Origin of the sequence: Parafrankia soli (genome assembly GCF_001854695.1) — a bacterium.
In the GTDB taxonomy this organism is placed as follows: Bacteria; Actinomycetota; Actinomycetes; order Frankiales; family Frankiaceae; genus Parafrankia; species Parafrankia soli.
In genome coordinates this window covers 1-57,671 of the sequence record NZ_MAXA01000234.1, presented here as the reverse complement: position 1 = coordinate 57,671, position 57,671 = coordinate 1, and the positions used below count along the sequence as shown (strand labels likewise).

The window sequence follows — 57,671 nt, the reverse complement described above, 5'->3', positions numbered from 1 at the left end:
GAACTCACCCTGCTCGTAGGCGCGCGCGGGCGAGGGCAGCGTGTAGGCGGCCGACCGCTGGAACACGTACAGGTGGGCGGCCTGCTCGGCGACCACCGGGATGGCCTGCACACCGGTCGAGCCGGTGCCGACGACGGCCACCCGCTTCCCGGTGAAGTCGAAACCCTCCCGCGGGTACCGGTTGCTGAACAGCACGGTGCCGCCGAAGGTGTCGAGCCCCGGGATACCGGGGTCGAGCGGCGCCGAGAGGATGCCGGTGGCGGCGACGACGAAGGGGGCGACGAACAGCTCGCCGTCCGCCGTCTCCACCAGCCACGACGCGTCGTCCTCGTCGAACGTCATCGCGGCGACCCTGGTGTCGAACTGGATGTCGCGGCGCAGGTCGAGCCGGTCGGCGACGAAGTTCAGGTAGGCCTCGATCTCCGCCTGCCCGGGTAGGAGCTCGGTCCAGTTCCACTCCTGCTGGAGCTGGGCGGAGAAGCTGTAGGAGTACTCGACGCTCTCGATGTCGCAACGGGCGCCCGGGTAGCGGTTGAACAGCCAGGTTCCGCCGACCTTGTCAGCCGCCTCGAGGACCAGCACCCGAAGCCTCTGCTCGCGGAGCCGGTGGAACGAGTACAACCCGGAGAACCCCGCGCCCACCACGACGGCGTCGTACCGCCGGGCCTCGGCACTCCCCTGCCGGGGAGCCCGTGCCTCCGCTGTCTTCCCGTCACTCACAGCCACGCCCCCACCTCGATACTCATCAGCCGGCCTCATTCCGCGATGTCGCGAGAATGCGCAATTCGTTCAGGAAATGTTCCAGGACCGCGGACGATGATCGACTACTTGCCGATCCGGGCCTTCATACCGTCCAGGAGCAGGAGAAACGGCAGCCCGGACTCGCTGAGCGCATGGCCGTGACCGGTCTGGTGGATGTCGAACACGGACTGGACGGCCGCGTAGAAGCCCTGCACGTCGAGGGTCTGGTTGACCGCCCGCTTCGCCTGTCGCAGCGCGAACGGGTGCATCTGGGCGATCTGCTCGGCCAGCTCCCGGGTTGCCGGGCGCAGCTCGTCGAGCGGCACCACCCGGTTGACCATCCCGACCCGCTCGACCTCGTAGGCGTCCATCTTCCGGCCGGTGAACAGCAGTTCCTTGGCCTTGCGGGCGCCCAACTCCCAGGTGTGGCCGTGGTACTCCACCCCGCCGATACCCATGTTGACCACCGGGTCCGAGAAGGTCGCGTTGTCCGCCGCGAGGATCAGATCGCACGGCCAGCACAGCAGCAGGCCACCCGAGATGCACACGCCCTGCACCGCGGCGATCGACGGCTTCGGCACGTTGCGCCAGCGCAGTGAGTACTCGAGGAACCGTTTCGCCTCGATCTCGTAGATCCCGGCAAGTGTCCAGCTCGGCTGCTGGCCGTTCTCATTCCCGTCCCCGGTCCCGCCGACGTCGCCGCTGGCACCGACGCCCTTGATGTCGTGCCCGGCGGAGAAGTGCCTGCCGTTGGCCTGCAAGATGATCACTCGGACGTCCGGGTCCGCGGCCGCCCGCCGCCAGGCCTCGTCGAGTTCGTCGAGCAGCTCGAGCGTCTGCGCGTTCGCCGCCTGCGGCCGGTTGAGCGTGATCGTCGCGATCCGCTCGGCCGCCTCGTACTCGATGAAGCTCTCGCTCACGATCGCTCTCCTCGCACAGTTCCGGGCCGGACCGGTGGCCCTGGCCGTCCCAGGTCCGCACCCACCCGGATCCAAGATATATAGATGTTAAGCGAGCAATCGCGACGAAACCAGCAGCGCCACCACTCCGCGCGGAGCCGCCAGACGACCGGCGAAGTTCCCTGGCGCAAGGCGTCCGGGGTTGCGTCGCCCGACTACCCACCCTTACTTTCAACATCTATATATTTTACCCAGAACATGCTGCCGTCGGCCCCCACAGAGAGTGACAGGCTGAGATCATGGCCACGCCCCTCGACTTCCCGGTGTTCGAGCTTGCCGCCCGCCCCGGCGCCCACATGGCCTTCTATTCAGGCGACAACCCGGAGGGGAAGTCGCTGCGGGAGCTCACCGGGACGCCGATGCGCAGCATCCCCGCCTTCCGGGAACCGAAGGCCCGTCTCTTCAACGACTGGCTCCACGACCTTCCGCGACCGGCCCCCACTGGCGACCCGCTGTAGTACCAGGATGTCTTTCAAGCGACTGACGGTAGGTGATGACGTCCCATGCAGTTCCGCCTCGACGAGGACCAGCTGGCGATGCGCGATGTCGTCCGGGCGTTCTGCGCGGACCGCTTCGGTCTCGCCGACATCACGGCCCGCGACGGCAAGCCCACCGACCCTGGACTGTGGGCGGCTCTCGCCGAGCTCGGTGTGCTGGGCGTCCTCGTCGACGAGGCCGGTTCCGGGATCGGCATCATCGAGGCCGCCATCGCGTTCGAGCAGTTCGGCGAGCATCTCGCCGGCGGGCCGGTGCTGTGGTCGACCCTCGCCGCGCCGTTCGTCCCCGGCGCCGCCGACGGAAGGGTCCGGGTCGCCGGCGTCGAGCTGACCGGCACCGGCCTGGCGAACGCCGGGCCGGCGAACGCCGAGCCGGCCGACGGGACGAACGGCTCGCTGGTCGTCGAGCACGCCGACGAGTGCGACGTGCTCCTGCTGCTGCGCGACGACCGGGTGGAGGTGTGCCCGCGCGCCGGCCTGCCACCGCCCGTGGGCGGCACGCCCCTCGACCCGCTGACGCCCGTCGCCGTGTTCCCCCACATCCCCGCGGGCCAGGTGGCTGGGACATGCTCCCGCACTACTTCCTGAAGCGGGCCTGGGTCCTCGAGAACGGATTCGGCACCGCGTCCTGGCACGCCGCCCGGCTCGGTGCCGCGGTCGGGGACGAAGTCACCGCCCCGTGACCGGGGCGCAGACACCGACCCGGTCCGCCCGCCGGTAGAGCGAAAGGCTGTTCGCATGGGATTCGACACGATCCAGTACCAGGTCGAGGAACGGGTGGCCACGATCATCTTCGACCGGCCCGAGGCGCTCAACGCGCTGAGCCCGGCGATGGTCAAGGAGCTGCGGCAGGCGTACGCCGACGCCGAGGCCGACGACGAGGTCTGGATCCTGCTCGTCACCGGGAACGGCCGGGCGTTCTGCGCCGGCGCCGACGTCACCGAGATCCCCGACGACGGGCGGGTCGTCTACGACGAGCCCTACCTGTCGACGTTCCCACAGTGGGAGGCACCCCAGGAGGGCACGCCGCCGTTCCGGACGATGACCAAGCCGATCCTCACCGCCGTGAACGGCCTGTGCTGCGGCGCCGGGCTCGACCTCGTCACCACCGGCGACATCGTCATCGCCTCCGACCGGGCCGAGTTCTTCGACCCCCATGTCAGCATCGGCCTGGTCTCCGGCCGGGAGGTGGTACGGCTGGCCCGCGCCCTGCCGACCAACATCGCCATGCGGATGGCGCTGATGGGCCGGCACGAGCGGATGAGCGCGCAGCGCGCCTACGACCTGGGGCTGGTCTCCGAGGTCGTCGAGCACGACCGGCTGCTCGAGCGGGCCCGGGAGATCGCGCGCACCGTCAACCGCAACGCCCCGCTGGCCGTGCGCGGCACCCGGCTCGCCATCCGCCGGGGCCGCGACCTCCCCCTGTACGAGGCCGAGGTCATGGCCGAGACGTTCCGGGAGCGGGTGGTCCGCGAGCGTATCGGGAGGGTGCTCGCTCTCGACCCGTCGGCGCCCGCCGTCGAGTTCGAGCGCCACTGGCACACCTGGGGCGAGCTGGCCGCGTCGGCCGACGCGGTCGCGCCGCTGGTACGGCCGGGCGAGCGCGTCGCCCTGCTGCTGCGCAACCGGCCACCGCAGCTCGGCCTGCTCCTCGGTCTGCTCCGGGCCGGCGCCTGCGTGGTCGCTGTCAACCCCGGACGAGGAGTAGAGCGGGTCCGGGCCGACCTCGGCTCTCTCACCGTCACGACCGTCGCCGGCGGCCAGGCCGACCTGGCCGCCTTCGCGCCACGGGTGCGCTGGTTCGGCAGCGACGCGCTCGGCTCCGTGGAGGTCACCGGCGACAGGCCGGCGCCGGACGACGGCGAGCTGCGTCCCGAGGTGGCGGTCGAGATGCTGACCAGCGGGACGACCGGCCCGCCCAAGCGGGTTCCGCTGACCTACGAGACCTTCCGGCGGGTGCTCGCCGGGGCCAAGCACTACGAACGCAGTCCCGACGCCGGCCTTCGGCTGCGCCGTGGCGTGGTCGTCGTGAACGCGCCGCTGGTGCACCTGGGCGGGCTGTTCCGGATCCTGCAGTGCGTCAACGACGGCCGCTCGTTCTGCCTGCTCGAACGCTTCCGCGTCGAGGAGTGGGCGGACGCCGTGCGCCGGCATCGACCCTCCACCGTCAGCCTGGTCCCGGCCGCGTTGCGGATGGTCCTCGACGCCGACCTCGATCCCACCGACCTGTCCGGCGTGCGGTCGGTGATCTCGGGTACCGCGCCGCTGTCGCCCGAGGACGCCGACGCCTTCCAGGCGAGGTTCGGGGTGCCGGTGCTGACCTCGTACGCGGCGACCGAGTTCGGCGGCGGCGTCGCCGGCTGGAACCTCGCCGACCACGAGCGGTACTGGGCGGCGAAGCGCGGCAGTGTCGGGCGCGCCCACGCCGGCTGCGCGCTGCGCGTGGTCGACCCGGACACCGGCGCACCCCGCGGACCGGACGAACCGGGGCTGCTGGAGGTCCGGGCGGCGCAGCTCGGTGCCGACAGCGGCTGGACCCGGACCACCGACCTCGCCCGGATCGACGCCGACGGCTTCCTGTGGATCCTCGGCCGCGCCGACCAGGCGATCATCCGCGGGGGGTTCAAGATCCTGCCCGACGAGGTGCGCGTCGCCCTGGAACGCGACCCGCGGGTGCGCGGCGCCGCCGTCGTCGGCCGTCCCGATGCCCGGCTGGGTGCCGTTCCGGTGGCGGCCGTCGAGCCGCGCCCCGGGGTCACGGTGACCGCCGAGGCCCTCCTGGCGGCGGCGGCAGGCGTCCTGGCCCGCTACGAGCTGCCGGTTCAGCTGCGAGTCGTCGAGGCTCTTCCCCGGACGCCCTCGGGCAAGGTCGACCTGGCCGCCGTGCGCGAGCTGTTCACCCAGCAGCCCTGAGCACCCCGCAGCCCTCGGCCGGAGGTACACCGTATGGACCTGACCTACAGCGAGCAGGACGAGGCGTTCCGCGCCGAGCTCCGCGCCTGGCTCCAGGCGGAGGTGCCCGCGCACGGCCCGCCCCCACCCCCCGGTGACTGGCCGGCGCGACGCGCCTACGACACCGCCTGGCAGCGCAGGCTGTACGACGCGGGATACGCCGGCCTGCACTGGCCCAGCCAGTTCGGCGGCCGCGGCCTGCCCGTCACCCAGCAGCTCGTCTACCTGGAGGAACACGCCCGCGCAGGCGCCCCCTACATCAGCGTCAACTTCGTCGGGATGATGCACGCCGGCCCCACGCTGATCGCCGAGGGCACCGACGAGCAGCGGGCCTACCACCTGCCGCGCATCCTGCGCGGCGAACACGTCTGGTGCCAGGGCTTCTCCGAGCCGCAGGCCGGCTCCGACCTCGCCTCCCTGCGCACCAGCGCGGTGCGCGAGGGCGACGAGTACATCGTCAACGGCCAGAAGATCTGGAGTACCCGGGCGCACGTGGCCGACTACGGCGGGCTGCTGGTCCGCACCGACCCCGACGCCCGCAAACACCGCGGCATCAGCTGGCTCATCCTCGACATGCACTCCCCCGGCGTCGAGGTCCGCCCGATGCGCACCATCGACGGCGAGAGCCACTTCTGCGAGGTCTTCCTCACCGACGTCCGGGTCCCCGTGGCCAATCTCGTCGGCGCGGAGAACGACGGCTGGCGGGTCACGAACGTGACCCTGCGCTTCGAGCGTGGCACCGCCTTCGCCCAGCACATCATCACCCTGCGCTCCCAGCTGCGGGACCTGGTCAGGGCGGCCCGGCTGGTGCCCGCGCCGGGCGGCGGCACCGCCTGGGACGACCCGGCGCTGCGCGGGCACGTCGGCCGCCTGGAGGCACACGTCGACGGGCTGTGGCGGATGACCCAGCGGGGCATCACCGAGGCCGAGGCCACCGGACTGCCCGCACCCACCGGCTCCGCCGTCAAGCTGCGGTTCAGCGAGCTCAGCCAGGAGCTGAGCGAGCTCGCGGTGCGCGTTCTCGGCCGCGCGGCGACGGGCGGCGTGCGGGGCCACGGCCTCGACGGCGCCGAGATCGCCCGGGCCTACCTCTGGTCGTTGCAGTACACGATCGCGGCCGGCACCTCGCAGATCCAGCGCAACCTCATCGCCGAACGCGTCCTCGGGATGCCCCGCGTGGCCTGACGCCGGGTCCGGGCGCAGAACGGGAAAGCGACCAGTCGTTCCTCCACCGGCGGCGGCCTCGGCCCCCGCCCGCAACGGAGAGGGTTGAGATGGACCTCGGTATACGTGATCGTGGTTTCCTCGTCGTCGGCGGGACGGCGGGCATGGGTCTCGCCGCCGCGCAGGTGCTGGTCGCCGACGGCGCGCGCGTGGCACTCGTGGGGCGGGACCCCGACCGGGCGCGGGCGGCCGTGGGGCGGCTGGGCCGGCGGAACGCGACGGCGGTCTTCGGCGACGTCAACCGCCCCGGCGAGGCGGAACGGATCGTGAGCGAGGCGGTCGGGACGCTCGGCGAGCTGGCCGGTGTCGCGGTGACCACCGGCACGTCGACCGCCGCGCACGCCAGCCTCGACGCTGCCTCGGACGCGGTGTGGGCGGACGCCGTCGACGACGTGCTGATGGGGACGGTCCGCACCGTCAGGGCGGCCGTTCCGCACCTGGTCGCCGGCGGCGGGGGCACGGTGGTCACCACGGCGGCGTACGGAATGCGCGCCTATCATCCCGACCGGCTGCCGTACGTCACGCTGAAGAGCGGGGTGGCCGCGTTCGCCAAGACCGTCGCCAGGGCGTACGGCGGCTCGGGGGTGCGGGCGAACTGCGTCTGCCCCGGTGCCATCGAGACCGGGTCGCTCGCGGCCCTGCGCGGGGCGCTCGCCCGGGAGCGCGGCGTCCCGCCGGCCGGGCACCCCGGGTGAGGTCGGCGACCTGTTCGCCTTCCTCCTGTCGCCCCGCGCGGGGTACCTGACCGGCGCGGTCATCAACATCGACGGCGGCACCCAGTTCTGACCCGGCCAGTTCTGATCCGGACCGGTTCCGAACAGGGCGGGAGACGAAACGCCCGGTCAGTCGCGGGTCACCCGCCAGCTGTCCCCGCCCACCCGGTTACCGGGATTCCACCTGAAGATATAGCCGCGGTCGCCGTCGTGGTTGTAGGCGGCCGCGTAGAGCCAGCCGTCCTTCTGCCTGTTCTGCAGGCCGATGTGGTCCCCGTCGCGCAGGACCGTGCTGCCGGCGATGGTGAACCCGCACTGTTCCAGCACCCGGACGGTGCTGTTGATGGTCAGATCCTCGCCGTAGGGCCCCCGCAGCTCACGGATACGCACGATTTTTCCGCTCCCGACGAATTCGGCGCCGCCATCGACCGAAAGGTCGTGCAGCACCTTCAGTCCGTTGTGACCATAGGTGCTGATCTTGTCGCCGACGTCGATGTCCTCCCCGAACCGTGCGCCGTTGATGCCCTGCGTGCTCAGCTTGCTCCCGACCGTCAGATCGTCGTTGGCGCTCAGCAGCCCGTTCACGTCGARCCGGGACCGGGCGGTGAGATTGCCCGAGACCGTCAGCTCCTCCTGGACCGTCGCGTCGTTGTGGGCGGACAGCGACCGGTACACGTCGAGCGTGGACTCGGCGGTGACCGAGCCGGAGACGGTCAGGGTGGACGTGGCGGTGACCGGGCCGGAGACGGTCAGTCCGGTCAGGGTGGGGTTGTTGACGGCGATGGTGAGGTTGGCGTACTGCTCGACCGATTCGAAGCCTTCCGCGGCCTGCTGTCCGCCGCCGACGGCGGACGCCTTCACGATGAAGGTGGTGTCGCGCAGGATCGTGCCCGACGGGGCGGACCACGAGGTGCCGGTTCCCTCGAACACGGGGGCCGCGTTGCTGCCGTCGTACAGCCAGAAGTAGGAGCCGTTGCTCTCCCAGGAGAGCTGGAGGGACTCGCCGGCGTCGATCCTCGTCCTGGGGACGGTCGGCCTGTCCGTGCTGCGGGCCAGAAAGTTGCGCAGGTAGAAGACGGGCTGGATGACGGGCAGGGTCAGGGTCCGCGGATTCTTGCGGGTGAATTTCTGCGGTTGCGTGTTGGAGGATTCGACGATCTGCACGAGGAGCGGGTCACCGGTGGCGGTGGCGATCAGGCCGCTGATACTGAAGGCCAGGGGGTAGGTGACCGGATCGTTGGGGTTGGCGTTGTGGAAGGTGAGCTKATGATGCTCGGTGAGCTCCTGCTCGGTGTTCGCCGCCAGCGACACCGGCTTCCATCTGTCGTCGTTCACCGCGATGTGCGGATTCTCGGTGAAGTACGCGGTGCCGCTCTGAGTGTTGACCGGCACCGAGATCGCGATCTTGTCGGCGTAGATGTTCTGGTCGCCGTGGACAACGGAGATGTTGATGCAGGCCTTGGTGCCCTTCTCCGGGTCACCGCCCGCCTCGAGCGGTGACGGGCTGGTGGCGGGTAGGTAGTCGAACAGAGGGTTTGCGGCCATTGCGAATCCTCCTGGCGTGCGGGTCCTTACTGCGGTGCCCTGACGTGCGTCGGGGAGGGAACGTGGTTACTGCTCCGGGTCGGCGAGGAAGCGGAGCAGGCCGTCCTCGAGAAGAACGGGGCTGTCCGGGAACCGCGCCTCCAGCRGTGCCGGGATCAGCGCGTACGGCGCCCAGGGAGCCTCGCCGGGCGCCGGGCGCAGCCAGGACCACGAGCCGTTCTTCTCGGCCGGCCGGGGGAAGGCGAGCGTCCCGGCCTCGGAGTCGTGGTCGGAGCCGTGGTCGTGGTCGCGGTCGGGGTCGGGCTGGCTGGTCGGAGCGTGTTCGGTGGTGAGGACGGGGCCGAAACGGAAGAGCGCCTGCAGGTGACGCAGCGCGTCGTCGGTGTGCCGGGGCGGGACGGTGACAGTGGCGGTGGGGGTGATGCCGCTGGTGGCGTGCACGGGGGCCCGCGGATCGAGGAGCAGGAGCAGCCGGGTGGGCGCCGGGTCACCGAACGTCAGCGGGACGTAGTTTCCAGCAGGCACGGTTCCGGCAGGCACGGTGCCCGCGGCGCCGGGCGGCCCGATCTGGGTGGCGTAGTCCTGCTCGTCGTCGGGAGCGGTGACGCTGTGGAAACAGTCGTAGTTGTAGGCCCCGTGCGGGTCGGTGGCGTAGTAGCCGATGAGGCCGTCGTCGCGGGCGGCCACGTCGCCGAGGCGGATCTCGAACTGGTCGCCGGTGAAGGCCGGCGGCGGCGGGTCGAGCGTGGCGGCCCAGCCGGTGTCGCGGATGGGGGGTCCCTCGAGGGTCAGCCGGAGCTGCGCGGGGACGAGGGCCAGCGGGCGCCCGAGGAGGAGGGACAGGTTCTGGTCGGCGCGCCGGCCGAGCGGGTCGGTGGTCCACAGGGTGGAGTCGATGACGTCGAGGAAGGCCGTGAGGTTCGCCTCCGCGGCGAGCTTCGGGGAACCGATGAGGGCCGCGATCTCGGGGGCGTGGGCGGCGAGCTGGTCCGGGGTGGTGATGGCGCTGCCGGGCGGGGGCTCCCACTGGCCGGTGCGCCGGCCGTCGGCTCCGGTGAGCAGCCGGTAGGTGCCGAGCAGGAGCCCCGCCGGGTCGTAGAGCAGCAGGCTGTGGTCGAGGTGGTTGGGGAGGATCCAGCCGCTGATGGGGCTGGGGTCGGCCGCGGTGCCGACGACGCGCGTACCGGTCCGGGCATCCAGGAGGTCGAAGTCGAGCCGGGCGGGTTGCAGAGGGCGCGGGGGTAGCTGGGCGACGGAGGCGATCGCGGGCGTCAGAGAGGTCCCGACCGCGAGGGCGGTGTCGACGGTGAGCGGGAAGTTGCGGTAGTCGTGCAGGCCACTGCTCTGGGTGTCGCCGCTGACGACGTCCAGGACTCGGCCGAACTTGTCGTAGAGGAAGAGCTCCTCGACGCAGATCTGCCCCTGCCGGGTCTCGTGGAAGGGGGCGCTGGCGCTGCCGGGCAGGTACGGGAAGCTGCTGACCCGGCCGCGGTAACGCGCGGGCAGGCCGTCCTCGGTGGCGGCGTCCGGGTAGCCGACGAGGTCGGCGACGGCGGGAAAGTCGGTGTCGTCGGTCGTGGGGCGGCGGAAGGCGCGCAGGTCGCGGGCGGCCAGGCGATCGTTGAAGCCGGTGAGTTCCTGGGCGAGCAGCCCCCAGTCGCCGATCGCGGTGAGCCAGGCGTCGAGCTGGTCACGCTGGTCGTCGGTGCCGTGCTGGGCGACGTACTCCTTCATCCTGGCGGCGAACAGGGACCGGGGGTGCGGGCCGAGCGCGGAGACACCCGTGACGGTGACCCGGTCCAGGGGGATGTCGACGCCCTCCGGGGTGAAGCGGTAGTCGGTGCCGTCGAAGGTCCAGCAGCGCCGCGCGCCCACGGTGTGGGGAATGTGCCGGTAGGAGATCTTCCACTCCATGAACAGCGGCTCCCAGGGCTGGGTCCAGGGTTCCAGACCCAGCTCCGGGAGGGTGCCGGTGTAGGCGGCGGGTGGGTGGGCGCTCAGGACGGCCCTGACCTGCTCCGCCGGCAGGCCGCCGGCGGCGGCCAGCGCGGCGGCGTTGCCGGGATCGAGCAGGAAGTACTCCGCGAGCAGCCCGGGCACCTCGGGCGGGAAGGCGTCGAGACCCGCGACGGCGGGCACCGGGCCGCGGCCGGGTACCGCGGTGATCGTCGTGCCCGCGACCGTGACGGCGCTGATCAGCGCGGCGCCGTCGTCGGTGAGTGGCCGTACGGGTACGGGCTGGTCGGGGACGGTCGCGTCGGCCGGGGGCAGTATCCCCGACAGGCTCACCACGGGGTTGTTGCTCTGCGCGTACGGGGGGCGCGGGACGGCCTTGAGCTCGGCTCCCCCGCCCAGCCCCTTCGCCGCGGCGAAGGCGCCGACCCCGGCGAGGAACGCGTCATGGGCGCTGGCGTGGGGCCGGGTGTGGTCGGGCTGGGGGACCTTCGCGGCCAGTTCTCCCACCTGGGCGGTTCGGACGCCCACGGTGTGGGCGAGGGATCCCTCCCGCTCGGCGTCGAGCTCCTGCATCATCAGGTCCTGGTCGGGGACGTCGTCGGGCGGGAACATCGACGCCCCCGCGATCCCGTTCTTCAGCCACAGGGCGTTGAGCCGCCACTGGAGGTCCCGCAGCTCGCCGAGCCGCTCGTCGAGCTGACGCTGATCGTCGTTGAGCGTGGCCAGCCAGGCCGGCGGGACGAAGGGGCGCGGCGCCGCGGCCTCGGCGGACGGGCTGCCGGTGGACGGGCCGCCATCGGACGGGGTGTCAGCGGGGGGCGGTGTGACCGTCCAACGATGGCCGCCGGTCGACGCGGCGAACGAGGCGTTGTGGACCTGCCGGCGTACCCGCTCGTCGCCGCCCTTCTCCTCGGCGACGGCGAGCAGGTCGTGCAGGAACGCACGCAGCAGCGCCACGTCGGCGGCGGCGGGCGCGGCGCCGGTCGCGTGCAGCGCCTGGCCGGCGAGGGCGGTGAAGGCGTCCTCGGTGGTGTTGCCCAGGGCGACGCTCAGCGCGCCGTTGTCCTGGATCGTGTCCAGCGGGTCCGGGACGGGCGCCGCCCTCGCGGCGGGATCCCAGCCGACGGTCAGGGCCGTACCGGCGTACAGGCTGCGGGTGATCGGGCTGACCGCGGCGTCGTGACCGGCCTCGCCGGTCAGGCGGGGATCCTGCCAGCCGAGGTGCGCGAGCTGGTCGGCGTAGGAGGTGCCGGGCGGGCGGGACGCGAGGACGTCGGCGTCCGGATCGGAGTACCAGCCGATGACCCGGTAGCCCAGGGCGGTGGCCGACGTGATGTCGGAGAGGTCGTCGAGGAAGGARAAGACGTTGGTGTTGTGCGGGGTGTAGGTGGTGAAGTACGGGTCCCCGGTGGCCATGGCGGTGACGAAAAGGGGGTCCCGGCCGGCGCGTTCCGTCCACGGAGTGTCGGTGTGCCCGAAGGCGAGCCCGATCTGGACCTGCCCGACGTCGGGGTCCATGGTGTTGCGGTAGGGGTCCGGGCTGGCCTGCCAGGCGCGCAGGGTGGTGGCGTCGACCAGGTAGGGGCTGGAGCGCACGAGGTCGTGTCCGTCGTCCTGCGCCCGCGGGCTGTACGGGCAGTCGCTTTCGATCACCCATGCCCTGACGAGGCGGGTGCCGGTGCCGCTGAAGCGGATCACCAGCCAGCGGTTGGGCACCAGCGGGTAGCCGATCTCACCGGTCGCCGGGTCCTGCACGCCGTGGCGCAGCCCCCTGGGCAGGGTCCAGTGCAGGTGGACGCCGGTGTGGCTGTGCACCGGGTCGTTGCTCTGGCGGTCTCCCCCGTCCGGCTCCGGGCTCAGGTAGTCGTCCAGCGCCAGGTAGGTGTGCTGCCAGCTGCGGAACGCGTCGCGGCCCTGGAGAGCCCGGTTGACCACGAGGACGTCGAGGTCGACGGGGACGACGAGCGCGGGGCGGGCGGTCAACCTCGGTCTCCGTTCGGGCCGGTGAAGCGGATGGCCTCGGGGACCTTGACCATCTGCAGGGCCAGGTCGGCGGGGCCGATGGGGCCGACGGCGGTGCCGTGCGCGGCGTCCAGAGCCGCCGTCAGCGCGGGGATGAGCGAACCGAGGTCCAGGATCGGGCCGCCGGCACCGGCCCTGACATGGTCCAGGACGGGGAAGGTGACGTCGGGGCCGATCTGCTCGCCGAGCGGGCGGCCCCCGGACGCGGGGGGCGGGGCCAGCAGGTTCCGCAGCGGGATCAGGCCGTGGTCCTCGACGCCGAACCGGAAGCCCTCCTGGGGCTCCCTGAGCTCGACGGCCGCGGGCAGACCCTCGAACAGGCACAGCAGCACGGTGGGCKAGAGGTGGTCCATCCGCAGGACGGGCAGGAGCTCACCGGCCTCGTCCAGGGCGCGCACGGCCAGGTTCGGCCAGCCGGAGACGAGCGCCGAGCGCAGCAGCAGACCGGAGACCGGCCCGAGAACGGCGTCGCCGCCGGACGCGGCGGCACCAGGTGCGGTGCCCTCCGGCGTGGGGTCCTCTGGCGAGGAGTCCGTCGCGGTGCCGCGCTGCGTCGCGCGGTACCCGGCCGCCTTCTCCGCCGCCGCGGCCCGGATGGTCGCGGCGACGATCTGGTCCTGGAGGGTGTCCCGACTGGACTGCGCGCCGATGCTGAGGGCACCGGAGAGCAGGGCGTCCAGCCAGCTGGGGTCGAGGTGGAAGAAACGCAGCGACTCCCGCGGCAGCATCCGTTCGTCGGGCACCAGGTGGGTGAACGGCACGGGGTGGAGCAGCAGGAGCCGCCCGAGCCAGTCCGCGACCCGGGTGAGGTGTTCCCCGAGGCCGTCGTCGGCGTCCATCGCCGTGGCGAGGGCGGCCCGGGTGGCGTCGGATCGCAGCACGGCCTCGAGCCCGCCGGCCGGGTCGGCGGACGGCGCGGCGGGTGTCGGCGGGGACCACGCGGCGCGGGGCCGGCCCGGTGGCGTGCCGAGGGCGGTGAGCAGGTGGCCGTCGAGCAGCGCGCCGAACGCCGCGCGCGCCGTCCCCGGCCGCGTGCGCCCGCTGCCGTCCCGCTGCAGGTGGACGCTGGTGGCCTGGTGGTGCAGGGTGTCCACCAGGTGCCGGGTGGCCTGTTTGAACGCGAGCAGGTGCTGGGCGAAGGGGGCGTCGGCGAGGGCGAGGGCCCGGCCGGTCTCGAACGCGGCGGCCAGCGACAGGTCGAAGCTGCCCCAGGCCGGGTCGTAGGCGATGAGAGCGTCGGCGGTGGTGGCCTGCGCCGCCCGGTCGGTGGCCGCGGGCAGCACGGGGGTGAGCGGCCCTCGGTACCAGCCGTAGGTGGCCTCGCCCGAGCGGGTCAGGTAGGGCAACGGCAGGTACCCGTCGTCGATCCGCCGGGCCACGTGTCGCCGCGCGGCGGTGTCGGTCTGCCCGGGCGGGCCGGGCAGGCGCAGCCACATGTCGTCGCGCCCGGCCCGGGTGCCGGAGGGGGTCCGGGTGAGTCCTTCGGCGAGGTCGGCGAAGTCCGCCTCGCGGTCGGGCTGCGCCTGGAACGACCAGCTGCACAGGGACAGCAGCGCCACCGAGGAGCGGCCCTGGAAGTCAGGGGTGTCCGCGAGGATCCGCTCGTGGCCCTCCAGGGAGACGAGATGCACGATGTTCTTCGTGCCGGTCGCGGGGTCCTTCGTACCTGTCCCGGGATCGGAGCCGGGCGGGGCGGCGGTCGGGAAGCGGTTGGCGACGATGACGGAGAACAGCCCGTCCTCCTGGAGGCCCAGGATGGGCCGGTCCCCGGTGTTGGCACCGCGGYAGTGGGCGAGGAAGCGCAGCTCCCCCAGCCGGGGCGCCACCGCGTGGAACTCGGCCACCGCGACCTGGATGTACACGCACGGGTCGCCGGGCCCGATGTCGGACTCCACGGTCAGCGCGGGCTTGAGCACGGCGGCGTCGTGGGCCAGGAACTCCGCCACGGTGGCGGAGATGGTGCGGGTCGGGGTGGTGATGCCGCCGACGAGCTGATCGTCGGTGAGCACCAGCAGTGCCAGCCACGGGGTGTCGCGCGAGGCCCCGCCCAGCGGACGTTCCCACGGCAGCATGGGATCGCCGAGCACCACGTGCGGCAGGACCTCGGCGAACCTGCCGCTGGCGGCGTCGGGAGGCTGCCTGGCGACCACCGCGTCGGCGTCGATCCGCACCTGCGGGCCGCGGACGGTGAACCTCTGCACGGCTGTGAACGGCCCGCCGACGACCTGTGCGCCGTCGTGCGGCCCGGCGCGCAGGGTGTGGGTGGCCTCGATCCGGTAGTCGCCGGCGGGCAGTGCGGGCAGGTAGTGGTCGTGCAGCTCGAGGTCCCCCGGGGGGATCGTGTCGCGGGCGGGGTGCGGCGGGCTCGGGCTCATCCGCGGCTCCCCGCTTCCTGCGCGCTCTGGATCATCGGCGCCTCGCTGTAGAAGTGGGCCGCGCCCGCCGCCAGGCCCGCCAGGGCGCTGTCGCCGAGGTCGGTGAGCAGTTTGGCGTCGGCCAGGGCGGCGTACATCTGGTCGCGCCCGCTCCTCGCGTCGCCACGGTCGAGGCGCCCGAGCAGATCCACGCAGGACGGGTCGGGTGCGCCGACGAAGTCGCGGTTGGCGGCCGGCTCCCGGGGCAGCGGCGACAGACCGGGCGGCAGCTCGTCCTCGCTGTACTCGCTGAGCGGGAAGACCCCGCGCGAGGCGGCCAGCTCGGGCCGGGGCGCCTGGACGTCGAAGCCGACCGGCCGGTCCGGCAGCACCTCGGCGCTGGGTCGCGACGGCGTGTGACTGAACGGGGTCGGCGGGGCACCCCACAGCGACGCGGGCACGCCCCGGGTGCGGGCGGTGAGCGTCCAGCCGTCCGTCGACGCGGGCCTGTCCTCGTAGAAGAGTCTCAGCCGGTGCTCACCGACCAGGCCGACGCGGGCCATGGGACGCACGTCGACCAGGGGGCCGTCCCCGGGTTCGGACGAGGCCAGGGGCGCGTCGCCCGTCCGCAGGTGGCTGGCCGGCACCGCGGACTGGGTGAACAGGCGCAGGTCCCGGGCCCGCGCCTGCCACACCTTGCCGCTGCCACCGGGGTTGGGTGCGGTGTCCGCCACGGCGCTGTCAACGCCGGAGACCGGCGCGACAGTGACGACGTCCGCCGGCTTCGGGAGCATGCTGGCGAACACGTCCCACCCCAGCGCTCCGGTCTCGGCTCCCCCGCGGGAGCCGCCGAAGCTGACGGTCACGTCGATGAGGGGGAAGTGCGCGGTGACCGAACCGCCGGTCGGCGGCCCCCACAGGTGCAGGGTCGCGCCGATCGAACCGCTGATCGTGACGTGCAGGATCCCCAGGTTGACGCTGCCGGACGCGCCGATGCTCACCGAGATGCGCGCGTCGAAGAAGAACGGCCGCCAGGACAGCAGCACGTCGGCCTGCGCCGTGAACCAGGCCCGGATGGGGCCCTCGTGGAAGAGGACCTCCAGCCGCGCGCCCGCCATCGCGCATGACGGCGTGACGGCCAGATACGCCTGGGCCTTGATCGACACGCTGCCGCTGACCGCCCAGTCGATCCCCAGCCGCGGCGCGTCGGGATAGTAGGAGGGCCGGCGGAACGCGGGGTGGTAGCCGCCGAGGGTGACGACGAACTGCCCGGCGTGCGGGTTGTTCCCGAACCAGGTCGCCGCCGCGAACCCGCCGGTGAGGTGGCAGGCGGGCGTCAGCACGTATGAGGCCGGGGAGAGCTGCGCGGCGATCTCGGCGCTGCCCTGGGTGGGCCGGATGACGGCCTCCACGCCCAGCTCCGCGTAGACGTAGGTGGTGGTGGCGGACTCGGTGGGCAGCGGCAGCTGGATCGTCGCGAGGCCCAGCACGGCCAGCGCCAGCTCCGCGCCGATCTCCGCGGCCAGCAGCACCTTGGCGTTCACCACCTCGGCCACGGTGAACTCCACCCCGAGGGCCAGCCAGTACGAGCCTTCGCGGGGGGCGATCCACCGCCGCGGCTGGCTGCCGGCCACGGCTGGCTCACGCCCTTCCAGGACGTCGAGGACGTGGGAGGGCTTGTGCCCGGAGTTCGGCCCCTGCTTGTGCAGGCTCAGCAGCGGGAAACCGGAGACCTCCCTGGGGGTCGGCAGCGTCAGCTCCCGGTTGAAGCCGAACCCGGCCATCAGTCCGGTGACGATGACCGGCGGTGGCCCGCCCAGCGGCGCCTCCAGCTGGGCGAAGACGAACAGCGAGGGCGCGCCGTCCTTCAGCTGCGCGTACGAACCGAGACCCGCCAGCGAGAAGCTCTGCAGGCCGACCGTGGCCGTGCCGTCGTACTGGAACGCCACCGTGTCGGGAAGCTGGTCGTCGGGCAGGTGCAGCAGCGCGCCGGAGATCTCCACCGGAGCGGCGCTGTAGCCGATCCCGAGGCCGTCGAGGCGGAACGTCGGCGCGAACCTGTCCAGCCGGGAGCCGACCGCCAGGCCGTCGAGCGAGAGGGCCAGCGGGCCGAGGGCGACCGACGCGTCCAGCGCGAACAGCAGCACGTTGTGCTGGTACATCACCCCGACCCGGTCGACGTGGACGATGCCGAGCTGCTTCTGCACCGACACCCAGTGGACGCTGGAGGCACCCGTCCCGGAGGTGTCGGGCGTACTGGACGGATCGGGGGCGCTGGACGTGCTCGGGGTGCCGGACGTGCTCGGGGTGCTGGACGTGCTCGGGGTGCTGGAGGTTTCGGGTTTGCTGGGGAGCTCGCCGCCGCCGGCGTTCGAGGGTGGCACGCCGAGAGCGACCGACGTGGACTCCTTCCCGATCCGCAGTTCGGCCAGCGCGGCGACGCCCGCCGCCAACCCGGCCTGCGGGAGGGCCACCACCTTGGCCGGCCCGAGCAGCCGGTTGACCGAGGCGACAGTCTGGGCGTCGAAGGCTCCGGAGCTGTAGAGGACCTGCAGGTTCTCCACACTCACCGTCCCGAACGTCGACAGGAACCCGCCGACGAGCGGAAGCTGGGAAAGGTCGAAACCCGCCGAGAGGTCCACACCGACACAGAACCGGGCCGGGCCGCCCGCGGGTTTCACCCGCACGAACTTGGCGTCCTTCAGCCCGATCCGCAGGCTGTCGGGAACGTCGGCCGCCAGGTCGGCGGAGAAATGCGCGACCCAGTCCCGCAGAACGATCTCGGTGCCCTCCGCGGCACCGCGATACGTGGCGACAAGGATGTCCGCGCCGGATTTCTCCTCGTCGAAGTCGACCTCGAAGGCGAAGCCGTCGACGTCGAGCATTCCGCCGTAGCGCGTATCCGAGCCGTCGCGGGTGACCGTCACGCGGAGCGTGGCCGTGACCCCGTCCGCGATGGTCATGTCGCCTTCGCAGACGAAGTCGAGGGCGGTCGAACCGGTGGTGTACGAGAGCGTCAGGGTGGTGAGTTCGAGGGACCTGACCGGTCCTGGCACATCGGTCAGCCCGAGTGCGTCGATCACCTCCGCCATGCCGAGGGTCGTGCCCGCCGTGAGGCCGCCGCTGAAAGCCCAGCCGCCCTGCGCGCCGCCGGCCTTCCCGGCCGAGATGTCGATACTCAGCGCGGAGCCGATCGACACCGTGCCCCCGACCCGGGCCGCGAATCCCGCACCGATCCCGTAGTAGACGTAAAGAGACAGGGATCGGATCACGAGGGAGCCGACGATCGGCCAGTCACCCGTGGCCGTCATCCGAAGGAGATACTCCTCCCCGAGGCCGGCGGCGAACGACAGCTCACTGACAGCGCAGGCCTCGGGCACCTCACCGCCGGGTATGCCGAACGACTCCAGCAGGGACCGGACAGAGATCGGTCGCGCCTCCGTCAGCGTGCCGGTGAGGGCCAGATGGGGAAACCACACGGCGACATCAAGGGGCAGCGCCCTGATGGTGAGCGAGGCCACGATCGCCATGACGTCCACCTCGTAGGCGACCGGTTCGGCAGCCGCCTCCTCGACGAGGCGATAGTCAAAGCCGGCGATATCCGCGGGGTTGAAGTCGAACGCGCGCAGCCCGTCCGCCGCCTCCTGCCAGGCGGTGTCACCGCCGAGGCGCCTGCCGAGCTTCTCCAGCTCAGCGGCGAAGGCGCCGGGAAGCACCGGCCGCACGGCGGCGGTCAGCCGCCCGAGGTCGTCCGCGGTGACCGTCGACACGACCTCCACCGTGTCGAACGTGCCGCCGAGCGTGAGGGTGACCAGGTCCTGGCTCGTCACGGTCACCAACACGCCCGTCACCGCCATGGCCACGGCGGCGCCGACGGGCCAGGCCGGCGACGCCCAGGTGAGCGAGAGCGAGAGCGTCGTCCGCCCGGCGTCCACCTCCGGTCGCCCGGTGCCCGCGCCACCCTGGCAGACACCGTCCGGGAAGGTGGCCAGCATGGCGCGCAGCTGCGCGGGGAGCGCGGTGTCCGCGGCCCGCAGTGTCGGTGGATCACCCAGGCTCAGGAGATGCGTTTTCAGGGCATCGAGATCCACTGAACCCCTCCCTCGGATCACGGCCATTCACTTCCGGGCACGTTCGACAACCACGGCGGGACGCTTCCCGGCCGGCACGGGGCGCGTCCATCACCGCACCGGGACCAGCGGACGGCGTCACACCCGCCCACTCACCCCTACCCCTTGACCTGCGGCCCTTTCTCACCGTCGATCCAGGTCCAGTCCCTGAGGTCGAAATCTTGGAGCTTCGGGTATCTGACCACCTTGTACAGCGCCTCCGAAGCGAATTTCGACTTTCGGGCTGTCGTGCCTTTCAGGTAGGCCAGAATCTCTTCGTAGGATTCGGAAAGAATTCTGCGGCGCACCTGCCTGGCGCCCTTTGTTCGGAAAGCTGCGTCGTCAATTTTGTCCTTGGGGTCGTCGCATCGGTCCGTGGGGCCCACGAAGAGGTTTCCAGGAAGCCAGGCGTAGATGCCCACGAGATTGTCCCATCCTTCGGGACGCAACCTGCTCGAACCATGGGAAACCTTACCCATGTATATATTCGAGACCAGCTCCTTGACTGCCTGCATCTCGGCGTCGCTGCGCCTCCCGTCGGGGCGCAGGATGTTGACATAGGTTTTTTCGCCGATCATGTCCCGGAGGGGAGGGAGAAACTTACACTGCTTGATGTCACCGTTCTCGACGAGCTTGTTCCAGAAGTCCCTGAGCTTGCTGTACGGCACTATATGGTGGTACGTGAGACCGCTCGGCCTACCGGAGATCGTGACAGGTTCGAGACCGCGGAACGGATGGCTCGGCCTGTCATCCAGCTTCAGGTTGTATTCCTCCGCCACCACGACGTCCCCCCCGTACAGCCACGATCCGCCAGGATGAAACGCGGGACACGCCCTCGGCGCCGGTATCTGCTTTCAGGCAACCGGCGGGACGGCGACAGTTCCCGTTACGCACAGAGGGGTTCRCCACGGGTGCGCACACAACACCCAGGAGGATCAACGGAAACCCTCTGGACAACAGATTAAGGAACCCTCACCCCGAAGGGGAGCCATTTGCGGAAAGTCACGCAAAGTTATCCCCGGGCCTCCCGGGCCGGCCGTGCCGGTCTTCGGCGGCCGCGCCGCGAAAGCTCGGGCGCGGGCATTCCCCGCCGAGCCTGTGAGCTGCGAAAGTGGCGAACTCCGACCCCGGCCGGACGGGCCGCGTCGGCCAGGATCGGTGTCAGGGGCCGGGTGCTTCGACGGGCCGCGGGTGGAACGCTGCGTAGAGGGGTGGGCGGGCCGATGGGTAGCAGGGTCGCTGGGCGGGATCAGGTGCCGGTCTTCCCGCCGTCCTTCCGGTGGATCACGACGGTCGCCGGGCGGGGCCGGCCGGGTCGAAGCCGGGCCGGTTGCCGACGGCGCGCGGGTTCTCCGGCGCCGGCTCGATGAACAGCCGGCCGCCGGGGTCGCCCCACGGGCCGTCAGGGGAACCGAACGGTGGTCGCGGGGCCGGAACGTGCTCACCTTCGGGCCGGCAGGACGGGCCCGCCGGCGAAGAAGGCGCGCGGGCCCGACCGGACCGGCAACGCGAACGGTCCCTCCGACCAGCGGCGGCGGATGAGCCGGCCCGATTTCCCCAATCCTGACCAACGAACTTCTGTTCATCGCCATCGACAACGATTACCTCGCCGTAACGAAGAGCTACAAAGGGAATGTGGTTGTCGATTGCGGCTGCATGATGCCCACGCCGGCACCGTAACCACCGCAGACAAGCGCGTCAACCACCGTAGACAACCGCGTCACCGTTGACCAGCTCGGGAATTACACCGTCTGCGCCACTTTACCTAAAAGCACTTCGCAGCACGAAGACGCTGCCACCCCGTACCCAGACCAGGTCATAGCCGACCAGCGCCCGCCTCGATTCATCCGGTCTGCCAAAATATTGCCGAAGGTCCGCCTCTTCGGGCTGCAGGCCAATAGATTCCAAGCGTTCGCCTTCTTGCGCGAGGTCGGTAGCGCGATCCTCGGGCGCCTTCCAGTCCTGCGCGTTGAGAATAAGCGCTGTTCGCCGGCCGTCGCCGAGTAACCGCAGCAGCTCGTCGGGTTTGTTGCCGTTACGAAAGGAGGACAAGCACATTCGCATGCTGTCTAGTTCAGGGGCAGGCGGCGGTTCCGCCATCCGGGACGGCGTCCGGTCGACGAGATGACGACAAGATCGGTGTCACGGTCCACCACTGAGAACGTAGGGCGCGACCCGATCGCCGTCAGTCCGCAGGTATACGGCCATGGCGCAGGGAAGAGGTGGGTCGGCGCGTTCCCGGGCTTGTTCCGAGAGCGGGTTCGCGTATATCGACTGTTCGCGAACGCCGACCCTGGCGCGGCCGACATCCCGTACAGTGCCGCTCTCAAGAACATCCGCCTCGGCCCACGTGACCGGACGGCCCGGGCCGGTGTAATCGCGGTCGCAGTATGTCACCCTGTCCGGCAGGCTGGAGGACCACGGCCAGGTGTGGAATCTCGCGTGGTACCAACCGGTGAGGAGCGCGGCGATGACCGGCAGCAGGACCAGGGACGCCGAGAGAAGGCGTAGGGCCGAACGGCGCGCTGGGCGCCCTCGCGATCGGCTGGAAACGAGCCGGGTGGCGACCTGCTCGGACACAGACGGCTCCAAGGATGTACAGCTATCCCGCCAGGGATTTGAGTGTAACCTGGTCCGTCTTATCTCCCGCCGAATTCGGGCGGCCGCCGCTCCTTGAACGCCGCGAGCCCCTCCCGGAAGTCGGCGGTACGGGACGCCAGTTCGAGCGCGGACGCCTCGTCCTGCATCGCCTCGGTCAGCCCTAGTTCCAGCCCGCGGTTGACCAGGCGCTTGGTGAGCCCGACGGCGACCGTGGCGGCCTGCCCGAGCGTCCCGACCAGCTCCGCGGCCGCCTTGTCCAGCTCGGCGTCGGGCACGGCCCGGTAGACGAGCCCCCACTCGGCGGCCTCCGCACCGGAAAGCCGCCGGCCGAGCAGCAGCAGCTCCTTGGCCCGGGCGATGCCGACCAGCCGGGGCAGCAGCCAGGTCGCGCCGCTGTCCGGGCTGAAGCCCCGGGTCAGGAACGGCTCCCAGAACCGGCTGGTCTCGGCGGCCACGGTGAAGTCGGCGGCGAGCGCGAGCTGGAAGCCGAGGCCGACGGCGTGGCCACGGACCGCGCAGACGACGGGCAGCTGCACCTCGGTGATGAGCCCGATGAGCCGGTGCGCCTGCAGCGCGGTGCGCCGCTGCACGCTGCCGGGGCGCGGCCGGGCGCCGCCGGCGGTGTTCGAGGCGACCCAGTCCGCGCCGGAGCAGAAGTCCGGGCTGCGGCTCTCGATCAGGATCACCCGCAGCGTGTCGTCGGTGGCCGCGTCCTCGAGCGCACCGATGATCCGGCGTACCGCCGCGGCGTCGAGAGCGTTGCGGCGGTGCGGCCGGTCAAGGCCGATGCGCAGCACGCCGCCGTCCCGATCGAGGACGACGCCCGCCTCAATGTCCACAACAACCCCGTTCCTCGCGTGCACTCGCAGCGGTCGGAGACCCCCGGCCCCCGCCGCGGGGGACTCGCCCAGGGTGACACGCATCGCTACGATGCTAACTCTCGAGGCCGTAAAATATCTAGAGATATAGCATGGCGTGGCCGGATGGCGTGACTGTCCGATCAGCGAGAGGGAGAGCCAGTGAGCGAGGGCCGTGTGCTACTGGAACGCGACGAGGGGACCGGGATCGCCCGCCTCACGCTCGACAACCCCAGCCGCCGGAACGCGTACGACCCCGCGATGCGGGAGCAGCTCGGCACCTACCTCGACGAGCTCGCGGCCGACGACGCGGTCAAGGTGGTGGTCCTGCGCGGGAACGGGGGCGTGTTCAGCACCGGTGCCGACATGGCCAACGCCTACGGCTGGTACGGCGACGCCGCGAATGACTCCCGGCAGCGACGTCCCAGCCAGCGCCGCCGGCTGTCCGTCGACCGCAAGTCGTTCAGCTTCTACCACAACTTCCTCGGCTACCCGAAAGCCACGATCGCCGAGGTACAGGGCTTCGCGCTCGGCGGCGGATTCGAACTCGCGCTCATGGCCGACATCGCGGTCGTCGCCGGCGACACCCGGATCGGGATGCCCGCGACCCGGTTCCTCGGCCCGGCCCTCGGCTCCCTGCACATGTTCTTCTACCGGCTCGGCCCGGTGCTGGCACGCCGCCTGCTGCTGACCGGCGACATGATCCCCGCCAGCGAACTGGCCCACCTCTCGGTCTTCACCGAGGTGATCGACGGCGCCGACGTGTCCGCGCGGGCGGACTGGTGGGCACGCAAGCTCTCCCGGATGCCCGCCGACGGCATCGTCATCGCCAAGGAGGCCTTCCGCCTCGTCGAGCAACTACAGGGCTACCAGGGCGAAGAGGTCGCCAGCTACCTCTTCCACGCCTTCGGCACCAACCTCCAGTTCGAGGACGACGAGTTCAACTTCGTCAAAACCCGCCCCAGGCACGGCACAAAACGAGCCTTCCAACTACGCGACGAGCACTTCGACCTCCCCGACCCGGAGGCCGACGACCAGCTGGCGCGGTAGCCGTGACCGCCTCCCCCGGCGTGGTGAGCCGCACCCGGAGACGCCGTAGGCACGTTCAAACATCTAGAGGGAAAGCACCGGCCGGGCGCTGGGTCCCGGAGATGTTCGCCGGTAGGCTGGGCGGATCGCATTCACCCAGCCGTCACGGGCATCAGACCATGGCCAGCGCTTCGTCCGGCGCTGCGCGCGAGCCGTCGCGGTGGGGGCTGGACGCGGCCGACGGAGAGAAGGTCGAGCCAGGTGACCGAGCCAAGGAGATCTCGCGGTGGGGAGCGGCCCCCGCTGCGCGAGAAGCCCCAGCAGATCGCCGACGAGCTCCGGCGGCTCATCGTGCGGGGCGACCTGGCGGAGGGTGAGTCACTCGGCCGCGAGCCCGACCTGGTCGACCGGTTCGGCGTCTCCCGCCCCTCCCTGCGGGAGGCGCTGCGCATCCTGGAGGCGGAGGGCCTGATCTCCGTCAAGCGCGGAGTACTCGGCGGCGTCATCGCCCACCAGCCCAGCGAGCGGATGACGGCGCGCACGGCCGCGCTCGTGCTCCAGGCGCGCAACGTCCCGCTCGCGGACGTCTACAACGCCCGCGGCACGATCGAGCCGGTGGCCGCGCGGCTGGTCGCCGGGGCACGCTCACGCGGGTCCTCGGCCGCGGAGCTGCGCCGACTCAGTGCCGAGCAGCTCGAGGTGATCGACGACCCCGAGGCGTTCGGGCGGGCCAACTCACGCTTCCACGCCCGCCTCGTCGAGCTGGCCGGGAACCAGACCCTGAGCATCATCGCCGAGATGCTCAACGAGATCGTCGCCCGGGCCGTCGCCGCGGTCAGCCAGCCCGGCGAGGGCAAGGACACCAGCGCCACCCGGCTGCGCGGCCTGCGCTCCCAGGCACGGCTGGCGGCGCTCATCGAGGACGGTGACGCCCCGGCGGCCGAGAAGCACTGGGCGGAGCACATGGAGATCGTCGGGCGGGTCATGCTCGCGCAGCGCGCGAAGAACGTCATCGACCTGATGCAGCACGACTACTGAGGGCCGTCCAGTCGCTCGAGCGCACAGCCGCACAGCCGCACAGGCTCAGCGCAGGTAGTCGATGGCGGTGAGGTCCCGGGTCTGGGTGGCGTGCCGGTTGGCCAGCGTCGCGAACATCGCGTCGGTGCGGGCGTCGCGGCGGACCATCATCGCCGCGATCACGGACATGATCAGCCCGTTCCAGCTGAAGCGCCGGTAGTCGTCCCAGCACTCCTCGAACGGGTAGGCACCCGTCACCCCGTAGCCGCCGAGGGCGTCGTGGTAGCGGCGCACCAGGTCGGCCTCGTGCGCGCGCCGGATGTCGGGCGGCAGGCTTCCGCCGAGGAGGTAGGCGATGTCGGCGGGACCCGTGCCAAGGCGCGCGGTCTGCCAGTCGACTGTCACGTGCCGGTTCCGACCGGCTCCCTCGAACATCATGTTGTCGATCCGGAAGTCACCGTGGGTTATGGTCACGGCAGTGGGGCGACGCGCCAGCCACCGATCGATGCCGGCGCCGAGGGCTTCGCCCTGGGTGATGACGTCGGGTTCGATCGTCGTCCGGTAGCGCTCCACGAAGCCGTCCCAGAGAGCCCGGTAGACGTCGGACACCGAGATCACCGGCTCGGCTTTGGCCAGCCAGCTCAGGTCGAGGAGCGCGGGGTCACCCCAGCGGGGACCATGCAACCGGGCCGCCTCGGTCACCGCGAGCTCCGCGTCGTCGGCACCGCAGCCGATGAGCTGGTCCCCGGGCACCGCCGGCGCGAGATCGGACAGGACGACCACGACATTGGCGGTGTTGGGCTCGACGGCGGCGAAGTAGCAGTGCGGCCGGCGGACGTCGACGGTGCGGGCGGCCTGCAGGTAGAACGCGACCTCGTTCTCGTACGAGCGGGTGGCCACGCCCGCGGCCCGGCTGTTCGCCTCGGCCGAGGCGAACTTCATGACGATCGACGGAGGAGGCGCGATCGACGCGCAGTCCCCGCCGTACCGCAGCTGGTAGCGAAGGGTCGCCCCGACGCTGCCCGTCCCGATGGCCACCGCGCTGAAGTCGGCCACCCGGCCGCCGGCCGAGAGCGCTCCCGCGTGCCTCAGCAGGTCCGTCAGCCAGCCGGCCGTGACGTCACGCGGGTCGGACACCAGTGCGGGAGGCTCGGTCATTGTGCTCACCTGGGTCTCCGGGGTTCGTTGGGAGAACGGTGGACTCAGACGCCGGGAGCGCTGGGAGCGCTGGGAGCGCCGTCGAGCAGGTCGCGGAATCCGCCCGGCCGGTAGGGCCCGATGACGGCCTGTTCCAACACGCCGAGGCCGACCCGGCCACCCCACGTCGCCCGCACCACCTGCTGCACGTGTACGCAGTCGATGGCCAGAACATCCAGCTCCGCCACCTTGTGCGCCTCACCGCCGACGGCCAGTTCGTCGTGCCACCGGCCATGGGCCCAGGTGGGGTGGAGGTAGCCGGCGCCCTTCATCCGGAAGCTGAGCAGCGGCTCCAGCTCCACCGCCTCGCCCTCCCCGAGAATGAGGGCGGCACCGTTGGATCGTCGCAGCCCCGGGGCCCAGCGAATCTGGTGCCTGACTCCGCGCAGGCGCCGGATGCCGGTGTCCGGTCCGAAGACCGACCCGCCCTCGGCGAGCACGGGCAACACCGCCGCGGTGTCCGTCCAGGGGTTTCCGGCCTCGTCCTCCATCACCATGTAGTGCAGACACTCATCGGCGAAGTTCAAGGGGGCCCACAGAAAGAACACCTGTGGGGTGGCGGAACGCGGCGCACCAGGAATCCGGTCGACGAGACCGCGGACTCCCCAGGAGCGATCCTTCGTGCCGTACGTTCCGGTTCTTATCCGCACGTCCTCGCCCCCGGCCGTCAGCTGGCCGGTCCAGCTGACCATCTGGGTGGCACGGGTGGAGTCGGTCAGCAGCCGCGTCCCGTCGTGCTGGCTGGTCCGCGGCTCCTCGTAGGCGGGTGTGCGGGCGACGGCGGTGAGATCGGCGACCAGACCGTGCTCGGCCGCGTCGACGCGGATGCGGTTGACCCGCAGCGGTTCGACGATCTCCACCGAGATCGGTCCGACGCGGGTTTCGGTCCGGTCCAGAGGAATGCGTCCCGACGCGAACACGGACCTCTGGACGTCATCGTGAACGACGCTGAAGGCCGCGTCGATGATTCCCCGGTTGGGATAGAGCCCGAGCGCGAGCGCGAAGTACATCTCGCCGTCGTAACCGTTGAACCAGAACCGATCGTAGTGATCGGGGTGCCCGCCCTCGACGTGCGCGACCGGCAGCGGCGTCTGGTGGACGGGATAGTCGTCGAACGGGGTGAGCATCGACAGGGTTCCTCTCCGTACGCCGGTCCGTACGCCGGTTGCCCGGCCTCCCGACGGCCGGGACCGGGACCGCCGGGCTCGCGCTCGCTGCCGCAGCGCCGCCGGGATGCCGGACCCGGCCGCAGGAACCAGAATCGACGGGCGTCGCGGGGACGTCTTCAGTGGAACTACGGGAATTACTACGGGGATTACTCGGCGGCTTGACGTCCCGCGCGGTGCCTGCAAAAGATGGCCCATGCCCGCGCCGCCGCGGTTCTCGAACGAGGGATTACCCGCCGAGCTGACCAGCTTTGTCGGCAGGCAGGCCGAACGCGCGGAGCTCAGGCGGCTACTCGGCAGGTCCCGGCTCGTGACGCTGGTCGGAGCGGGGGGGCGTGGGGAAGACCCGGCTGGCGTTGCGCGCGGCCGCGGACGTCCGTGACGCGTTCCCCGACGGGGTGTGGTGGGTCGAGCTGGCCCAGTTGCGTGATCCGGGCCTGCTCGCGCACCTGGTCTCGGCGACGTTCGGCTGCCCGCCTCCGACCGATCAGAGCGTGCTGGAGACGTTGCGCGGCCATCTCGCCCAGAAGCAGCTGCTGATCCTGCTCGACAACTGCGAGCATCTGGCGGACGCGTGCGCCGACCTGGTGGACAGCCTGTTGCGCGGTTGCCCGGGGCTCCGCATTCTCGCGACAAGCCGGGAGTCGCTGCGAATCGACAGCGAGAGCACCTATGTTGTCGCGCCTTTCCCGGTGCCGGCGGAGACCGACCTCGACGGAGTCGACGTGTCCGGCTGTGACGCGGTCACGCTCTTCCTGGAGCGGGCCCGTGCCGTGCGCTCCGGATTCGACCTCACCAGGGACAACCGCGCCGCGGTCTGGGGCATCTGCCGCCTGGTGGACGGAATCCCCCTCGCCATCGAGCTGGCTGCCGTCAAGATCCGCGCGTTGTTGCCCGCCGAYGTCCTGCGACTACTTACCGAGAACACACGGATACTGCGCCGCGACGGCCGTCGGGTTCCGGAGCGGCAGCGGACACTGCGCGCCTGTATCGACTGGAGTTTCGAGCTCTGCACCGGGCCGGAACAGCGTCTGTGGACCCAGCTCTCGGTGTTCTCCGGCGGTTTCGAGCTGGACGCGGCGGAGGGGGTCTGCGGGGCTTCCGGGCTCGCCGAACCCGTGCTGGACCTGATCCTGTCGCTGGTCGACAAATCCATCCTGACCCTCGAGGCGGGTCCGGAGAACGCACGGTTCCGGCTCCTGGAGATGCTCCGCCAGTACGGGCAGGAGAGGCTCGAGAGCAGCGGTGAGGAGGCGGCCCTGCGACGGGCTCACCGCGACTGGTTCCTTGATCTGTCGACCCGGGCGGAGGCCGGGCTGCTCGGGGCCGATCGGCGGGCGTGGCTGAGCCGCCTTCGCCGGGACCACGCCAACCTGCAGCGGGCGATGGAGTACTGCGCCGAGGCGAACGACCACGGTCGCGGACTCGCGCTGGCGGGGTCGCTGCATCGCTACTGGGTGGCCGACGGCCGGTTCGACGAGGGACGGACCTGGCTGGYGCGGTTCCTCGACCACGGCGGCGGAAGCATCCATGACCGCATCCGGGCCGTTCACGCCGCGGGCTGGCTCGCGACCTTGCAGGGTGACCCGGCGGCCTCGGCCCGGATCCTCCGGCAGGGCGCCGACCTGGTCTCGGAGACACACGATCTCTCGGCCTCCGCGCTGATCATCCAGCTCGGCGGGATGGACGCGCTGTACACCGGCCGGTCCGGCGCGATCGACCACCTTGAACAGGCGCTGGCGCAGTTCCGCGTCGCCGGCGACATCAACCGCCAGCTCGAGACGCTGGCGCTGCTCACGGTGGCCGCCGCGCTCAGCGCGACCCCCGAGACCGCGCGGGCCTACCACGCCGAGTGCGCCGAGATCGCCGAACTGCAGCACGATCCGTGCCTACGTTCGTACACTGCCTGGGCCTACGCCGTCGCCACCTGGCGCGCCGGCGATCCCGAAGCCGCCCTGTCGATCGCGCGGGACGCCCTCTCCGCCACGAGCAGCCGGTCCGACCAGCTGAGCCTGACGCTGTGCCTGGAGGCCATCGCCTGGATCGAGGCCAGCCGCGGCCGGCATGCGACGACCGCGGTACTGCTCGGCACGGCTGATCGGCTGTGGGCACGGATGGGCACGTCCACCACGGCGTTTCCGGGCCTGTTCCGGTTCCGCCGGGAGAGCGAGGCCGACTCCCGGCGGGTGCTCGGTCACCACGCGTTCGACGCCATCTGGACGCGCGGCACCGAACTCTCACTCGAGGGCGCGTGTGCCTGTGGCCTGGGCGACGTCGAGATCACCCCGTCCGCAACCGCAACCGCAACCGTGGACGTGGACGTGGACGGCCAGCCGGCTCCGGTGATCGGCGCCGCCGCGGGCGACCGGTTGGCCGCGGCCGGACTGACCCGCCGGGAACGCCAGGTAGCCGGTCTCGTCGCCCAGGGGCTGACCAACAAGGAGATCGCGGCAAGGCTCGTGATCTCGCTGCGCACCGTGGAGACCCACGTCCAGCAGGTACTGACCAAGCTCGGGTTCCACTCCCGGGGCAAGGTCGCCTCCTGGCTGGCCGGCCAGCATGCGGGCGGCACCTGACGCCGGTAGCGGGTGGCCTGTGCCGCGCCACCGGCCCGCCGGTGATCCATGCGGCGGCGGATCAAGGACTCCCGAACCTCCTTGAAAAATCTAGATGTATCCGTCAGGGTCCATCCCGACGGATGATCTCGCATGCCGGCGATGACCATCCGGACCCCTACGACCAGTTCTGGTTCGACGGTAAGGACGAACAGGCAGGCTTCGCGCTCAGCCGCCACCCTGACCGGAACCATGAGAAGGTCGCCTTCATCCACGCCCGCGCGGATTTTTCTCTCGACGCCGGCCGGTCCTTTTTCGGCTGTCGCCGAGAGCTTTGAAGAAACGACGGGACATCGTCCGGAGACGGATGCGGCTCGGCCGCGCCGTGAAGCCCGACAAATCTGGCCGACCACGTGCGGAGCACCCGTTCCGCACTCTTCTCATCCATTCGAAAGGGCGGTGCGAACGATGACCTCGTCAACTGGATCCCGGATGCGGCGATTACGGAAAAGGAGGGTGTCCGGCCTGCTCCTGGGGGCACTGTCCGGCCTGCTGTTGCTGTTCGCGGTCCAGACGCCCGCGGCCTCAGCACTGACATACGGCCCGGTGTCGCTACCGAAAGACGAATCCGCGCACGTCGACGCCGGCCGCACTGCACGGCAACTCGGGTGTCATCGGCTACGGACCGTTCGGCCAGTCGGGCTACTATTCGCAGACCAACCTCAAGGCCAGCGGAGTCCTCTTCGACCACGGCGTGGCCGTGAACGTCACAGGCACCGCCTGGCAGGACCACCAGTGGGGCAACTGGAACCCGGGCGAGGGCGGCTGGGAATGGTTCAGCCTGCAGCTCTCCAACAACACCCAGTACATGCTCTACTTCATCCGCGACAAGAACAACAACTATGTCCAGACGGTCGGCACGCTCGTCAGGCCGGACGGGAGCACCACCAATCTCCCGGCCGCCCAGCTCAGCCAGACCACGCTCGGTACCTGGACCAGCCCACACACCGGGATCACGTATCCACATGGCTGGAAGATCGACATCCCGGACGGCTCGCTGACTGTCACACCGCAACTGGCGGACCAGGAGGTGTGGAGCGACCTCGTTCCCGTCGGCCAGTACTGGGAGGGCACCTCGAGCGTCAGCGGCACGATCAACGGCCAGTCCGTCACCGGCCTGGGATACGCCGAGGTGATCCCCTACATCGACATGCCCGGCAAGGGCTACGTATGGGATTCGGTGAAGGAGGCCCTGGGTCTGTAACAGCGGCACCAGCCGAAAAGGGGCGGGCCCGCGGTCGCAGGCCCGCCCTGTCCGGTCATGCCTTGTAGTCGTGGGTTCCGGGGCCCACGGCGTGTGCCGCACAGCTCGGTGAGGCGGAGATGGAAGGCGTGCGTCGAGGCGTTGAACTCCGCGAGCATGTCCGACTTGCGCGGAAGCTCCCCCCGTCGCGAAGCTCGCTGGTGACGATCCACCACCGGAGCTGAGCGGCCACGAGCTCGGCCACCTTCGGCACGTGGACCCCCGGTGCCGACTGGCCGCCGGGCCGTGCCGAGACCCGACCCGGACCGGCCCGGAGCTTTCCTGGCGAACGGGCAGGCGGCGAAGTCCGGGCTGAACAGGAGCGTTCTCGACGCGGGATGGGGGGTGTTCCTCGCTGTGCTGCGCGCCAAGGCTGAAAGTGCCGGACGGACGGTCGTCGAGGTCAACCCCGCCAACACCTCCCGCACGTGTGCGGTCTGCGGGCACTGCCACGCCGACAACCGCAGAACACAGGCCGCGTTCGTCTGTGTCGCGTGCGGGCACACCGCGCACGCCGACGTGAACGCGGCGATCAACATCCTTCGGGTCGGGCTGGCCCGTCAGGCCACGGAAGCGGCCTGAGAAGCCGACGGCTCCAGCCGTCGAGTAGCCACAAGGGCTCGACCGTAGCGCAGATCCATCGCTTCTATCTAAATGATTCATTATCTCCCTGCTGAACACCGGGATGTGGGCGATGGGGCAGGCCATCGCGCTGTCCCTGCTGCTCAAGCGGCCATGGCAGGCCCCGCCGGTCGAGGACATGAGCAGGAACCCGCTGGTCGCCACGTACGGCACGAAGGACGGCCGGGGCCTCATGCTGTGCTGCCTGCAGGCGGGCAGGTACTGGGCCGAGCTCTGTGCGGTGATCGGCCGCCCGGAGCTGGCCACCGACCCGCTCTTCGCCGACCACGGGTCGCTCATGGCCAACCACAGGCAGGTCGCCGCCCACCTCACCCTGGCGTTCRCCGAGCGGCCGGTGGACGAATGGCGCCGCAGGCTCGAACCGTTCAGCGGGCAGTGGGCGGTCGTGCAGGACACCCTCGAGGCGGCCGCCGATCCGCAGACCGCCGCGAACGGCTACCTGCAGCCGTGCGAGTCGGCGACCGGCGCTCCGTTCGAGCTGGTGGCCGCGCCCATGCAGTACAACGAGCAGCCCGCCGCGGCCGGCCGCGCCCCGGAGTTCAACGAACACGGCGACGAGATCCTCGCCGACATCGGCCTCGACATGGAAGCCGTCATCGACCTGCGAATCCGCGGCGTCGTCGCGTGACCGCTCAGACGGACACCCGGTCCGATCGTCCGGACCTCTGTCAGAATCAGATGGCGCTCGGAGACTAAATCTTCAGGCGTGAGATCCGAAGGACTACCAGATTCTCATGAAGCGATTACACGCCGGTCTACGCCGGTTGTCGGTACTCCTGGTCGCGCTGGCGCTCGCGACGGCGGCGGCCTGTTCGAACTCGGGCGGGGGGACTCGACCGAGAGTGATGGCACCGCTGGACCGGCCCCGGCGAACGGGGCGCCAGGCGTCACCGCCGACGCGGTCAACTTCTCGATGCTGGCGACAAAGACGAACAATCCGACCGGAGCCTGCATCTACGACTGCTTCGCCCAGGGAATCGAGGCGTACTTCGCCTTCCGCAACAGCGAAGGCGGCGTGCACGGCCGGCAGCTGAAACTGACGAGTAAGATCGACGACCAGCTGGGTCAGAACCAGCAGAGTGCGCTGCAGATCATCACCGCGAACGACACGTTCGGCACGTTCAGCGCCGCCCAGCTTCCCACCGGGTGGGGCGACCTGGCGAAGGCGGGAATCCCGCAGTACGTGTGGGCGATCCAACCGGCCGCGATGGTCGGCCACGACGACATCTGGGGCAACGTCGGCATCACGTGCCTTGAGTGCACCGCCCGCTACTACCCCTACGGCGCCAAGATCGTCGGCGCCACGCGCATTGCGGCCATGGGCTACGGTATTTCCGACTCCTCGAAGCGGTGCGCCCAGTCTGTCCGGGACTCAATCGAGCTGTACGCCCCCGAGACGGCCAGCAGGTGGTGTACTTCAACGACGCACTCGCGTTCGGTCTTCCCAACGGAATCGGGCCCGAGGTGTCGGCGATGAAGCGCGCGGGCGTCGACATGATTGTGAGCTGTTTCGATCTGAACGGCCAGAAGACGCTCGCGCAGGAGCTGCAGCGGCAGGGCATGCCGGACGTCAGGATCCTTCACCCGAACACCTACGACGAGAAGTTCGTGCGGGAGGCCGACGGCCTGTTCGAAGGCGACATCGTGCAGGTCTCCTTCCGGCCCTTCCAGGCGGACCCGGGCGACAGCGGCCTCGCCGACTTCCAGAAGTGGATGGGCGAGACCGGCGCGGAGATCAGCGAGGTCGCGATGATCGGCTGGATCAACGCGGACATCGCCTACCAGGGGATTCTGGCAGCCGGGCCCTCGTTCACCCGGCAGAGTGTGATCGATGCAACGAACAAGATCACCGACTTCACCGCGGGCGGCCTGGTGCCGCCCATCGACTGGACCCGGATGCACGACAGCCCGACCCAGGCCGACCCGAAGACGCACGGACCCGCCCAGGAATGCGCCAGCTTTGTGCAGGTCAAGGGAGGCAAGTTCAATCTGGTGGGTGGAACGGCGGAAAAGCCGTTCGTCTGTTGGTCGAACGCGAACCGCGACTGGACCGACCCGACGCTGACGTCCTTCGACTAGACCGTGGACAGATCCGTGGAAGCGCTGGCCGGCGGTCCCGCCGGCCAGCCGCCGCGACCGGTGGACGGACGCGCCGGGGCGTCAGGAGGCCCACTCGCGCAGCTGCTCGATCGCGGCCACCCGCGAACGATGGTCGGCGGCGAGCGGGGTGACCTTCAGCGTCGTCACACCGGCCTGCGCGTAGGCGGCCAACCGCTCCCTGACGTGGCCCGCGGGGCCGACGAGCGCGGTCGCCCGCAGCAGGTCGCCGGGGACCGCCGCCTCGGCCTCCTTCTTCTTCCCGGCGAGGTAGAGCTCCTGGATGAGCTCTGCTTCGGCGACGTAGCCGTACCGCCGAGCGAGGTCGTTGTAGAAGTTCCTGCCCTTGGCGCCCATCCCGCCGATGTAGAGCGCATACACGGGACGCATCAGGTCGAGCAGGCCGTCAGTGTCCTCGCCGATCGCGAGCGGCGCGCCGACGACGACGTCGAGCTCTCCGAGCTCCGGGGCGCGCTTCGCCCTGCCCTGGGCCAGCGCCCGCCCCCACACCTCGCCGGCCTTCTCCGGGTGGTGGAAGAGCGGCTCCCAGCCCTCGGCGATCTCCGCGGCCAGCTCGACGTTCCTCGGGCCGATCGCGGCGAGGACGATCGGGATCCGTTCCCGAACCAGCCGATTTATGATCTTCAGCGGCTTGCCGAGGCCGGTGCCCCGTTCAGGTGGCAGCGGCAGGGTGTAGTGCCGGCCCGCGTACTCGACCTTCTCGCGCCGCCACACCGCCCGGCAGATCTCGACGACCTCGCGGGTGCGGGCGAGCGGAGCGTCGTACGGCACACCGTGGAAGCCCTCGATCACCTGCGGCCCGGACGCGCCGAGCCCGAGGGTGAACCGCCCACCGGACAGGAAGTCGAGCCCGGCCGCGGTCATCGCCGTCAGCGTGGGCGTGCGGGTGTAGATGGGCAGGATGCCCGAGGCGATCTCGATCCGCTCCGTGCGCGCGGCGAGAAATCCGAGCTGGCTGACCGCGTCGAACGAGTACGCCTCCGGGACGGAGACGATGTCGAGCCCCGCCTTCTCGTAGTCGCCGAGCGCTGCGACCGCCTCCGTGAACCCACCGCTGTAGTCCAGCGGCATTCCGATCCGCATGCAGTTCCGCCTTCCGTCCTCGGGCCGGATGTCCAGGGCAACCGGCGTCCTGTGCGGACTGTGGGACGGCCATCCTCGCCCGTCCTGCCGGCGCGCGGGGCGACGGCGCCACGGCTGCGGGGCGAAGCCGTGTCCCGAGCCGGACCGGCCCGACACCGGAAATTCAAGAATCGACGTCGCCCTCCAGCTTCTCCCACCCACCGCGCCGGTGCTGTCACAGGCAGGAGAGGAAGGGGCTAGCGCTCAGGCCGGTCCGCGAGACCGGCCGCCGTGATGAACCGGCACCTGCAGCGTCTGATACGCCAGCCGTCAGCCGTCCGGACGAGCTCGTCCGTGTGGACGGCACTGCGCGAGACGCCGTCCGCACGGCTGACGAACAGCAGGTTCCGGGAGGTGCGTGCCTCGTCGGCGCTCAGCATCTCGATGACCGGCGAGCCGCCCAGATGCAGTCCACCGGGCGCCGCGGCCATCATCGCGCGCAGCCCTTCATGCCCGTCGAAGGAACGCCCGTACACCTGGTAGCTGCCGTCCTCGACGAAGAGACCGACCCAGCCCGCCACATCGTCGAGGTCGAGTGTCAGGCAGTACCGGGCCAGCAGGTCGCCTATCGCCACCTGGTCCTCCGGAGAGGGAAGCATCAGAACTCCTCCTGGCCGCCCTCAGCTCGAGGGCGGACGACGTCGGGAACGGGCGTGCCTCACAGCTGTCCGAAGGAGACCGTCGCGTGGCCGATCAGACGGTCGCCGGAACCGGCGTCGCCAAGCCGGACGACTGCTACCGGGGCGCCGGTCCGGGACGGCACCTGCCGCGCGGACGCGGTGAGCGGGCCGACGCGGAGACGGTCGAGATAGCGGATGTCCAGGTCGGTAACCGCGAGGCCACGATCGCGCCCACTCACCACGCGCTGCGCCGCGAGCTCGGCGGCCAGCGCCTGGACGCCGCCGTGGAGGGTGCCCGCCGGGCCGTTGGCCAGCCTCGGCGACGAGTCGAGGACAAGGGTGTGCTCGTCCTGCACGCGGGCCCCCAGGAACGCGTCGAACGAACCTCCCTCGACCGGTACGACCCGCGAGGCGCCCACGGGCATCCCGGCTCCGAGATCGAGCACCGCGAAGGTCGACACGGCCCGGCCGAACGGCAGGGGCGAACCGTCGGAGAACAGCTCGGTCTCGGCGACGACGAACCGGCGGCCCACCCGCAGCGGCTCGCACCGGAAGTGCAGGTGGCCGGTGGTCGGAGGGGACGAGAGGAGGACCAGTCGCAGGTCCATGGTGGCCCCCACCGCCGGCTTGCCCGGCCCGTCCGGCGTCTGCCCGGCGACGATGTCCACCATGGCGAGGAGCACCGAGGCCCGGACGCGGGTAGTCCCGGGCGCGAACGACTCCGGGCGCACGGGCGCCGTGGCTGTCACGGGCGGGCCGCCCGGCTCCAGCGCGAGCGCCAGCAGCCGGGCGAAGTGGTGCGCCGCGGCGGTCACGCGGGCCTGTCCATCCGCAGCGCGTCACGCCGGGCGATCCGCCACTCGCCGTCGAGCCTGACCAGCTCGTCGTGGCACCGGTGGCAGTAGCGGGCGAGGGTCGCCTGGACCGCGAGCTCGTCGACAAGCGTGGAGCCGCCCACGTCAGGCCATCGTGTAGCGGATCGGCAGCCGCTTCGGCCCCCCGACGAACAGGGCCTCCATGTACTCGGGCGTTCCGGCCAGCTCGATCGACCGCACCCGGGGGACCAGTTCCGCGTAGAGCGCCTGGCCCTCGAGGCGGGCCAGGTGGGTGCCCAGGCAGTAGTGGGCGCCGAACCCGAAGGCGACATGCCGGTTCGGGGATCTCCCGACGTCGAAGGTGTTCGGGTTGTCGAAGACGTCCTCGTCCCGGTTGGCCGACGGATAGGAGAGCAGGACCGACTCCCCCGCCGCGAGCTCGACGCCGCGTACGACCGTGTCCTCGCGGGCGGTACGCATGAACTGCTTGACAGGGGAGACCCACCGGATCATCTCGTCGACACCGGTCGTCACCAGGCTGGGGTCGTCGACCAGGCGCTGCCACTGACCCGGGCTCTCCAGCAGGGCGTGCAGTCCGCCGGCGAGCGCGGCGCTGGTGGTGTCGTGCCCCGCCGTCGCGATCAGCGTGTAGTAGCCGGCCGCCTCGAGCTCGCCGATCTGTTCGTCGCGAATCGTGGCGTTGGCGATCACCGACCCCAGGTCGTCGGTGGGGTTCGCGCGGCGGTCCTGGATCAGCGCCTGGAAGTAGTTGAAGAAGTCGATCAGGGTCTGCATCTGCGCCTGCTTGTCCTGGTTCCTGGCCAGGTCCTCGTCGTCCGCGCCGAACAGCTCCTGGGTCAGCCTGAGCATCCGGGGGAAGTCCTCCTCGGGCAGGCCGAGCAGGGACAGGATCACGTACAGCGGGTAGTGCGAGACGATGTCGGCGAAGAAGTCGCACTCGCCGCCCTGGTCGGCCATGCGGTCCACGAAGCGCTTCGCCAGCTCGGCGATGCGGTCGCGCAGCCGCCGGACACCGGCCGGCTTGAACCAGTCCGCGCTCACGTGGCGGTAGACCGGATGGTCCGGGGCGTCCATCTGGACCAGCGACCGGATCGGGATGTTCTCCCGGTCGGCGTCCTTGGGCTTGGGGCCGAGCGCGGGCCGGGGCTCGTTGATCCAGATGTCGGAGGCGCGGGAGATCGCCATGACGTCCTCGTGCCTGGTGACGGCCCAGAACGGGTTGAAGTTCGGATGCTCGACACGGTGGACCGGTGACTCACGCCGCAGCAGGGCGGTGGCGGTGTGGAAGCGCTCGTTGTCGGCGTACGCCCGCGGATCCGTGAAGACGGTGGCCGCTGCCGCGATATCCATGTCGGTTCCTCCGAAGTCGTCGATCAGGCAGGGCGCTTGACGCCGGGCGGAAAGCAGGTCGGTCCGTTCGCGAGGCCGGCCGCGCAGCTCCGGCCGGGTCAGTCGAGCGAGATCCGCATGACATCGAGGGCGTTCTCGCGGGCGATCCGCCGGATGTCGGCGTCGGGCAGCCCGCCCAGCGACTCGGTCAGGAAGTCGGCGGGCGCGCGGGTGCCCTCGGCGTGCGGCCAGTCCGACCCGAGCAGCAGACGGTCGACCCGCACATCGGCCACGAGCTCGTCGACGCGGTCCTCCCAGAAGGGAGTGATCCACACGTGCTCACCGAACACGTCCCTCGGGTGGTCCTGGAAGTAGCCCGGGTTCCGGTTGGCGGCGTCGTCCAGGCGGTGCAGCAGTTCGGGCGCCCACGCGGCACCGTTCTCGACACTGGCGAACCGCAGCGCGGGGAAGCGGTCGAAGATCCTGTGGCAGACCGCGGCGGCGTAGAAGTCGCTGACCGCCCGGCCTTTCGTGACGATGCCGCGCAACGGCGAGCGGAACAGCGAGCTCTCCGCACCGCCCGGCTCCCACATCTGTACCAGGGTGTCGTAGCCGTCGAGGCCGGCGTGGGTCGCCACGACGATCCCGGCCTCGGCGGCCAGCCCCCAGAACGGGTCGTACACTGGATCGAACGGTGAGCGGAAGCCACCGGGCACCGGAACCGGCGCGTTGCGGACGTTCACCACGACAGCTCCGGCCTCGATCACCCGTCGCAGCTCGTCGACGGCGGCCACGGGGTCGAGCAGGGGAACGTAGGGCACGGCGAACAGCCGGCCCTCGTAGTTGAAGCCCCAGTCCTCGTCCAGCCACCGGTTGAACGCCCGGAAGACTTTGTCCCCGGCCTCCGGGTCGTGCCTGAGAGCGTCCTCGACGCCCACCCCGAGCGTGGGGAACAGCAGCATGCCGGCCAGCCCCTGCTCATCCATCAGCTGGAGGCGACGCGCGCGGTCGCGGTACTCCGGCCGCAGCGGCTCGAGTTCCCCGAAGGCATCCTTGATCTGCTGCTGGCGCGGGTTGCCCCGGTACCAGTCGTACAGCGCGCCCGGCTTCGCAACGGGATCAAAGGTCGGGTTGGCGATGTAGGAGTTGAGCGTCCCTCCCACGAGCAGGCGGCGCCGGCCGTCCACCTCGGCCCACCGGACACCGCGGTTACGCAGCGAGCGGTCCTGGTACCTGGTGAAGGCGTCCTCTGCCTCGTAGTAGTGGTTGTCGAAGTCGAAGATCCACGGCTTGGTGGGCTTATTCGTCACGGTCCGTCTCGCATTCCGATCGTCGTTCATGCGGCCTGACGCCCGACGCGGCGCCGCCAGAATATCGAAGTCGACACCGATGTCGAGATATATCGGCCCTCGAACCGCGACTTCGACTGGAGGCGGCCCGCCGGGCCGAGCGGCCCGTCCCGGCCAGTCGGTCTGTCCCGTCCCGGCTAGTCGGTCTGGCCCGTCGCGAGGGCCGCCTGCAGGCCCGCGTCCACCGGGAGGTTCACGCCGTTGAGGTAGCCGGCGGCGTCCGAGCCGAGAAACGCGAGGATCTGCGCGACCTCACGGGGCGAGGCCGGCCGTCCGAGGCCCTGCCGGACCGACCAGTCGATGATCTCGTCGGTCATCGTCAACCGGAAGTCTCCGAGCAGCGGCGTGCTCGTGGCGCCGGGACAGGCACTGTTGATCCTGGTCCCCGCCCGGCTGGCCGCGCGGGCCGCGCGGAGCGTGTAGAGCTGGGTGCACTCCTTGGACAGCGCGTACGGGTCGCCGGCCCGCTCGGGGTGGGTGTCCAGCCAGGTGAGCGCCTCGTCCCAGTCGCCGATCGCCATCAGCCTGCCCAGCTCGTCCTGGTGCGCCTGCCAGCCGATCCCCGCCATCGACGAGGTGATGACGACGGCTCCGCCGGCCGGTATCCGTCCCGCGAGCCGCTCCGACAGCCGCCGGACCGCCAGGTAGTTCACGCTAAAGACCACAGGCGCGGGCTGCGTACCGGCAACCCCGGCATTGTTGAACAGGACGTCCACCGGACCTTCGATCGCCGCCGCGGCGGCGTCGACGCCCGCCCGGGAGGACAGATCGGCCTCGACGAAACGATCCACCGCAGCGGCTGGCGGCTTCCGGTCGATCACTGTGACGTGCGGCGCGCCGAGGTCACCGAGAAGCTCGAGCAGAGCGGCGCCGATACCGGAGGCACCGCCGGTGACGACGACCCGCTTGTCCTGGTAACTGAAGGGGTTTCCCACGGGACCTCCATCGGGACGATTTGTGGTGCCGGCGCCGCCTGGCTCCGTCGCGGGGCCGGCCCGCGGGAACCGTTCCGACGATCTCCTCGGTGGCCGCGGACACCACCTCGAACAGCTCGGAGCCGGCAGGGCTGGTCCAGCGCCCGTCGATGTAGAGCTCGTCGTGCCCGCTCACCGCACTCCTCCTGACAAACCCGACGACGCCGCGGCGGGCGGGGTCCGCGAGTCCGCCGGCGGGCGGGCCGCCAGGCGATCCAGATACTTCTGCCGCAGCGGAACCTTGTAGAGCTTGCCGGTGGGCAGGCGCGGCAGCTCCGCCTGGAAGTCGACGACCCGGGGAACCTTCGGCCCGGCGAGCTGCTCCCGGACGTGGGCCCGCAGCGCCTCGGCCAGCTCCGCCGTGGCCCGTACACCCTCGGCCGGCTGCACGACCGCGTGCACGTACTCGCCCATCTCCGGGTCGGGCAGTCCGAACACGGCGACGTCGGCCACCGCCGGATGCACGGCGAGACACGCCTCGATCTCGGCCGGGTAGATGTTCACTCCGCCCGAAATGATCGTGAACGCGCTCCGGTCGGTGAGGTACAGGTATCCGTCGTCGTCCACGTAGCCCAGGTCACCGAAGGACAGCCAGTTCTCGTGCTCGGGGTGCCGCACCGACCGGGTCTTCTCCGGATCGTTGTGGTACTCGAAGACGGTGCCGTCCCGCTCGAAGTAGATCGAGCCCGTCGCACCGGTGGGCAGCTCGGCGCCGTCCGGCCCGCAGACGCGGATCGTGCCGAGCACCGGCCGGCCGACGGAGCCGGGATGGTCGAGCCACTCGGCCGACGCGATGACCGTCATGCCGGCGCCCTCGGTTCCCGAGTAGTACTCGGTCACGATCGGGCCCAGCCACTCGATGATCTCGCGCTTCACCGGGACGGGGCACGGAGCACCCGCGTGGACGACCCGCCGCAGGCTCGACAGGTCGTAGCCCTTGCGGACCTCGGCCGGGAGCTTCAGCAGCCGGACGAACATCGTCGGGACCGCCTGGACATGGGTGACCCGCTCCCGCTCGATCAGCTCGAGCATCTCCCGCGCGTCGAACTTCTCCATGATCACAATGGTGGCGCCCAGCTCGTGCGCTCCCCGCGCCCAGCCGAGGGGGGCCGCATGGTAGAGCGGCGCCGGGCAGAGGTACACCGACCGCTGATCCATGCCGCCGAGCCGCTGGCACATCAGCGCGCCGCCCGCCGCCACGGGGTCCCCGACCTCGATCCCGCGCAGCGGCCGCCTGATCCCCCTGGGACGCCCGGTCGTGCCCGAGGAGTAGAGCATGAGCTCACCACACGGCTGCCCGGGAAGGGCCTGCGCCGGGAACGACGCGATCGCCTCCTCGTACGGCTCGAAACCCTCGACGGCCCCGTCCATCATCAGGCGGGTCTCGCACCCCGCCACGTCCGCCACCGCCGTGCCGGCGACGGGGGCGAGCTTCGCGGTCGCCACGAGCGCCGACGCCTGTGAGTCGCGGAGGATGTAGGCGATCTCGTCCGCGGTGACGTAGCGGTTGATCGCCGTCAGGTACAGGCCCGAGCGCACCGCCGCCCACAGCACTTCCAGGAAGCGGGGATGGTTCTCCGCCAACAGGGCGACGACGTCGCCGGCGCGCAGCCCGCGGGCGTGGAGGAGGCGTGCGAGCTGGGCGGAACGACTGTCCAGCTCACCGTAGGTGACGATCTCCCGGCTGCGGGCCATGACGACCGCGGGCCGGTCCGGAGCGGACGCCGCGTGGGTGCCGGGATACATGTGTCCTCCAGCCTCAGGACCGCGCGCGGAGTCCTCAGTCGCCATGGACGCGACCAGCTCGGAATGGGATCTTGACCTTGAGCCGCGATACCGACCTCGCCGGCGGATCCCGCCTCCGCACGGCCACTCCTCGGAGGCCGGATCACCCTGGGCCTGATGGCGAATCCACCGCCGTGCGGCGAGCGTAACTCATGTCGATATCGATGTCGACATCGACAGTGATCGCGGGCTATCGTTGGCCCGGCCCGACCGACGGCGACCGCCGCCGATCCCGGCCCGGACACCGCCACCGCCGCTGTGGGGGGCGGCGTCGCGGCGCAAGCATCACGGAAGGTACCCAAGGTGGCTCCCACGTTCCCACCCCCCGCCACGACCGACCGCTCGCTCCGGCCGTTCGACATCGGTGTGATCGACACGATGGTGGGATTCCCCCAGGATCCGGCCGCGTTGTACAGACAGATCAGGGCCTCGTTACGCGACAAGGAGTCGCGGGACGAATTCGTGATGCCGGCGGCGTACATGTTCCACGACGTGCCTGCCAGCCACCTCGCCGACGACGTCGACCCGGTCGCGCTCGTACTCGGCGAGATGGACCGGCACGGCGTCGAGATCGCCCTGATCAGCCTGAGCGCGAACACGGAGGCCGCCGAGCGCGCACTCACCGAACACCCGGGCCGATTCGTCGGCTCATGGAGCTGCGATCCCAACCGGGGAATGGAGGGAATTCGTACCCTCGTCCGCGTCCATGAACAGTGGGGCGTCCGGGCTGTCTCCCTCTTTCCGCACGGAGTGCTGCCGCAGGTGGCCATCGACGCACCACAGATGTATCCGATCTATGCCAAGTGCGTCGAGCTGGGCATCCCCGTGTTCGTGACGGTCGGGATCGCCGGCCCGCGGGTGCCRTCCATGGTCCAGCACGTCGAGCTCGTGGACCGGGTGATGTACGACTTCCCCGAGCTGGTGTTCGTCATGCGGCACGGTGCGGAGCCGTGGACCGACCTCGCCGTGAAACTGATGATCAAGTGGCCCAACCTGTACTACTCGACCAGCGCCTTCTCGCCACGCTATTACCCGGCGAACATCATCGACTACGCCAACACCCGCGGCGCGGACCGGATCCTGTACGGCGGCTACTTCCCCATGGGCCTGTCCCTCGACCGGATCATGACAGAACTGGCGCAGCTCCCGCTGAAGGAGGACGTGTGGCCGAAATTCCTCCGGGAGAACGCCGCCCGCGTTCTCGGTCTCGCCGAGAAGAACTGAGCCTGGCCACCGCAGGCTGATCCCCGCGCGAGCCGGCGAGCGGTCCACGCGCACGGACTGTCTTCATCTCCTGAGGAAGGCCACGTGAATCTAGCTTTCACCCAAGAGCAGAACGAACTCCGGCGGACGGTTCGCGACTTCCTCGACAAGACCTCGCCCGAGGCCGAGGTCAGACGTCTCATGGAGACGGTCGACGGCTACGACCCCGGTATCTGGCACCAGCTCGCCGGCGAGCTCGGAATCGCCGGTCTGACCTTGCCGGAGGAGTACGGCGGCGCGGGCTGCGGATTCGTCGAGCTCGGGGTCGTCCTCGAGGAGGCGGGACGCTCGCTGCTGTGCGCGCCGGTGCTGTCGACCGTGGTCCTCGCCGCCTCGGCCCTGCTCGGTCTGGGTGACGACGCCGCCTGCCACGACTACCTGCCCGGGATCGCCGCCGGCACGTCCGTCGCCACGCTCGCGCTCACCGAATCCGCGAGCCGTTGGGCCGGCGCTGACGGCATCACCACCACAGCCACCCTCGACGGCCACAGCAACGGCAACGGGTGGACGGTCTCGGGGAAGAAGGCGTTCGTGCTCGACGGGCACGCGGCGTCGCTGCTGCTCGTCGTCGCCCGCACCGGAGCCGGCCTCAGCGTCCTCGCGGTCGACGCGGGAGCCCCGGGCGTGCACCGCGTGCCGCGGGCCACCCTCGACCAGACCCGCAGGCAGGCCGACATCACCTTCACCGCGGCGCCGGCCCGGCTGCTCGGCGAGGCGGGCGCGGCCCGGCCGGTAGTGGAGCACGTGCTCGACCTCGCGGCGGTCGCGATCGCCACCGAGCAGGTCGGCGGGGCGGCGCGCGTACTCGACATGGCGGTCGACCACGCCAGGACCAGGGTCCAGTTCGGCAGACCGATCGGCTCGTTCCAGGCCGTCAAGCACAAGCTCGCCGACATGCATCTCGGCGTCGAGTCGGCACGCTCGGCCGCTTACCACGGCCTGTGGGCGGCGGCCGACAACCTGCCCGACCTGCCGCTGGCCGCAAGTCTGGCGAAGGCGTGCTGCGGTGACGCCTTCGTCGCGGCGGCCACCGAGAACATCCAGGTCCACGGCGGCATCGGTGTCACCTGGGAACATCCGGCGCACCTGTACCTGAAGCGGGCGCACAGCTCGCGGCAGCTCTTCGGTCACCCGGCCCACCACCGGCAGCGACTCGCCCGGTACGTGCTCGCCGAGCAGTCCGAATGAACCGGCGGGCCGGCCCGGCCGGCGGCCCGACCGCCGCGGGCATCCCGAAGTGATCGTGAACCGAGTCGCTACGAACGTGTGTGGAGGCGAAGACCCGATGCAGCACTCACCCGCACCGGCCCCCGGGCGCAGCGGCGAAGGACGAGCGCGGGTCGAAGGACGAGCACGGTTCGAGGCTCGGGTCCGCGAGTGGTTCGTGGCCAACGCGCCGCGCAAGGGATCGCCGGAGGACTTCTCCGCGGTGCACGTCGTCAGCGCGCGGACCCCGCAGGAGTACCACGAGCAGGAACAGCACGCGATCACCGTCACGCGCGCCTGGCAGCGCCGGTTGTTCGACGCCGGCCTGGCAGGCCGGTCCTGGCCGACCGAGTGCGGCGGCCACGGCGCCCCGGGCTGGCAGGACGAGGTCGTCGTGGCGGAACAGGCGAAGTGGGGCGTGTCGACGAAGATGTTCGCCGTCGCGCTGGAGATGGTCCCCGCCGTGCTGTTCGGGCATGGGACCCACGAGCAGCGCGTCGCCTACCTGCCGCCCATCCTGCGGGGCGAGCACGGCTGGTGCCAGCTGCTGTCCGAGCCGGGCGCCGGCTCCGACCTGGCCAGCGCGCAGACGAGGGCGACCCCCGTGGACGGAGGCTGGTCGGTCACCGGCCAGAAGGTGTGGACCTCCAACGCGGGCTGCAGCGACTACGCCCTGCTCATCGCCCGGACCGGGAGCCGGGAGAAGGGCCGGGCCGGCCTGTCGTGCTTCGCGATGAAGATGGAGCAGCCCGGGGTCGAGATCCGCCCGCTCCGTCAGATGTCCGGGGCCTACCACTTCAACGAGGTCTTCCTCGACAACGCCTTCGTGCCGGAGAACGGGCTGATCGGCGGCCCGAGGGAAGGGTGGGCCGTGTTGCGGACGATGCTCGCCAGCGAACGGGCCGCGATCGGCGGCGGCACGAGCGCGCGCTCCGCCACCCAGCTCGTCGGGCTGGCCAGGCAGCTCGGCTGCTCCGACGACCCGGGCGTTCGGGATCTGCTGGCCCAGGCGGTCATCCGGGAGCGCACGCTGGACCTGCTCCGGGCCAGGATCGCCGCCGGGCACGCCGTCCCGGCGGCCGGACCGACGACGAAGCTGCTCTACTCCGAGCACGCCCGGCTCAGCGCCGACGCGGCGACCACCATCCTCGGGATGGCGGTGACGCTCGTCGACGACCCGCAGGCCGCGCCATGGATCGAACGGCTGCTGTTCGCCCCGGGCCTGCGCCTCGGCGGTGGCACCGACGAGATCCAGCGGAACACGATCGCCGAACGGGGACTCGGCCTCCCCCGCTGAGCGCCCTCAGGGCAGCCCGGCCCCAGGAACGAGGACCCGGAGGGTCGTCACGGCGGAGGTTCTGCGCCCCGCCAGGGCCTGTGCGGTCCAGTCGGTCGCGGTCAGCAGGAACAGCGTCCGCCGGTCGGCTCCGCCCAGGGCACAACCGAACTCGACCCGTCCGGCGCGAGACGCCGAGGAGTGCCGGGCTGGCGTCCGGTTGCTCGAGCGCTGTCATGAGGTCAGCGCTGTCATGAGTTCCCTGCCTGCTCGGGAACCGGTGCGTCGCTCATCCGAGAAGTGGGTCGAGTCGGGTGCGGTCGGCGTCGTCGAGCAGACGCAGGGCCTCGCCCTTCGCGGGCCGCCAGAGGACGCCGTCCGCCCGCCAGGCCTCGCGCCGCAGCCGCATCTTGTCAATCTTCATGCTGGCCAGCTTCGGCAGCTCCCCGGTGACCCGGACGAAGGCCGGCCACCATTTGGGACCGAGGTCGGGCTGCTCGGCGAGGAAGGCGTCGAACGCCGCGGGATCGAACCCGGCGCCGCCGCGAAGTTCTCGCCGTCGACCCGCAGCCACTCGTTCGACCGGCCGGCGAAGTACAACCAGCCGTCGGCGTCGCGGTAGGCCAGATCCCCGGACCAGTACCGGCCGTCCCGGAACCGGGACCGGGTCGCCTCCTCGTTGCGGTAGTAGCCCTCGAACCCGCCGGTGGGGACGGTCTCCACGATCTCACCGACGGCTTCGTCCAGATTGGTCGGGCGCCCGTCCGGACCGAACGTCACCGGCGGGCATTCCAGCCCGGTCTGCGCGTCGAGCACCCGGACCGTCGGATCGGCGGTGCCGAGGGCGCCCGCGGGCATCGACGGGTCACGGCGGACGATGACAACGCCCTCGGTGGAGCCGTAGCTGTCCCGGACGGTGCAGCCGAACCGGCGGGCGAACACGCCGATGTCGCGCACCGAAGCCTCGTTGCCGATCGCCAGCCGCAACGGGCTGTCGGCGTCGTCGGGACCATCAGGCGTGGCGAGGATGTAGTTGAGGACCTTGCCGGTGTAGGTGATCATCGTGGCGCCGAACCGGCGGATGTCCGGCAGGGTGTTCGAAGCGGAGAACTTCGGCCGGGTCGCGATGGGGATCCCCGCGTTCAGCGCGGAGGACCACCCGGTGAACAACGAGCTGGAGTGGAAGAACGGCAGCGGCGAATACACCGCGTCGCCGTCGCCCAGCTCGGCGATCCGGGCCACGTGGGCGCCGGTACGCGCGAACCGCCCCTGCGTGCAGCGCACCGCCTTCGGCAGGCCCGTCGATCCCGACGTGAAGATCAGCAGGAAGAGGTCCTCGGCCCGCACCGGCCGGGCGGGCGGCAGCGGCCGCTGCCGCGCCACCCGTGCCGCGTAGTCCGGCCCGTCGACGACCAGCACCCGGTCGGCGGCGACACCGGTGTCCACCCCGTCCAACAGCGGCTGGTAGCCGGACGAGGTGACCAGCAGCTGGCAGTCGGTGTGCCGGATGAGCTGGCCGAGCTGATCACCCCGGTACGTCGCGTTGACGCCGACGACCACGGCCCCTGACAAAGCCGTCGCGGCCAGCCAGAACAGATAGTCCGGCACGTTGTCCAACAGCACACCGACGTGCGGTGGGCGGTCCCCGTCCCGGAGCTCCTCGAACAGCGCCGCCCGGCGGGACGCCTCCTCGACCAGCTGGCTGTAGCTCCACCGCTGGTCACCGAGGAGCAGAGCTGTCCCATCGTCCGCGGACCGCCGCCGCAGCAGGTCGGCGACAGTCGTCATCGCAAGGTCGGGCATGGCACTCCCCTTCGCTCCTTCGGCCGTCACCACAGGCTGGCGATGGGTTCCACCATGGCGAGGTCGGTCGGCTCCACGATCAGTGTGGTGATCGGGCTGTCCCGCCACGTGGCGAGCTGGTCGGCGATCCGGGTGAGCGGACCCACGAGCGCCAGATCGTCGACCAGCTCGTCGGGAACGGCGGCGCAGGCCGCTGCGCGGTCGCCACCCAGGTAGAGGTCCTGGATGCGGCTGGCCTCGTCGGCGTACCCGTAGCGGGAGACCAGCGAGGCGTAGAAGTTCCTGGACCTGGAGCCCATGCCCCCGATGTGCAGCGCGATACGCGGGCGTACCTGGTCACGGCAGTCGTCGAGATCGTCCCCGACGCAGGCGAGGACAGTGGGGGCCACCTGGAATCCCTCGGGTGCCTTCTCCAGTGCCTCCCCCCAGGCACCGCTCCAGCGCGTCGGGCTCCACAGGTACGGGAGCAGGCCGTCGGCCTCCGCCACGGCCATGGCGACGTTCTTCGGCCCCAGGGCGGCGATGAGAATGGGAGTGTCCGCGGCGGCCGGCATCGTGGAGCGCAGCGGACGCCCCTGCCCGGTGGAGTCCGGGCCGGTGTAGGGAACGGTGTAGACCGAGCCGGAGAACTCGAGCCGCTCGGTCGCGGCCAGGGCCTTGCGCAACACGGCGAGGTACTCACGTGTCATCCGCACCGGAGGGCGGTAGGGCACGCCGTGCCACCCCTCGACGACCTGTGGCCCGGACGCACCGAGCCCGAGCAGGACGCGCCCCTGGGAAAGCTGCTGCAGCGTCAGCACCGTCATCGCCGTGGTGGCCGGAGTACGCGCCGGCATCTGCGCGATGGCGGTACCGAGCCTGAGACGACTGGTGACCGCGGCGACGTAGGCCAGCGGCGTGAACGCGTCGCTCCCCCACGCCTCACCCGTCCACACGGAGTCATATCCCGACCGCTCGGCCCGCCGGGCGACATCGGCGAGTGATGCCGCGTCCCCGTGGATTCCGGCAAGGCTGAGCCCGAGCGCGACCTTCGGCACTGGCACGCGCGGACCATAGCCCGTATGCAACTTCGATGTCAATTTCGAGTTTCCTGCCATCGGCGCCACTACCGGGCCGCCACCGCGCCGGTGGCGCACCTCAGGCCGGGACTCCCCGGCGGAAGCGGTCCGCTTGCCCTGACGACACGCGGCCGCTACGGTCACAAATGTCAATGTCGACGTCGATGTTTCTTGCGGTGGGGCCAAGCGGTCCATCCGGACCGGAGCCACTCGTGCGCTGGGACGGCCCGCTCCCCCGCACCGCATCCGGGAAGGTCGTCCGATCCCGGCTCGTCATGGAGTCACCAGCGAAGGACAGCGACCTGGCAGCGCGGCTGCGGGATCACTGACCACCACGACCGCCGGTTGGGTCGCAAAGCCGCGGCCCAACCGGTGCACATCGCCCTCGACCCACATGCCGCCTTCTGGCGGTCGAGGGTTCACACCATCGCGATCACCTGCCCGGCGAGCCTCAACCGTGGCAGGCATCACATCCACGACATCGTCACATCGGAAATATCGATATCAAGGTCGAGGTCGAGGTCGAGGTCGAGCTAGATGTTGGCGGAGCGTGGAACACAGCACAGGCATCATGGAGGTGGAGCGAGCGTGGCGCGGGACCGCAGTCGTGGCAGACTTGCCGTCCGGCCTGCACGGCTGGAGCGGGAGCGGCAGCGACCGGGCCCGAGGGCGCCACGAGGTGCCGGCAGCGCCCCCCAGACCCGTCACCGCTCATCAGGTTCCGGCGCGAGCCAGCAGAGCCGGTTGACACGCGCCGAGAGGATCCACCGTGCCTGAACGTACCCAACACGGGACCGCGCTGCCGAATGCCCCCCGTGCGCGACGCGAAGAGGTCGAAGTAGGCAAACGTCGCGGTACCGGGCGCACCCGCCGAGGTCGTCAGAGCCGGAGCCAGCTCGTCGATGCGGCCCGCGTCGTGTTCGAGCGCGACGGCTTCCTCCATGCCAGGGTGGCCGACATCTGCGATCTGGCCGGATTCTCCCACGGGTCGTTCTACACGTACTTCGTCTCCAAGGAGGAGATCTTCCGGGAAGTGGTCGACTCTGTCGAGCTCGATCTCCTCACTCCCGAGCCGACTGGTTCCGCCACCGATCCCATCGAACGCATCCGCGCGGCCAACCGCCATTATCTGGAAACGTATGCCGCAAATGCCAAGATAATGCAGGTCATCCAGCAGGTCGCCACTTTCGACAACGACGTCCTCAAGATCCGCCTGCAACGCCACGAGGTTTTCGCTCACGCCATCGAGCGACGGGTGAGAATACTCCAGGACGCCGACTTCGCCGACCGCAACGTCGACCCCGCGTACGCCGCGCAGKCGCTCGGCGGCATGGTCGCCTACTTCGCGGACCTCCTGTTCAACACGGAGAACAGCTCCCGTTTCGATCTCGACACGGCGGTGCAACAGCTCACCATCCTCTGGACGAACGCGCTCGGAATTCGCCGACGCGTCTGATCGTCGGGCAGCACCGACCCCGTGTCCAGGGTCCGCGGTCGCCGCTTKACGGTGGGCTCAACATCGCCTCAGAATGTCGAAGTCGGCGTCGAAACTGAGGTCCCGGGCCCAAGCGGGAGCTGATGCTGTTCTGATCACCACCGACGCCGCCGAGGAGATCCGCCAGCTGCGCGACGCGCTACGTGGGACGCTGGGAACCGCTCACCAGGAACCCCGTCGATGCCGGCGGCTGACTGGCGCGAGAGGTGGAGCACCCTCGCGGAGCTCGGTGTGACCGGCTTCTGCGTCCCCGAGGAGAAGGGGGGCGTCGGCCTGCGGCCCGACGCGGCGGTGGCCGTGGCGATGGAGCTGGGGGCCGCGCTTCACGGCAGCCCGTACGCCGGACTGGCGGCGAGTGCCCGCGTCCTGGCACTGGCTGGTGATCCGGTTGCCGACGATGTCCTGTCCGGCGTTCTGGCCGGTGAGCGTGTCTGCGCCTTCGGGCACCTGAGTCGTGACAGTCGGGTGGCGCCGCTGGTCGACGGTCTACCGGAAGCAGGAGCTGCTGCCCCGCATCCGGTCCGCCGAGCACATCTGGTGCCAGCTGTTCAGCGAGCCGGACGCCGGCAGCGACCTCGCCGCACTGCGCACGCGCGCCGAGCCCGACGGCGACGGGTTCGTCGTGACCGGCCAGAAGATCTGGAGCACCGACGCCCAGTGGGCTGACATGGGGATCCTCGTCGCCCGCACGGATCCGGCTGTCGAGCGCCACGCCGGGATCACCGCGTTCGTCGTCCCGATGAACCCGCCCGGCATCGAGGTCCGGCCCATCCGCGAGATGACCGGTTTCGCCGAGTTCTGCGAGGTGTTCCTCGACGGTGTCCGCCTCGGCCGCGAGCACGTGCTGGGCGAGGTGAACGGCGGCTGGAAGGTCGTGGCCTCGGGCCTGGCCTCCGAGCGGGCCTTCGTCGGCGCCAACGCGGTTCAGCTCGAGCGCATGTTCGCCGACCTGGTCTCCCTGGCAGCCGCCGCCCGCCAGCCCGACGGCACGACAGCCCTCGAGCACGAAGACGTCCAGGCTCAGCTCGCGACGGCCCTGGCGCGGGTGGAGGAGGTCAAGCTCATCGTGCGCGACACCGTCGACCGGATTCTGGCCGACGACGAGCATCCGAGCGACGGTCCCGTCGCGAAACTCGCCTACACGGAGACGAACGTAGCGCTGACCGAACTCGCGATGCAGCTCCTCACCTCGTCGACGTCCATCGACGACAGCGGCCACGAGGTCGCCGACCGCTGGTATCACAACTATCTCCGGGGTCGTGCCCTGACCATCTCCGGTGGCGCCTCAGAAATCATCCGCGGCATCATCGGCCGGCAACTCCTCAGCCTTCCCCGGGCGTAACCGCGACGGCAGACCCACGCGCACCCCATCCACAGCACAGGGTGACGACTGAGCGACGCATCCACACCGAGGGGCCTCCCGGCCGGGCCCTCGGGTACCGATGTGTCCCTTGACCTACGGCTGCGTGTACCTTAATTTCTCCCGGCAGGGAATAAGTGCGGTCCCGGGAACCCGCTCTCCACGACCTAAGATCCGCGCATCCGAAAGGCCGAGACGTGAGCACACTGCTCGATGTCGAAGACCTCGTGGTCGACTRTCCGGTCAGAGGTTTTCGCAAGAGCCCGGTCCGAGCACTGAGGGGTGTGTCGGTCGACGTCCGCCCTGGCGAGTGTCTAGGCATCGTGGGCGAGTCCGGATCCGGCAAGACCACGCTCAGCCGTGCGGTGCTGGGGCTCGCACCGGTGGCCTCGGGTTCGATCCGTCTCAAAGGGCAGGACATCGTCCGGCTGTCCCGGGGCAGGCGGCAGCGCCTCGCAGACAAGATCCAGGCTGTTCTCCATGACCCGTACAGCTCGCTCGATCCGGCGCTGACGGTTGAGACGTCCCTTGCCGAGCCACTGCGCGCCCAGCGGGTCCCGGTCGCCGCGGCTGCCCGACGGGTGCGGGAGCTGCTGGACCAGGTCGGTCTCCCGGCGAGTGCGGGCCGACGGCTACCACGCGAGTTCTCGGGCGGCCAGCGTCAGTGCCTCGCCGTCGCCCGCGCGATGGCCCTCTCCCCCGAGCTGATCATCTGCGACGACCCGGTGTCGGCCCTCGACCCGCCGTCCCAGTGGGCGGTCCTCGACCTGCTCGTGGAGCTCCAGAACACCACCGGCGTCGCCTACGTGTTCATCTCCCACGACCTCGCGGTGGTGCGGCACGCTTCGCATCGAGTGGCCGTGCTGGAGCACGGAGAGGTCGTGAAGCGGATCGACGGCGACAGAGTCGCCGGCGCGTGGCACCGATGCCCGCAGCGGCAGTTCCCGGCCGCGCCCGTCCCGGACACGAGGTTGCGGGCGGAGTGCCGCGCCAGTCAACCGCAGTCACTCCAGCGGCCAGGCCGGGATGATTCGCTCCCGCAGGTCCGGAGACTCGGGGAGTCGAACGCGCTGCCCTTGCCGGCCTGGGGTGACACTGACGGAAGGCGGCTGCGAGGTCCGCATGGAGAACGCGGTCGGCGGTTCGCTGGCCGCGGCGGCGGTAACCCGGGCCGACCTCCTCGCGAGTCACCCCGTCGGCATGGCCGGCGTCCTTCCAGGGCCAGCGGGACCGGACCCGCCCGGCCCATCCCACAGCGATCATGGTCCTGGCGAGGAGACCGCCCGACCTGTTACCGACGCCGACGGCGGAGCTGACAGCGACGCCGATCCGCCACCCGGATCAGGAGTTCCCGCCCGGTGACGGGGTTCTGGCAAGAAGGCGTTCCAGGCCGGCCACGATGAACTCGAGTTCAAGCTCGAAGGGTGACTCCTGCGGGTCGTCCGGGGACTGCTCCCGGGCGAGGACCCGCCGCAGGTGGGGAAGCCGGTCGTCGGGAAGCTCGGCGAGGATGCGCTGAACCTCGGTGAGCGTGGGGTGCCGGGCGAAGCGTGCGGCGAAGAGAATGTCCTTGGCGTTGGTGAACACCACGCGGGTGATCAGGGCGAGGGCATGGCTGGCACCGGTCTCGTCGAAGCCGGCGTCGAGCAGCCTGGCGAGCAGCGCGTCGGCCGGAACCAGGACGCCGGCTCCGGGAAGTCTGTCGATCAGGAGCGACAGCGAGGCCTCGCGCAGCAGCACACGGCGCACCCCGCGTGCGTAGACGCGGACGGCCTCCTGCCAGCTGTCCTCGGGGATACGCAGGTGCTCCAGCTCGGCTGCCAGGGTCTGCGCGGTGACGAGCTCGAGGAGCTCCTCTCGACCGGACACGTAGTAACTGACTGCCTTACGGTCCGCTCCGAGACGGTCGGCGACCGCCTGGAGTGTAAGGCTGTCCGGATCGAGGGCGATCGCGGCGTCGATGACCATCTGCCGGTTGAGGCGCGGTGGCCGGCCAGGACGGCGGCGGGGACGCTCATGCCTGGGCGTCTGGCCGACGTCCTGCGTCGCAGGGTTGGTGCTGTCCACTACCACGTTCTACAGGTTCCAGGGGCACCCGATCCGGCGCAGCGTGGGTCGGCAGGCACCGCGACTGGTGCGCATTCAGCGCAGTGTCAGCTCCCGGGCGTTCTCGAGCATGATCCGCCGCTGGGCCTGCGCCGAGAAGCCGCCCGGACCGGCGAGAAAGTCCTTCGGCCGTCCGTCGCACACGCGTCCTCGGTGGACTGATCAATGAGTGCCGCGACTCCGCCTGACGACACCCCCGACAACCACGCCAACTACAGAAGACCAGCGCACAGACCGAAACCCGGATTCTGGAGCCCCGCAGGTGGGCGGGCGTGAGACGCCAGGCATTCACTAGCCGGGCCGCGACGTCCGCCTGGATGTGGTCGGTGTTACTGGGCCGCGTGGCGCTGTGGTACTCGGGTCTTGGAGCGATGCGGTGATGACCTCACCGCAAAGGGCTTGGACTTTGGCCGGATCGGCGGCGCCGGGATGCGCGAGGGAAAGGGCTGCGATGCCCCGGGCCATCCCCATGACGAGCACGGCAGCGGCGTCGGCGTCGGCATCGGCGCGGATCGATCCGTCCTGTTGACCGGCTCGGATGGTCTCGGCGAGGTCGCGATGTGTTTGCCGGTCTGCGTGGACGACGGCGGGCAGCGGGGAGTCGGACGGGAACGTCGCGCCCCACATCACGACCACAGCGCGCTCCTCGGGTGCGTCGGCGGCGACGAAGACCTCGAGGTAGGTCTCGATCGTCACACGAAGCGCCTCGAGGGCGGAGAGCTCCTCGGCTCGCCGGTCGGTGCGCTCGAGGGCCTCGGCCGTTGCCTCGAGCGTGCGCTCGTGGGCGCGCTCGGCCAGCCGGGTGATCAAGCCCTCTTTCGACCCGAAGTGGTAGGCGGGCATCTCTCGGCTCGTCCCAGCGCGCGCGCCGATGCTGCGCAGCGACGTCCGCTCGAACCCGCGCTCCGCGATCAGTTCGGCCGCGGCTCGCAGCAACGCTGCTTCGGACGCGGCGCGGCGCTCGACTTGCGTTCGCCGCTGCGGATGCCCAGCCACCGTCACGGCGGTGACGATAACAAATTCCTGGCACGTGCCAGAGAAGTGCTAACTTATCGGGCACGCGCCAGGTAACACTGGCTCAGTCAACTGGGGAGGCTCGGTTGCCGCGTGCGATCGTGTTCAACGGTGATGAGACCTGGCAGCTCCGCGAGATCCCGAAGCCCAGGCTCCGGCCCGGCTGCGCCGTGCTCCGGGTCGAGCGGTCGGGATCTGTCACAGCGACGTCGACCAGTTCAGGGGCCATGCGCCGGTGCCGTCGGGAGGCGTGTTCCCCACGGTTCCGGGCCATGAGATCGTCGGCCGGATCGAGCAGATCTCACCCGCCGCGGCCGCGGAGTTCAGCGTGCAGGAGGGGGACCGGGTAGGCGTCCGCTCCTACGTCGCGACGGCCGACGGGAGATCGCGCGTCTACGGGTTCGGCTTCCCGGTCGATGAGGCGTCCGGGCTGTTCGGCGGTTACGCCGACTACATGGAGCTCGTGCCGGGCTCTGAGGTGCAGAAGCTCCGCGACGACCTGCCGGCGACCGAACTCACCGTCTACGAGTGCCTGTCCAACTCGGCGACCTTCGTACGCCCCGCGGAACCCGGGGAATCACTGCTCGTCCTGGGTCCGGGCCACATGGGCGTCACCGCCAGCCTCGCCGTGGTYGGCGGGGCCCGAGGACCGCGATTATGAGAGGGAGAACGATGGAACGACTGTCGATCGAGCCGCTGAGCGTGATGGGACTTCCACCGGTGGAATCCGTCGGCCTGGCCGCCGACCTCGGGCTCCAGTACGTGGCGCTCGCCCTGAGCGCCTTACCGAATCCCTACGGCCACCCACCCTTCTCACTCCGGGACGATCTCGCCCTGCGGCGCGAGACGCTCGCCGCCCTGCACGATCGGGGCGTGACGGTTTCGCTGGGCGACGGGTTCGTGCTACATCCCGGCATGGACATCCGTGACCTCGCCGGCGACGTCGCCATCGTGGCCGAGCTCGGTGCCCAGCGGATCAACACCGTCACCTTCGATCCGGACTTCGGCCGCAGCGCCGACCAGTTCGGCGTGCTTGCCGAGATGGCCGCCGAGTTCGGGCTGGAGACGACGCTGGAGTTCTCGCCCGGGCTCGCGATCGCCGACCTCCCCACGGCGCTCGCCGCCGCCCGGGCGGTGGGGAGGCCGGACTTCCGTCTCCTCATCGACACGATGCACCTCGTGCGGTCCGGCTCCGGCCCGGCCGAGGTCGCCGCCGTCGACCCTGACCTGATCGGGTACATCCAGCTCAGTGACGCTCCGCTTGTGCCCACCATCCCCGACTACATGGAAGAGGCGTGTTTCGAACGGATGGTGCCGGGCGCCGGCGAGCTGCCACTGCTCGAGATACTCGAGGCGCTGCCGCGCCACCTGGTGATCGGACTCGAGGTGCCTCTCCGCTCGCAGGCCGACGCCGGTGTCGGTCCCCACGACCGGCTCGGCCGGTGCGTCGACGCCGCCCGGAAGCTCCTCGTCCAGGTGGACAACCGATGAGGGACGGTCGAGGGCCGGCGCGCACCGAGACGACAGCTCGGCCGCTCGGTACAGGCCACCAGCCCGGGGTGGGCCCGACCGCGCACCGACCGGATCCCGGAGCCGTCGGCGTGAGTCCTCGGCGCATCGGCAGCCTGGAGGTATCCGTCGTCGGTCTCGGCGGCAACAACTTCGGTACGGACTTCTTCGGCGCTGGCTGCGACGAGCGCGAGGTCGATCGGATCGTCCACGCCGCCCTCGACGCGGGCATCAACCTCTTCGACACCGCCGAGGAATACAGCATCACGTCCTTCCTGGGCGAAGGGCACTCCGAGGAGCTGATCGGGGCGGCGCTCGGCCGGCGGCGGGACGAGGCGATCATCGCCACGAAGTTCCTCAACCAGAGTGAGGCCGACCCGGATCAGCGGGGCGCAGCGCGCATCGTGGCTGCCGTCGAGGCCAGCCTGCGGCGGCTCGGGACGGACCGGATCGACCTCTACCAGCAGCACCAGCCCGACCCCGCCACACCGGTCGAGGAGATCCTCGAAGCGCTCGACCGGCTGGTGCGCGCCGGCAAGGTGCGCGAGGTCGGTTGCAGCAACTTCAGCGGCAAGATGCTGGACGACGCCACCGAGACCGCGGCTCGGTCGTCGTTCTCGCCGTACCGGTCCTGTCAGGTGCAGTACAGCGTGCTGGAGCGCCCCCACGAGGACGTGCTCGGGGCGGTGGAGCGCAATGGCATGACCGTCCTTGCCTACTTTCCTCTCGCCAGCGGACTCCTCACTGGCAAGTACCGCCGGGGTGAACCACCGCCGCCGAACGCACGGCTCGGTGCCGACGCGCCGGTCAGTACCATGCTCCGCCAGGGGATCATGGCCCGCCGCCCGCCGCTGTCCGACGAGCGGCTCGCCACCGTCGAGCAGCTGTCAACCTTCGCCGAGGAACGAGGGCACTCTCTGCTCGAGCTCGCGATCTCGTGGCTCGCCTCCCAGCCAACCGTTGCGTCGGTCCTGACCGGCGTCACGAAGCCCGAGCAGGTCATCGCCAACGCCTCCGCCGCCGGATGGCGGCTCACCTCCGAGGAACTGGCGGCCGTCGACGCGATCGTCGCTCAGGAGTCCGAGGCTCCATGAGCCTGTCTGATTGTCGTCGATGGGCTCGAGCAGGCTGCTCGTGGCGTGGAGTGACGCGGTGGCCCGCCCCAACGCGTCGTCCCCCGACTCCGGCCGCAGGGCCGCTCCCGCCCCATCCGCGCAGGTAGGTCTCGTGCACGTGACGGAGGAGCGGCAAGGGGATCGGACGACGGTAGCCGGCGCCTGGCTGCGTACCGGCGGATGCGCAGCCAGGCCGGGGGCGTGCAACGCACACGGCGACTGCCGTCGGGTACGCGGCGCGGGCTACTTCGGCGAGGCCCCCATTCCAGTCGATGCAACACCGCATTTCGTGGTTTAAAGCGGCCAAGGCTTCACCACGATCATCGTCGATGGAGTGCGGCCGGTGCACTTCCGCGATCCGGCCGAAAACCGCTGGAACTGCGCGGCGGCTAGACCAAAGGGAGCATCCGACGAAAGCTGGTAGCTAGTAGACTGTAAACCAAAATTCTTTCCGATGACACATAACTAAAGTCGTCACAAGTTGTTGGCGAGCAGCTTCCTGAATTCCCGGTGGAGTACCTCCACCTTGGCTACGATCTCTTCTGCGGTGGCTGTCCACTCGAACGGATGGGCGTCCCAGTTCCAGTTCTCGACATAGTTGTTGATGGTGTTGACGAGGTCCTGGACCGAGACGAACGCCCCGTGCTGGAGTGCGTGCCGRGTGAGAATACCGAACCAGTTCTCGACCTGGTTGAGCCATGAACTGCCGGACGGGGTGAAATGGAACGTGACGTTCTTGTGCCTGCGCAGCCATGTGTCGACGTCGGGGCCGTAGTGGGTGGCCAGATTGTCGACCACTACATGGAGCTCCGCACCGCCGTATTCCGCGATGACCTGGTCCATGAACGTGAGGAAATCGGCCCTGGTGTGGCTGGGGAAGCACCTGGCGGTGAC

At 70.5% G+C, this 57,671-nt stretch carries 46 protein-coding genes and 4 pseudogenes (1 of these 50 running past the window's edge); 25 read left to right on the top strand and 25 right to left on the bottom strand.

All coding sequences use genetic code 11. The annotated features are described in order from the left end of the window. On the bottom strand, positions 1-726 hold the 5' portion of the coding sequence (locus tag BBK14_RS40545; protein ID WP_241831801.1) for a flavin-containing monooxygenase. 678 nt of this gene lie to the left of the window's left edge; 726 of the gene's 1,404 nt are visible here — the first part of the coding sequence; it begins with the start codon at positions 724-726; the stop codon falls past the left edge of the window. Between the two features lie 98 nt (positions 727-824). Next, positions 825-1,661 carry an enoyl-CoA hydratase gene (locus BBK14_RS23805; RefSeq protein WP_071065480.1) on the bottom strand — a complete coding sequence of 279 codons (837 nt, stop codon included), beginning with the start codon at positions 1,659-1,661 and terminating at the stop codon, positions 825-827. A 299-nt stretch (positions 1,662-1,960) separates the two neighbouring features. Between BBK14_RS23805 and BBK14_RS37305 the strand changes: the two are divergent. The 6 genes and pseudogenes from BBK14_RS37305 to BBK14_RS42980 form a co-directional block, all read left to right on the top strand. Next, positions 1,961-2,101 (top strand): annotated as a pseudogene (locus tag BBK14_RS37305) (amidohydrolase family protein); the annotation flags it as partial. A 102-nt stretch (positions 2,102-2,203) separates the two neighbouring features. Further along, the gene (locus BBK14_RS23795) at positions 2,204-2,785 is read left to right on the top strand and encodes an acyl-CoA dehydrogenase family protein (protein WP_071065478.1); all 582 of its coding nucleotides are present in this window, start codon (positions 2,204-2,206) and stop codon (positions 2,783-2,785) included. A gap of 150 nt (positions 2,786-2,935) precedes the next feature. Beyond that, on the top strand, positions 2,936-5,110 hold the full coding sequence (locus tag BBK14_RS23790) for an AMP-binding protein (protein ID WP_083391205.1): 2,175 nt from the start codon (positions 2,936-2,938) through the stop codon (positions 5,108-5,110). Positions 5,111-5,143: 33 nt separating this feature from the next. After that, positions 5,144-6,334: an acyl-CoA dehydrogenase family protein gene (locus tag BBK14_RS23785; RefSeq protein ID WP_071065477.1), complete on the top strand. Its 1,191-nt coding sequence runs from the start codon at positions 5,144-5,146 to the stop codon at positions 6,332-6,334. An 89-nt stretch (positions 6,335-6,423) separates the two neighbouring features. Further along, the gene (locus BBK14_RS23780) at positions 6,424-7,068 is read left to right on the top strand and encodes an SDR family NAD(P)-dependent oxidoreductase (protein ID WP_241831800.1); all 645 of its coding nucleotides are present in this window, start codon (positions 6,424-6,426) and stop codon (positions 7,066-7,068) included. Next, positions 6,983-7,159 (top strand): SDR family oxidoreductase, encoded by a 177-nt coding sequence (locus BBK14_RS42980; RefSeq protein WP_476739403.1) that lies wholly within the window; start codon positions 6,983-6,985, stop codon positions 7,157-7,159. Before BBK14_RS23780 ends, BBK14_RS42980 begins: the two co-directional genes overlap by 86 nt. 56 nt (positions 7,160-7,215) lie before the next feature. Here the strand turns inward: BBK14_RS42980 and BBK14_RS23775 are convergent, their stop codons facing one another. From BBK14_RS23775 to BBK14_RS23750, 7 genes are all read right to left on the bottom strand, one after another. Beyond that, positions 7,216-8,631 carry a hypothetical protein gene (locus tag BBK14_RS23775; RefSeq protein WP_071065476.1) on the bottom strand — a complete coding sequence of 472 codons (1,416 nt, stop codon included), beginning with the start codon at positions 8,629-8,631 and terminating at the stop codon, positions 7,216-7,218. A 66-nt stretch (positions 8,632-8,697) separates the two neighbouring features. After that, complete coding sequence (locus BBK14_RS23770) at positions 8,698-12,570, bottom strand: hypothetical protein (protein WP_071065475.1); 3,873 nt, start codon at positions 12,568-12,570, stop codon at positions 8,698-8,700. Beyond that, positions 12,567-14,984 carry a hypothetical protein gene (locus tag BBK14_RS23765; RefSeq protein WP_071065474.1) on the bottom strand — a complete coding sequence of 806 codons (2,418 nt, stop codon included), beginning with the start codon at positions 14,982-14,984 and terminating at the stop codon, positions 12,567-12,569. Before BBK14_RS23765 ends, BBK14_RS23770 begins: the two co-directional genes overlap by 4 nt. Then, complete coding sequence (locus BBK14_RS23760; RefSeq protein ID WP_071065473.1) at positions 14,981-19,054, bottom strand: DUF6603 domain-containing protein; 4,074 nt, start codon at positions 19,052-19,054, stop codon at positions 14,981-14,983. The genes BBK14_RS23765 and BBK14_RS23760 overlap by 4 nt, the downstream gene beginning before the upstream one ends. Before the next feature lie 137 nt (positions 19,055-19,191). Beyond that, positions 19,192-19,851 (bottom strand): hypothetical protein, encoded by a 660-nt coding sequence (locus BBK14_RS23755; protein WP_241831799.1) that lies wholly within the window; start codon positions 19,849-19,851, stop codon positions 19,192-19,194. Positions 19,852-20,833: 982 nt separating this feature from the next. Further along, on the bottom strand, positions 20,834-21,124 hold the full coding sequence (locus BBK14_RS37870) for a hypothetical protein (protein ID WP_131802406.1): 291 nt from the start codon (positions 21,122-21,124) through the stop codon (positions 20,834-20,836). A gap of 587 nt (positions 21,125-21,711) precedes the next feature. Beyond that, positions 21,712-22,512, bottom strand: a complete 801-nt coding sequence (locus tag BBK14_RS23750; protein WP_116430142.1) for an enoyl-CoA hydratase/isomerase family protein — start codon at positions 22,510-22,512, stop codon at positions 21,712-21,714. Between the two features lie 180 nt (positions 22,513-22,692). Between BBK14_RS23750 and BBK14_RS23745 the strand changes: the two genes are divergently transcribed. After that, positions 22,693-23,580, top strand: a complete 888-nt coding sequence (locus tag BBK14_RS23745) for an enoyl-CoA hydratase/isomerase family protein (protein ID WP_071065471.1) — start codon at positions 22,693-22,695, stop codon at positions 23,578-23,580. Between the two features lie 240 nt (positions 23,581-23,820). Next, complete coding sequence (locus BBK14_RS23740) at positions 23,821-24,597, top strand: FadR/GntR family transcriptional regulator (RefSeq protein WP_071065470.1); 777 nt, start codon at positions 23,821-23,823, stop codon at positions 24,595-24,597. A gap of 45 nt (positions 24,598-24,642) precedes the next feature. Here BBK14_RS23740 and BBK14_RS23735 read toward each other — a convergent pair whose 3' ends face one another. Next, positions 24,643-25,734 (bottom strand): phosphotransferase, encoded by a 1,092-nt coding sequence (locus BBK14_RS23735; protein WP_071065469.1) that lies wholly within the window; start codon positions 25,732-25,734, stop codon positions 24,643-24,645. A 44-nt stretch (positions 25,735-25,778) separates the two neighbouring features. Beyond that, entirely contained in the window at positions 25,779-26,900 is a 1,122-nt protein-coding gene (locus BBK14_RS23730; protein ID WP_071065468.1) for an Rv3169 family protein, read from the bottom strand. A gap of 374 nt (positions 26,901-27,274) precedes the next feature. Between BBK14_RS23730 and BBK14_RS41400 the strand changes: the two genes are divergently transcribed. From BBK14_RS41400 to BBK14_RS40525, 7 genes and pseudogenes are all read left to right on the top strand, one after another. After that, entirely contained in the window at positions 27,275-29,515 is a 2,241-nt protein-coding gene (locus tag BBK14_RS41400; protein WP_071065467.1) for an ATP-binding protein, read from the top strand. Positions 29,516-29,637: 122 nt separating this feature from the next. After that, the gene (locus tag BBK14_RS23720; RefSeq protein ID WP_071065466.1) at positions 29,638-29,832 is read left to right on the top strand and encodes a hypothetical protein; all 195 of its coding nucleotides are present in this window, start codon (positions 29,638-29,640) and stop codon (positions 29,830-29,832) included. A 308-nt stretch (positions 29,833-30,140) separates the two neighbouring features. Beyond that, positions 30,141-30,758, top strand: a pseudogene (locus tag BBK14_RS23715) (lipocalin family protein); the annotation flags it as partial. A gap of 264 nt (positions 30,759-31,022) precedes the next feature. After that, positions 31,023-31,379, top strand: coding sequence for an RNA-guided endonuclease InsQ/TnpB family protein (locus BBK14_RS23710; protein ID WP_241831797.1), 357 nt, complete (start codon positions 31,023-31,025; stop codon positions 31,377-31,379). 82 nt (positions 31,380-31,461) lie between these two features. Continuing rightward, positions 31,462-32,067 (top strand): annotated as a pseudogene (locus BBK14_RS23705) (CoA transferase); the annotation flags it as partial. Positions 32,068-32,352: 285 nt separating this feature from the next. Continuing rightward, entirely contained in the window at positions 32,353-32,916 is a 564-nt protein-coding gene (locus tag BBK14_RS40530; protein WP_241831796.1) for a hypothetical protein, read from the top strand. Beyond that, complete coding sequence (locus tag BBK14_RS40525) at positions 32,847-33,518, top strand: ABC transporter substrate-binding protein (protein ID WP_338045494.1); 672 nt, start codon at positions 32,847-32,849, stop codon at positions 33,516-33,518. The genes BBK14_RS40530 and BBK14_RS40525 overlap by 70 nt, the downstream gene beginning before the upstream one ends. 81 nt (positions 33,519-33,599) lie before the next feature. On the opposite strand, the gene BBK14_RS23695 is transcribed toward BBK14_RS40525, so the two are convergent. From BBK14_RS23695 to BBK14_RS23665, 8 genes are all read right to left on the bottom strand, one after another. Continuing rightward, positions 33,600-34,640 carry an LLM class F420-dependent oxidoreductase gene (locus tag BBK14_RS23695; protein ID WP_071065464.1) on the bottom strand — a complete coding sequence of 347 codons (1,041 nt, stop codon included), beginning with the start codon at positions 34,638-34,640 and terminating at the stop codon, positions 33,600-33,602. A 236-nt stretch (positions 34,641-34,876) separates the two neighbouring features. After that, positions 34,877-35,278: a nuclear transport factor 2 family protein gene (locus BBK14_RS23690; RefSeq protein WP_071065463.1), complete on the bottom strand. Its 402-nt coding sequence runs from the start codon at positions 35,276-35,278 to the stop codon at positions 34,877-34,879. A 59-nt stretch (positions 35,279-35,337) separates the two neighbouring features. Continuing rightward, entirely contained in the window at positions 35,338-36,114 is a 777-nt protein-coding gene (locus BBK14_RS23685; protein WP_071065462.1) for a hypothetical protein, read from the bottom strand. Then, positions 36,111-36,257 (bottom strand): hypothetical protein, encoded by a 147-nt coding sequence (locus BBK14_RS39100; RefSeq protein WP_198541410.1) that lies wholly within the window; start codon positions 36,255-36,257, stop codon positions 36,111-36,113. Before BBK14_RS39100 ends, BBK14_RS23685 begins: the two co-directional genes overlap by 4 nt. A 1-nt stretch (position 36,258) precedes the next feature. Further along, entirely contained in the window at positions 36,259-37,485 is a 1,227-nt protein-coding gene (locus tag BBK14_RS23680; protein WP_071065461.1) for a cytochrome P450, read from the bottom strand. A 98-nt stretch (positions 37,486-37,583) separates the two neighbouring features. Next, positions 37,584-38,774, bottom strand: a complete 1,191-nt coding sequence (locus tag BBK14_RS23675; protein ID WP_241831795.1) for an amidohydrolase family protein — start codon at positions 38,772-38,774, stop codon at positions 37,584-37,586. 176 nt (positions 38,775-38,950) lie between these two features. Next, positions 38,951-39,748, bottom strand: coding sequence for a coniferyl-alcohol dehydrogenase (locus tag BBK14_RS23670; protein ID WP_071065459.1), 798 nt, complete (start codon positions 39,746-39,748; stop codon positions 38,951-38,953). A gap of 171 nt (positions 39,749-39,919) precedes the next feature. Continuing rightward, positions 39,920-41,533 (bottom strand): acyl-CoA synthetase, encoded by a 1,614-nt coding sequence (locus tag BBK14_RS23665; protein ID WP_083391203.1) that lies wholly within the window; start codon positions 41,531-41,533, stop codon positions 39,920-39,922. Between the two features lie 342 nt (positions 41,534-41,875). Here BBK14_RS23665 and BBK14_RS23660 point away from each other — a divergent pair, with 342 nt between their 5' ends. From BBK14_RS23660 to BBK14_RS23650, 3 genes are all read left to right on the top strand, one after another. Further along, entirely contained in the window at positions 41,876-42,796 is a 921-nt protein-coding gene (locus BBK14_RS23660) for an amidohydrolase family protein (protein WP_241831794.1), read from the top strand. A gap of 84 nt (positions 42,797-42,880) precedes the next feature. Then, complete coding sequence (locus tag BBK14_RS23655) at positions 42,881-44,023, top strand: acyl-CoA dehydrogenase family protein (protein ID WP_071065457.1); 1,143 nt, start codon at positions 42,881-42,883, stop codon at positions 44,021-44,023. 97 nt (positions 44,024-44,120) lie between these two features. After that, positions 44,121-45,338 (top strand): acyl-CoA dehydrogenase family protein, encoded by a 1,218-nt coding sequence (locus tag BBK14_RS23650; protein WP_071065456.1) that lies wholly within the window; start codon positions 44,121-44,123, stop codon positions 45,336-45,338. Between the two features lie 268 nt (positions 45,339-45,606). On the opposite strand, the gene BBK14_RS41395 is transcribed toward BBK14_RS23650, so the two are convergent. The 3 genes from BBK14_RS41395 to BBK14_RS23640 are packed head-to-tail and all read right to left on the bottom strand — an operon-like array spanning position 45,607 to position 48,163. Further along, positions 45,607-45,741 carry a hypothetical protein gene (locus BBK14_RS41395; RefSeq protein ID WP_275078510.1) on the bottom strand — a complete coding sequence of 45 codons (135 nt, stop codon included), beginning with the start codon at positions 45,739-45,741 and terminating at the stop codon, positions 45,607-45,609. Beyond that, positions 45,738-47,120, bottom strand: coding sequence for an AMP-binding protein (locus tag BBK14_RS23645; RefSeq protein WP_241831793.1), 1,383 nt, complete (start codon positions 47,118-47,120; stop codon positions 45,738-45,740). Before BBK14_RS23645 ends, BBK14_RS41395 begins: the two co-directional genes overlap by 4 nt. 26 nt (positions 47,121-47,146) lie before the next feature. Next, positions 47,147-48,163 carry an LLM class F420-dependent oxidoreductase gene (locus tag BBK14_RS23640; RefSeq protein WP_241831792.1) on the bottom strand — a complete coding sequence of 339 codons (1,017 nt, stop codon included), beginning with the start codon at positions 48,161-48,163 and terminating at the stop codon, positions 47,147-47,149. A 784-nt stretch (positions 48,164-48,947) separates the two neighbouring features. Here BBK14_RS23640 and BBK14_RS23635 point away from each other — a divergent pair. The 4 genes and pseudogenes from BBK14_RS23635 (at position 48,948) to BBK14_RS40515 (ending at position 52,349) form a co-directional block, all read left to right on the top strand. Next, the gene (locus BBK14_RS23635; protein ID WP_071065454.1) at positions 48,948-49,634 is read left to right on the top strand and encodes a TetR/AcrR family transcriptional regulator; all 687 of its coding nucleotides are present in this window, start codon (positions 48,948-48,950) and stop codon (positions 49,632-49,634) included. A 219-nt stretch (positions 49,635-49,853) separates the two neighbouring features. After that, positions 49,854-49,952 (top strand): annotated as a pseudogene (locus tag BBK14_RS40520) (hypothetical protein); the annotation flags it as partial. Positions 49,953-50,127: 175 nt separating this feature from the next. Continuing rightward, a complete protein-coding gene (locus BBK14_RS23625; protein ID WP_241831791.1) occupies positions 50,128-51,015 on the top strand; it encodes an acyl-CoA dehydrogenase family protein in 888 nt (295 codons plus the stop codon). A 341-nt stretch (positions 51,016-51,356) separates the two neighbouring features. After that, a complete protein-coding gene (locus tag BBK14_RS40515; protein ID WP_241831790.1) occupies positions 51,357-52,349 on the top strand; it encodes an ABC transporter ATP-binding protein in 993 nt (330 codons plus the stop codon). 25 nt (positions 52,350-52,374) lie between these two features. On the opposite strand, the gene BBK14_RS23615 is transcribed toward BBK14_RS40515, so the two are convergent. Further along, entirely contained in the window at positions 52,375-53,100 is a 726-nt protein-coding gene (locus BBK14_RS23615) for a TetR/AcrR family transcriptional regulator C-terminal domain-containing protein (protein ID WP_083391202.1), read from the bottom strand. 330 nt (positions 53,101-53,430) lie between these two features. Further along, entirely contained in the window at positions 53,431-54,075 is a 645-nt protein-coding gene (locus tag BBK14_RS23610) for a TetR/AcrR family transcriptional regulator (protein ID WP_338045492.1), read from the bottom strand. A 313-nt stretch (positions 54,076-54,388) separates the two neighbouring features. Here BBK14_RS23610 and BBK14_RS39095 point away from each other — a divergent pair, with 313 nt between their 5' ends. From BBK14_RS39095 to BBK14_RS23595, 3 genes are all read left to right on the top strand, one after another. After that, the gene (locus BBK14_RS39095) at positions 54,389-54,814 is read left to right on the top strand and encodes an alcohol dehydrogenase catalytic domain-containing protein (RefSeq protein ID WP_241831789.1); all 426 of its coding nucleotides are present in this window, start codon (positions 54,389-54,391) and stop codon (positions 54,812-54,814) included. A gap of 11 nt (positions 54,815-54,825) precedes the next feature. Next, positions 54,826-55,644 carry a sugar phosphate isomerase/epimerase family protein gene (locus BBK14_RS23600; RefSeq protein WP_071065483.1) on the top strand — a complete coding sequence of 273 codons (819 nt, stop codon included), beginning with the start codon at positions 54,826-54,828 and terminating at the stop codon, positions 55,642-55,644. 110 nt (positions 55,645-55,754) lie between these two features. Further along, positions 55,755-56,756 carry an aldo/keto reductase gene (locus tag BBK14_RS23595; protein ID WP_071065482.1) on the top strand — a complete coding sequence of 334 codons (1,002 nt, stop codon included), beginning with the start codon at positions 55,755-55,757 and terminating at the stop codon, positions 56,754-56,756. A 495-nt stretch (positions 56,757-57,251) separates the two neighbouring features. Here BBK14_RS23595 and BBK14_RS23590 read toward each other — a convergent pair. Then, positions 57,252-57,671: transposase (locus BBK14_RS23590; RefSeq protein WP_198541409.1), on the bottom strand; the 420-nt coding region annotated here is incomplete at its 5' end.

Bases quoted from the DNA above. Each gene is read 5' to 3' on its own strand.
- BBK14_RS23795 (WP_071065478.1), top strand. From the start codon at position 2,204: ATGCAGTTCCGCCTCGACGAGGACCAGCTGGCGATGCGCGATGTCGTC.
- BBK14_RS23790 (WP_083391205.1), top strand. From the start codon at position 2,936: ATGGGATTCGACACGATCCAGTACCAGGTCGAGGAACGGGTGGCCACG.
- BBK14_RS23785 (WP_071065477.1), top strand. From the start codon at position 5,144: ATGGACCTGACCTACAGCGAGCAGGACGAGGCGTTCCGCGCCGAGCTC.
- BBK14_RS23780 (WP_241831800.1), top strand. From the start codon at position 6,424: ATGGACCTCGGTATACGTGATCGTGGTTTCCTCGTCGTCGGCGGGACG.
- BBK14_RS23735 (WP_071065469.1), bottom strand. From the start codon at position 25,734: ATGACCGAGCCTCCCGCACTGGTGTCCGACCCGCGTGACGTCACGGCC.
- BBK14_RS23730 (WP_071065468.1), bottom strand. From the start codon at position 26,900: ATGCTCACCCCGTTCGACGACTATCCCGTCCACCAGACGCCGCTGCCG.
- BBK14_RS23720 (WP_071065466.1), top strand. From the start codon at position 29,638: ATGATCTCGCATGCCGGCGATGACCATCCGGACCCCTACGACCAGTTC.
- BBK14_RS40530 (WP_241831796.1), top strand. From the start codon at position 32,353: ATGCTGGCGACAAAGACGAACAATCCGACCGGAGCCTGCATCTACGAC.
- BBK14_RS23695 (WP_071065464.1), bottom strand. From the start codon at position 34,640: ATGCGGATCGGAATGCCGCTGGACTACAGCGGTGGGTTCACGGAGGCG.
- BBK14_RS23690 (WP_071065463.1), bottom strand. From the start codon at position 35,278: ATGCTTCCCTCTCCGGAGGACCAGGTGGCGATAGGCGACCTGCTGGCC.
- BBK14_RS23680 (WP_071065461.1), bottom strand. From the start codon at position 37,485: ATGGATATCGCGGCAGCGGCCACCGTCTTCACGGATCCGCGGGCGTAC.
- BBK14_RS23665 (WP_083391203.1), bottom strand. From the start codon at position 41,533: ATGTATCCCGGCACCCACGCGGCGTCCGCTCCGGACCGGCCCGCGGTC.
- BBK14_RS23650 (WP_071065456.1), top strand. From the start codon at position 44,121: ATGCAGCACTCACCCGCACCGGCCCCCGGGCGCAGCGGCGAAGGACGA.
- BBK14_RS41395 (WP_275078510.1), bottom strand. From the start codon at position 45,741: ATGAAGATTGACAAGATGCGGCTGCGGCGCGAGGCCTGGCGGGCGGAC.
- BBK14_RS23645 (WP_241831793.1), bottom strand. From the start codon at position 47,120: ATGCCCGACCTTGCGATGACGACTGTCGCCGACCTGCTGCGGCGGCGG.
- BBK14_RS23600 (WP_071065483.1), top strand. From the start codon at position 54,826: ATGGAACGACTGTCGATCGAGCCGCTGAGCGTGATGGGACTTCCACCG.